Below are 48,284 nucleotides of genomic sequence, written 5' to 3'. Positions count from 1 at the left end.
CGCCGACCAGGCGACGGCCGAACCAGTGGCTGTCGAACCGCCCACACCCGTCCTGACCAGGTAATCAGCACCTCCCGCGCAGCGGGGGAAGCTCATGGGTCTGCCGTGCCGGCCTGCGCCGTTTGTGGCTGGACCGCACCGCCTCCCAGTCCGTTCCGGCCCACGGGGGATCCATGTTCTGCACACCTCGGCCGACCTCCCTGGGGCCGTGGGGGTGTGACTGTGGCGGCCCGTCGTGGGAAGTCGGCGGGTCCGACTTCCTGGGCGGGGGCGTCGTCTTGGGCGGGTGAGGTCCTTGCCCGTTGCGTGGGCCTTGTGGCCGCTCCTGCGCCTGCCCGCCCTGTCCTCGCGGTGTTCGGTGGCCCGCCTCCTGTGTGGCGGGGGCGTCGCGTGCACAGGAAGTCGGCTGGGCCGACTTCCTGTGCCAGGTGGGCCGTGCGACCGTATCTGCGCCTGTCCGCCGCCTCTTTGCGGCCCGGCGCTGCCGCAGGCCCGGGGGAGGTCGAGTCCGCGGCCCTCGCGCGCCCGTTGGGGCCAGGCTTTGGCGGAGCGCCCGCGTGCGGTGGTCGGCCGGCTGGCCGGCTGTCGCTCTTCGGGGCCGGCAGGTAGCGCCCGCCTGGCCGGGGCAGGCCGAACCGGCTTGACCCGCTGGGTGGTTCGGGCTTTGCCGCCGGCGTCGCCGGGCCGACTTCCCGCGCCGAACGGTCCCCAGTGCGTCAGGGCAGCGTGTCGAGGACGGGTGCGAGGGCCTCGCGGAGGTCCTCGATGCGGCGGTAGTGGAGGGCGGCCATGCCCACGGTGCGGGCCGCGGCGACGTTGGCGGCCGTGTCGTCGACGAACAGGCACCGGCTGACGGGGACCGCGACCCGCTCGGCGGCGATCAGGTAGACGCGAGGGTCGGGTTTCGCGACACCGATGCGGGAGGTGTTCACCACGGTGTGGGCGAGGGTGTCGAGGCCCTGACGGGCGAGGTCGGACTCCAGCCGGGTGGTCGCGTTGGACACCAGGGCGAGGGCAGCCACGTCACGCACGCTGGCGAGCAGGGACACGACCTCCCGGTCGACCCGCGGCACGAGTTCGGACCAGGCCCGGACGGCGCTTCGGGCGCGTTCTGCCGAGCCGCACACGTCCGCGAGGTCCGCGGCCACGGCCGAGCGCCACTGCTCGTCGGTTGTCTCCCCGGTGATCGCGGGGTGCAGGCGCGCCGGCGCGAAGGCGGCCGCGGCGAGCGCGCCCGGCGGCAGTCCGTGGGCGCGGTCGAGGTCGGCGTCCTCGGGGCCGGGCCAGTGCCGGATCACCCCGTCGATGTCGCAGAGCACGGCTTCGTAGGGCCGATGGGGCACGATCGGATCTCCTTCGTGGAACGGCCGCCGGGCCGCCGGGGCCGGTCAGGCGTCGAGGCCGAAGAGGGCGCGGCAGGCGTCGCTCAGACCGGTGACGGTGACCGGCGTGCGGGCGTGCTCGGCCCAGGACTGGGGGGTCAGGCGCAGGCGCTGGGAGACGACGACCTCGCCGTCGAGGACGTCGCGGGAGATGCCGTCGTCGCGGTAGCCGAGCCTGCGGGAGACGGCGAGGGAGGAGTGGTTGTCGCGGAAGGACAGCGAGGTCGCCGACCGGGTGCCCAGCTCCGCGAAGGCCAGGTGGAGCATCGCGGCGCGCATCTCGGTGCCCAGGCCCTTGCCCTGGTGCTCCAGGCCGAGCCAGGAGCCGGAGACGATCTCGCGGCGCACGCCGTACCGCGTGGCGCGCATGTCCTGGATGCCCACCGGGCGCCCCTCGTGGAAGGCGACCAGGTCCAGCGCCCAGTCCTGCGCCGTCCAGCGCCCCAGCCGCGCCCAGTGCGTCTGCACGACGTGCCGGGCGCGTTCGGCGGGCGCCAGCTCGCCCCACGGCGTCAGGAAGGGCCGCTCCTGCGGCGGGTGGACACCGCGGGCGGCGACGTCGGCCACCTCGGCGAGTTCGTCCTCGGTGGGCAGGCGCAGCTCCAGGCGGGGCGAGGCCACGCGCAGCCCCCGCAGGGGCCAGTGGTCGGTGATCATCGGACCAGTGTGCCGGGCGCCCGTGCCGCACGCACCGTCATTTCCCCGCCGCCTGGGCACCCAGGGGACCGAAGAGCCCGGAACCTCAGGGAGCCCAGGGCAGCCGCAGCGCCTCGATCCCGGCGTCCTCCAGCAGTGCGTCGACCAGGGCGGGCGGCCCGGCGACCTTGGTGGCCCACAGGTCGTAGTCGGTGCACAGGATCCAGGAGCCGTCCTCGGCCCAGAGGTTGGACGGACTGTAGTGGGTCTCCGGGTTGTCGTACAGGAGCCCGGTGTCGCCCAGGCGGCCGGCCCGCACGTGCGCGGTGGTGTAGTCGGCGTCCCCGCCGAGCGTCAGCGGGCTGTAGTAGGCCAGGCAGCGGGTGTCCGCCCCCGCCGGGCTGTGCGCGAGGAGCAGGCCCGTCAGGCGGTCCCACGTCCCGCGGTCCAGGCTGCCCTCGGTGGGCGGCACGATGCCGACCGGCCAGCTGCCCTGCTTCCTGACCGAGGGGAAGCAGTGGTGGGAGGGCAGCAGCCCCTCGGGCACGACCGCCTCGCCGCTGCGCTCGGCGAGCTCCGCCCAGCGCAGCCGCCGCCAGCCCGGGCCGGGGTGCCCGGCGCGGCCCAGACCGCCTCCCGTGACGACCAGGCCCGCCGTGTCGAGGTCGATGTCCGCCACGATGTCGGGCGCGACGCTCCCGTCGGCCAGGCCCGCCCGGCGCTGCTCGTGGTACGACACCCCGCCCGGCCCCGCCTCGTGCTCGTACATGGCGTTGAGCACCCAGGCCGCGTCCGGGGACGGCGGCGGCATGAACCCGGTCAGCCCCTCCCCGCACCGCTCCCGCAGCCAGTCGGTGGCGGCGGGCAGCGCGAGCGGCCACGCGCCCGACAGCGGGTTCGGTTCCTCGCTCATGCGGTCATGATCCCAAAGGCGCGGCCGCGCCGTGAGCCGTGGCCGCGGCGTCGGCGGACGTCAGTGCCCGGCGGCGCCGGGCCGGTCGAGGGCGGCGACCTCGCGCACCGCGTCGGCGACGGCGCGGAAGTCCTTTTTCAGGATCGCGCCGTGGTTGCTGGCGACCTTCGCGCTGAGCCCGATGTGCGGATTGCGCTCGATCACCTGCGGCACCACCGCGCGGATCACCTCCTGCTCGTCGCCCTTGCTGCCCAGCGAGGAGCCGGAGGCGAGCACGTACCGGGTCGGCACGGTGATGGCGTCCAGCACCGCGCCCAGCGCGCGGGCGCTGTTGACCGTGGCCAGCTCGATGTTGCACTCCGACATCTGCCGGGGCGTCATCCGCGGCGTCAGACCGGTGGGGCGCAGCAGCATCATGAGCGGGTACCACAGCCGGAACTGGCGGTGGATGCGCCGCTCCAGCTCCTCGTCGAGCCAGTCGTACGGCTGGGCGCCGTCCACCAGGACCGCGCCGACGGCGCGCCGCGGGTTGCGCGAGGCCCAGTGCGCGGCGACGAACGCCCCGTAGGACCAGCCGACCACCAGCGCCCGCTCCACGCCGCGCGCGGCGAGGACGGCGTCGACGTCGCGCACGGCGGCCTCGAAGGAGTAGTCCGCGGAGCGCTCGGACCTGCGGCCGCGGGCCCGCTCGTCGAAGGTGATGTGCCGCAGGGAGGGGCCGAGGTCGGCCAGCACCCGGCGCCAGTAGCCCTGGGTGGCGAACTGGCCGTTGAGGTAGAGCACCGGCAGGCCCGTTCCGCCGGTGTCGGTGACGGCCAGGGCGGTGTCCTCGACCGGCACCATGCCGGTCCAGGCGCTCGGGCGGGTGGTGGGTGCGGTGTGGTGCTGGTGCTGGTGCGTCATGTCGTCCCCCTGGGTTTCCTGCCGGCGCGCCGCGCCGGGTGCGGAGGCTGCGGGCGGTGATGTCGCCCTGGGCAGTGGTGGCGTGGACGGCCGAGCCCGGTGGCGCCGTCGCCGCGCAGCCGGCTGTTGTTTCTGACATCGGAAACGCTACGTTGCTTTCAAGATCCTGGCAACGCACTCGTTGCGCAGAAATCGCATTGACGCAGGCAGTTGACGGGAAATCGTTGCAACGGGCATGTCGCGCAACGCAACGGCGACCGTGGCGATCATTGCAATGGGTGGAAGGTGAACGCTAGGGTGGGCACCCGGGAACCCCCCGCCCCCACCACCGAGGAGGACGCGATGCCGGGAGGCAGACTCACCCAGCACGAACGCCGCCAGATCGCGCTGGGCCTGGCCGACGGCCTGCCCTACGCCGAGATCGCCCGGCGCCTGGAACGCCCCACCTCGACCGTCACCCGCGAGGTCATGCGCAACGGCGGCCCCGTCGCCTACCGCGCCGACCTCGCCCACCGCGCCACCGAACGCCGCGCCCAGCGCCGCCGCACCACCGCCCCCTCCGGCGGGACACGGCCTGGCCCGCAGCCCCACGGGCGCGACGGCGAGGCCGTCGCCGCCTACGAGGAACGGCTCACCACCGTCCTCATGGGCTCCGGCCTCAACCGGATGGGAGCCCGGGTGATCACCTGCCTGTCCACCACCGACGCGGGCAGCCTCACCGCCGCCGAACTCTCCGAACGCCTCCAGGTCAGCCCCGCCTCCGTCTCCAAGGCCATCGCCTTCCTGGAGAGCCAGAGCCTGGTGCGCCGGGAACGCGACGAACGCCGCCGCGACCGCTACATCGTCGACGACGAGCTCTACTACCAGTCGGTCATCGCCAGCGCCCGCGCCAACGACCGGGTCGTCGAGGCCGCCCGCGAGGGCGTCGCCGTCCTCGGCCCCGACACCCCAGCCGCCGTGCGGCTGGAGAACATCGCCCGCTTCCTCGACCACATCAGCGAGAGCATGGTCCGCGCCGCCGAACAGGCCCGCGACGTCCTCCGCGCCAAACCGGCGGCGGCCACGGCCACGCAGGAGTAGGACGCCGGACCCGCCGACTTCCCACGCCCGGCCCTCCGGAGCTCAGGCCGCCCGGCGCGTGGCGCGGGCGGCGGCGGGTGGTGGCCGGAGGGCGGGGGCCGGGCCGTAACCCGGGGCGGGGGCGGCTCGTTGGGCACTGCGGGTCGAGTGGAGAAGGCCGGGGGCGAGAGTGCGCCCCCGGCCCGGACGGAGGGGATGGTCATGACCGACACCGACGCGAAGGCGGGCAGCGTGGTCCGCGAGGGAAGCCCGGACTCCGCGGTGGACCGGGTGGCCGACTTCTACGGGGCGTACATCGACGCCGTCTCCGACGGCACCGACGACCTCGGCGGCGAACTGCGCGCCCACTACCTGACCGAGGACTTCCGCCAGCGGCTGGCCGCCTGGGAGGAGGCCAACCACGCGGACGGCGTGCTGCGGGCGCAGGACGTGCCCACCCACTGGGAGGTGCGCTACCACGACTCCGGCGCCGGGCACCTGTTCACCACCGTCACGCTGACCTGGGGCACCGGCCCCGACGCCGGGCACACCCGGCTGGCGGTGCAGAGCGACCTGAGCACCAGGCTGATCTCGGACATCGAGGAGGGCTGACCCTGCCGGCCGCCGCCGCCCCGGGGTCACGCCAGGGCGGCGGCCAGGCGCTCGGGCAGGGTCGCGTAGGGGCGGCACTCGACGACGGGCAGCGCGTGGGCACGGGCCTGGGCGGCGAGCCAGTCGCTGTAGCGGGCGCTGACGGCGGCGCGCTCGGGCTGCGGGCCGCAATCCGGCTCCCGGTCGGCGTAGTTGGCGACGATGCGCCGCGGGTCGTCCTCGTGCAGGAAGACCGCGCGCACCCGCCGGCCCGCCGCGGCGGCCTCGGCGGCGGCCCGGGCGGCGGCGGCCGGGGTGAGGTAGTCGCCCTCGACGATCGCCGGCACGTCCACGGTGAGGCGGTTGCGCACCACGCCGAGCACCGCGTCGTCCAGGGCGCGGGCGGTGGCGATCTGGAGCTCCAGGACGCGGTCGGCGTCCAGCGCGTCGGGGTCGGGAAGGGCGGAGAAGTGGTGCAGGCCGGGGTGGCTGTCGGCGCTGGTGGCGGCCTGGAGGGCGGCGACGACGTCGTCGAACTCGACCACGAACGCGCCGTGCCGGGCGGCGAGACCGGCCGCGGCGCGGCTCTTGCCGAGGCCGGAGGCGCCGCCGATCAGCAGCACCTCCCACGCGGCGCCGTCGGCGGCGGGACGGTCGGCGGCGCCTCCGGCGGGGTGGGAGAGGTCGTCGGGACGGGAGAGGCTGTCGGGGCGGGAGAGGTCGTCGTCCATGCGCCCACGCTAGTCGGTCCCCGGTGACCGGTAGCAGGCGCACCGTCCTGGTGGTGGTGCGCGGCAACAGCGGCTCCGGCAAGTCCAGCGTCGCCGCCGCCCTGCGCGCGGCCCACGGCCGGGGACTTGCCGTGGTGGCGCAGGACAACCTGCGCCGCACCGTGCTGCGCGAGCGCGACGTTCCGGGCGCGGCGGCCGTCGGGCTGGTGGACACGGTGGCCCGCTACGCCCTCGACCACGGCTTCCACACCGTCGTCGAGGGCATCATGGCCGCCGACCGCTACGGCCCGATGCTGGCCGCCCTGGCCGCCGGGCACCGGGGCCTGACCCGCCTCTACTACCTGGACGTCCCCTTCGAGGAGACGGTGCGCCGCCATGCCACGCGCCCGCAGCGCGCCGAGTTCACGCCCGGTCAGATGGCCGGCTGGTACCGGGAGCGGGACGTGCTGCCGGGCGGCCTGGAGCGGGTGATCGGGCCCGGCAGCTCACTGGAGGCCACCGTGCGCCGGGTGCTGGACGACACCGGCCTCGCCCCGCCGGGGTGGATCCCGCCGCCCTGACCCGAGCCCGCCGGCCGGCCGACGGCGCGGCGCTCAGGCCCGGTCGCGGGTGGTGACGCGGCGCACCGCCCAGGGCAGGGCGAACCACAGCACCGCGAAGAGCGCCGCGATGAAGCAGGTGATCGGCACCGCCGCCGCCGTGCCGAGGACGACGTCCAGGACCAGCAGCACCGCGCCGCTCAGCGAGGCGGCGAGCAGCAGCAGGCCGGTCTGGGCGATGCGGGCGGAGACGGTGACGATCCGCTGCTTGCCGGGGTGGCGGTACAGGCCCCGGTGCAGGGCGACGGGGGTGGCCAGGACGGCCGCGGAGACAACGGTCAGCAGCAGGGTCACCACGTAGATGTCCTGCTGGGCGTCGGTGAGTTGGCCGAAGCGCGGGGTGAAGGCGACACCCAGCAGGAACGCGAAGACGATCTGCACGCCGGTCTGGAGCACCCGCAGCTCCTGGAGCAGCGCCACCAGGCGCCGCTCGGCCCGCACCTCAGGGTTCCACCAGCCGGGCGGGGGAGCGGAGGGGGAGGGCCGGCGGTCGGGCGCCGGGGCGCCGGGCGGGGGAGGAGCGCTGGTCATGCGCCAGCTTCTCACGGCCCGGCACCGGCGCCCCGCTTGCGCCGCGGCCGTGGCGCGTGGTCGGATGGCGCCGGCATCGCGTGCCGGTGGCGGACCGCGTCAGGCATGGAGGTGCACGACCGAAGGGACCGCCACCCGTGGCCTCCCCCTCCCGCGGCGACCGTACGGCCGCCCTCAGCCTTCAACTCTCCAGAGCCCACCAGGACTTGCGTCGGCGGCTCGCCGACCTGCGGGCGAACCCCGGACACGCCAGCCCGGGCGGCGACGACGGACTGCGCACCCACTGCCTGGCCTTCTGCACCGCCCTGACCAACCACCACCAGGGCGAGGACCACGGCCTGTTCGCCCAACTGCTGCGCGAGAGGCCGGATGTGGCCCCGACCATCGCCAAACTCGTCGAGGACCACGGCCTCATCACCCACATCCTCACCCGGGTGCGCCACCTCGCCGACCGGGCCGCCGCCACCGAACCCGGCGACGGCCCGGAGGCGATCGCAGGCGAACTCGACGGCCTCGCCGCCATCATGGACTCCCACTTCGGCTACGAGGAACGCGCCCTCGCCGCCGCCCTCGGCACCGGAGTCCACGACGACGGCTGGTCCGAACCCGTCCTGCGCTTCCGGACGCCACGCTCCCCGGCCCCCGCGCAACCCGCGCCGTAGGACCCCTCGCCCCGCCCTCGCCGCCGCCCGGCCGGGCCCCGCCCCCCACGGCGGGGCCCGCCCGGAAGGACCCGATGCGGCGCGACGCCGGCCTCAGCCCGTAGGCTGGACGGCCGTGGACGGCGCAGACCGTCACCGGCAGGGCGGAACACGACAGGAACGGGCAGGCACGGGCACATGCAGTTCGACGACCAGGGCGACCTCGACACCTCGCAGGTGGACGACCGGCGCGGCATCCCCGGCGGGAAGGTCGCCATCGGCGGCGGGGCCGTGGGCCTGCTCGCGGTGCTGGTCGCGGTCGTCCTCGGAGTCGACCCGCAGCTTCTGGGCCTGTCCTCCGGAAGCGGCTCCGGCGGCTCCTCCTCGGGCGCGCGCACCGCCGGGGAGGCGCAGAAGGAGTGCAAGACCGGCGCGGACGCCAACAAGCGCCAGGACTGCCGGATCGTGGCCGTCACCAACAGCCTCCAGGAGTTCTGGCGCGCCGAGCTGCCGCGCGCCGCCAAGATCCCCTACAAGAACGCCGAGACGGTGCTGTTCACCGGCCAGGTCTCCACCGCCTGCGGGGCGGCGACCTCGGCGGTCGGCCCGTTCTACTGCCCGGGCGACAAGAAGGCCTACTTCGACCTGGGCTTCTTCAACGAGCTGTCCAGCCGCTTCGGCGCCAAGGGCGGCCCGTTCGCCGAGTCCTACGTCGTCGCCCACGAGTACGGCCACCACATCCAGACCCTCACCGGCGCCATGCAGAAGGTCGGCAACGACCGCCAGGGCGCCACCAGCGGCTCGGTGCGCCTGGAGCTCCAGGCCGACTGCTACGCCGGGGTGTGGACGCACCACGCGACCACCACCCCGCAGCCCTCCACCGGCCGCCCGCTGATCGCCTCGCTCACCGACCAGGACATCGCCCTGGGCCTGGACGCGGCCGCGGCCGTCGGCGACGACCGGATCCAGCAGCAGGCCACCGGGCGGATCAACCCGGAGGCCTGGACGCACGGCTCCTCCGAGCAGCGCAAGGCCTGGTTCACCACCGGCTACCGCAGCGGCGACTTCGCCCAGTGCGACACCTTCTCGGCCGCCAAGCTGTGACCGCCGCCCGGCCGTGACCTGCGCCCGGCCGTGACCTGCGCCGAGCCGTGACCTGCGCCGAGCCGTGACCTGCGCCCGGCCGTGACCTGGCGCCCGGTCGTGACCCTCCGTCACCCGGTGGCCGCCGCGCCGCGGTCCCCGTCAGCCGCCGCGCCGCGCCCGCCCGCCCCCTCCCAGTCCCATGCCGCGACGGCGTCGCGCAGCAGCCGGGCGGCGGCGGGCAGGCGCTCGCCCGCGCCCCAGAAGAGGGTCAGGACGCGGCGGCACCCGGGGGCGTCGACGTCGACCCACACCAGCGCAGGACGCGAGGAGGTGCGCCGGGAGACACCGGGCACCAGGCCCACGCCCAGGCCCGCGCCGATCAGTTCGGCGATGGCGCCGGCCTCGTCGCACTCGCAGACGATCCGCGGCTCCAGGCCGCGGGCGGCGAACAGCCGCTCCAGCAGCCGGCGCTGCCAGTGCCCGGGGCGGGCGGCGATGAACGGCTCGCCGGCGACGTCCTCCACGGTGACCGAGGCGCGCCCGGCCAGCGGATGGCCGGGCGCCACGGCCAGCCCCACCACCTCGTCCAGCAACAGGGCGCTCTCCAGGCCCTCGGCGGCGATCGGCTGGGAGACCACGGCGAGGTCGATCTCCCGGGCCCGCAGCCGGCGGGCCGCCTCCTCGGCGGACAGCTGGTGCAGCTCGATCTCCACCCCGGGGCGGGCCGCCTTGAACGCCGCCAGCGGCGCGCTGAAGGCCAGGAACGTCTCCGAGGCCAGCCGCACCGTCCCGAAACCCTGCCCCGCGGCCTCCGCCACCGCCCGCCGGCCCGCCGCCAGCTCGCCGAGCGAGCGCTCCACGTAGTCGCGGAACAGCAGCCCGGCCGCGTTCAGCCGCAGCCGCCCGCCCCGCTCGAACAGCGGGGTGCCCAGCTCGGCCTCCAGCCGGGCGATGGAACGGCTCAACGACGGCTGGGCGACGCGCAGTTCACCGGCCGCCCGGCTCAGGTGCTCCAGCCGCGCCACGGCCAGGAACTGGGTGAGCGTGTTCAGGTCCACCAGACCTCCCCGGGCCCTGTCTCTTCCATGTCTTCCATGCCTCCCCAGGCATAACGCCATAGCAATATTGATCTTAGACACGATAACCCGGGAGTCATATCGTCGAGGGGTGGGCCGCGCACCGGACCACCGCACGGCCCCACGCCCCACGAGGAAGGACGCACCATGGCCACCGCCGCCGACAGCATCCCGCCGCAACCCCTGGCCCGGCCCGCCGCGGGGGAGCGCACCGGGCCCGCCGGCTGGACACTGCGGGCGGTGGCCGCCGTCCACACCGCCGTGATCTCCGGCCAGCCCGTCTTCGCCGGCGTCTACCTCACCGGCGACTACGACGCCCTGGGCTGGCACCGCCTGGGCGCCGACACCGTCACCTCGCTCGGCTACGTCCAGGTGATCGCCGCCCTCACGGTCTGGATCCGGCTGCGCCGCTCCTGGCCCTTCGCCGCCGCCCTCGCCCTGGCGGCGGCCGAGTCCGTGCAGTACCTCGCCGGGCTGGACGGCGCCCTGTGGCTGCACCTGCCGCTGGGCGTGGCGAGCGTCGCCGCCGCCGTCGTCCTCACCATCGCCCTGTGGCGCCTGCCGTGGCCCCCACGCCACCGAGCCCCGTGGGAGACCACGCCCGAGTCCCGGCCGCGGCCCGGCCCGCGGACCCGGCCGCACTCCGACGAGCCCGGGCCGCAGGACGACGACCGTGCCTGAGCCCCGCACCCCAGCCCTGACCCGCCGCCAGGTCCTCGGCATCGGCGGCGCCTTCGGCCTGCTCACCACCGCCGGCCTCGCCACCGCCGCCACCCTCGCCCGCCGCCCCGCCGCCACCGGCGGCCAGCTGCGCAGCACCGCCCCCCTCCCACCCCCCTACCAGGCACCGCTGCCGCTGCCGCCCGTCCTCAAACCCGTCTCCACCGACGGCGGCACCGACCGCTACGAGATCGTCCAGCGCGAGACCGCCGCCGAGATCCTGCCCGGCCTGCGCACCCCCCTGTGGACCTACGGCGACACCTTCCCCGGCCCCACCATCGAGGCCCGCCGCGGCCGGCCCGTCACCGTCACCCACCACAACCACCTGCCCGTGCCCACCGCCGTCCACCTCCACGGCGGCCGCACCCCCGCCGAATCCGACGGCTACCCCACCGACCTCGTCCTGCCCGCCGGCTGGCCCCAGACCCCCCACCGCATGCCCGGCACGGACGGCGGCCACCACAGCGGCGCCATGACCGACCCGCGCGCCGTCACCACCCGCCTCAAGCGCGACTACACCTTCCCCAACGACCAGCGCCCCACCCTGCTCTGGTACCACGACCACCGCATGGACTTCACCGCCCCCGCGATCTGGCGCGGCCTCGCGGGCCTGTACCTCGTGCGCGACGACGCCGAGGACAACCTCGGCCTGCCCGCCGGCCCCCGCGAGATCCCGCTGATGATCGCCGACCGCGCCTTCACCGCCGACGGCGCCCTCACCTACCCCTCCCTCGACCCCACCCTGCGCGAACGCCCCGGCGTCACCGACCCCTACACCGCCGGCGTCCTCGCCGACGTCATCCTCGTCAACGGCGCCCCCTGGCCCGTCCACGAAGTCGACGCCGCCCGCCACCGCCTGCGCCTGCTCAACGCCTCCAACGCCCGCCACTACGAACTCGAACTGCGCACCGAGGACGGCCGCCGCCTCGACCTCGTCCGCATCGGCGCCGACCAGGGCCTGCTCGACGCCCCCGTCACCCACCGGAGCCTGCCCGTCGCCCCCGCCGAACGCCACGACCTCGTCGTCGACTTCGCCACCGCCCCCGTCGGCTCCCTGGTCCGCCTCGTCAACCGCCTGGGCACCGGCCGCACCCGCGACGTCATGGCCTTCCGCGTCGCCCGCCCCGCCACCGACGACAGCCGCGTACCACCCGCCCTGTCCACCGACCTGCCCCGGTGGCGCCGCGAAGACGCCGTACGCACCCGCGACTTCGCCTTCCGCGCCGGCCGCGCGAACGGCGCCCACGGCTGGCTCATCGGCGCCCAGCCCTACGACCCCGCCCGCACCGACGTCACCGTCCCCCTCGGCGACACCGAGATCTGGCGCCTGATCGCCGACGTCCACCACCCCGTCCACCTCCACCTGGTGGGCTTCCACGTCCTCACCCGCGCCGGAAGACCCCCGCTGCCCCACGACACCGGCCTCAAGGACACCGTCTCGCTGCGCCCGGGGGAGTCGGTGGAGATCATCACCCGCTTCGACGGCTACCGCGGCCGCTACCTCTTCCACTGCCACAACGCCGAGCACGAGGACATGGGGATGATGGCCAACCTCGAAGTCGTCTGACCCGCCCGCCCGCGGGACGGACCGCCCGGAACCCGACGGTCCGTCCCCAATCATGGCGGTGTGCCGGACCTTCACGGGTCTCCCACCGGATGATCACTCTGCCGCCGTGGTCCCGACCCCCGCAGGACGGGGTGGTCCACTCCAATTCCCTTCGCACACCCACCGAGCTGCGAAAGGCCACCACCCCGATGACCGGACCCGCCGACCGCCCCACCCCCGACCGGATGCTGCGCGAGGCCGCCGCCCGTCTGGACCGGCGCCGCTTCCTGACCGTCACCTCGGCCGCCGCCGCGCTCGCCTTCAGCGTCAACCTGCCCTCCGCGCACGCCGCCGACAACGAGATCGCCCCCCGCGCCATCGGCGACAACCCCTTCACCCTCGGCGTGGCCTCCGGCGACGCCACCCACGAGGCCGTCGTGCTCTGGACCCGCCTGGCCCCGCGCCCGCTGGAGCCCGGCGCCGGCCTGCCGCCCACCGGCTCGGTCAAGGTCGGCTGGGAGATCGCCCGCGACGACACCTTCCGCCGCGTCGAGCGCCGCGGCACCGCCCGCGCCCACGCCGAGTTCAACTACGCCGTCCACGTGGACGTCGACGGCCTCGCCCCCGGCCGCGAGTACTGGTACCGCTTCACCGTCGGCTCCTGGTCCAGCCCCGTCGGCCGCACCCGCACCATCCCCCCGCGCGGCAAGAAGCCCGACACCGCCCGCATCGCCTTCGTCTCCTGCCAGGCCTACGAGGACGGCTACTTCACCGCCTACCGCCACCTCGCCGGCGAGAACCTCGACGCCGTCTTCCACATCGGCGACTACATCTACGAGTACGGCATCGACGCCGCCGGCGGCGACCGCAAGTACACCGACCGCACCCTGCCGGCCCACTTCAACCACGAGACCACCACCCTGGAGGACTACCGGCTACGCTACTCCCTCTACAAGACCGACCCCGACCTCCAGGCCGCGCACGCCGCCCACCCCTGGTACGTCACCTGGGACGACCACGAGGTGGAGAACAACTACGCCGCCGGCATCCCCGAGAAGAACCAGGACCCCGCCCCCTTCGTCGCCCGCCGCGCCGCCGCCTACCGCGCCTACTGGGAGAACCAGCCGCTGCGCATGCCCCAGCCGCGCGGCACCGAACTGACCCTCTACCGCCGCGTCCACTTCGGCCAGCTCGCCCAGTTCGACATCCTCGACACCCGCCAGTACCGCGACGACCAGGCCAACGGCGACGGCTGGCAGTACCCCACCCCGGAGTCCGAGGACCCCAAGCGCACCCTGATGGGCGCCACCCAGGAACGCTGGTTCGCCGACGGCCTGCGCCACTCCAAGGCCACCTGGAACGTGGTGCCCCAGCAGGTCGTCTTCTCCCGCCGCAAGAACACCACCGCCGAGCGCTCCAAGCTCTCCATGGACGCCTGGGACGGCTACCCGGCCGCCCGCGAGCGCTTCCTGAAGGCCGTCGACCAGTCCGGCGTGAAGAACCTGGTGCTGCTCACCGGCGACGTGCACGTGGCCTACGCCCTGGACGTCAAGCGCGACTTCGACGACCCCGGCTCCCGCACGGTGGGCGTGGAGTTCGTCGGCACCTCGATCAGCAGCGACGGCGACGGCGAGGAGAAGCCGTCCAACTGGAAGACCCTGATGGCGGCCAACGCGCACATGAAGTTCTACGACGGGCGCCGCGGCTACACGGTGCTCACCCTGGACCGCCACCGGGCGCGCGCCGACTACCGCGTCGTCGACCGGATCACCCGCCCCGGCGGCACCCTGTCGACGGCCGCCTCCTTCGTCACCGAGGCCGGCAACCCGGGCGTGCGCCCCGCCTGACGGCCGCTCGCGCGCCGGGCCCTCCCGCCGCGCCCCGGCCGCAGGCGGCGGGAGGGCCCGCCCCTGCCCGCGGGCCGCTCCCGCGGGCAGGGCGCGGCGAGGGGAGCGAGAGCCAGGCGGGGGTCCAGGGCGCGGACGGGGGCGGGTCGCGGCCGGGTTCGGGGCGCGGCGGGGGTTCAGGGCGCGGACGGGGTGGGGACGATCCACAGTTCGCACGGGCCGTTGATGACGGCGGACTCCACCCGGGCCGGCGCCGGCCGGCCGGGGTCCAGGACGGCGTCGGGACACGCGCCGAAGAGGCCGGCCAGCGCCACCTCGGCCTCCAGGCGGGCCAGCGGCGCGCCGAGGCAGAAGTGCGGGCCGTGGCCGAAGGACAGGTGCTCCTTGCCGGGGCGCGTCGGGTCGAAGTCGTCCGGCCGCTCCGGGTGGACCTGCGGATCGCGGCCCGCCGCGCCGAACCCGAGCAGGATCGGCTCGCCCTCGCGGATGACCACGCCCTCGCCGAGGTCGATGTCCTCCAGCGGGTAGCGCAGCGGGATGTGCATCGCCGGGCTCTCGTAGCGCAGCGTCTCCTCGACGACGTCCGTCCAGGCGAGGGCGCCCTCGCGCACCAGCGCCAGGTGACCGGGGTGGGCGAGCAGCGCCTGGACGGCGCTGGTGATGAGGTTGACGGCCGTCTCGTACCCGGCGCCGAGCATCAGGAAGAGGATGTCGCGGGCCTCCTCCTCGCTGCGCCCGCTGTCGCCGCCGACGGGCAGGGCGGCCACGTCGCTGGCGAGGTCGGGCCCGGGCTCGCGCCGTTTGAGCTCCAGCAGCCCGCTCAGCACCGCGTTGAGCTCCGCCCGCGCGGCGGTGATCCGTTCGGGCGTCGCCGACGTCATCACCTGGACGTCCATCGCCCTGCCGAGCGCGGGCCGGGCGGCGGCGGGGACGCCGAACAGGTCGCAGATCACCGTCATGGTCAGCGGAAGCGCCAGGGCCTGCCGGATGTTCACGGCCTCGCCCGGGGCGAGGGCGCGCAGCGGGCCGACCAGGGCCGCGGTCGTCGCCTCTATGCCGGGGCGCAGCGCGGCCACCCGGCGGGGCGAGAAGGACGGCGCCATCTGCCGCCGCCCCGCGCGGTGTTCGGCGCCGTAGAGGTTGAAGAAGTTCCGCTGGAGCGCGAGCGGGCCCATCGGCCAGCCCTCGGGGACCGAGGCCAGGGCGGGCCAGTGCCTGCGCGGGTCGCGGGAGACCCGGGGGTCGCCGGTCAGGGCGCGGATCACCGAGCTGCGGGTCACGGACCAGGCGGTGATGCCGCCGGGCAGCTCCACCCGCACGGCGGGCCCGGCGCTGCGCAGCCGCGCGTTCTGCCGGTGGGGGTCCCGGGCGGTCATGTCCAGCACCGGGCAGCCGTTGTCGTCTTCTGGAGCCATGGCGATCGCTCCTCGGGGTCTTCCGGGTCTTCCGGGGTCTGCCGGGGCCGCTCGGGGCGCCGCGGCCCGTGTCCGGGGCCTGTGTTCCGTTGTAGAGGGGTGCGGCGCACCCGTCAACGGGGCGTCGGCCGCGCGGTCCCCACGGAGCCGTGGACGGCGTGTTCCCACAACTCCAGTCCGGCACGCAGGAGTTCGCGGACGGCGGCGCTCTCCTGGTCGGTCCAGGCGTCCTCGCCGGCGGCCGGGTCGAGGGGCCGGCCGCCGAAGGCCTTCCGGTAGGCGCTGTCGTGGACGGGCCCCTGGGCGGGCAGCGGCGGGCCGTGCTCCAGGCTGCGGGAGAGGTCCTCGAAGAAGTTCCAGGCGTCCAGGAGCAGTCCGGGCGGGACGGGGGTGAGGTGCTCGGTCCACCGCCGTACCGGGCGCAGGTCGAGGGTGCCCTCGCCCTCCCAGGTGAGCGTCAGGCCGGCGCGCTCGCAGTGCTCCCGCAGCGGTGCGAGCTCGGCGAACGCGAGGAGCCTGCCGAGGCCGTCGACGAGCAGCCGGTCGGGCTCCTCGCCCTCGCCGGGCCGCCAGATGAGCGTCATGTCGCCGCTCCTGGTGGAGAGGCGGTACGGGAAGTGGTCGGCCACGCGGCCCCCTCGGTGTCGTGGCGGCGTGCGCCGCGTCGGCCACCATCCTGCCCGGGACGTAACCCCGGCCGCGCGCTCCGGCACCTTCCGCGGGCTCAGGCGAGGGCGGCGGCCAGCAGGGCGAAGGCGGCGACGATGACGGCGACGCGGGCGTAGTGGTAGCGGTCCCAGCGCCTCGTCTGCTCCTTCCAGTCTGCGGGGCGGTTCTCGGGGGTCCAGGTCTTGCCCCGGTTGTTGATCGGGACGAGCAGCAGGACCGACATGATCACGCTCAGGAGCAGCAGCGCGCCCGCGGTGGCGACGAGGCCGGTGCCGTGGTGGCCCCGGGCGGCGACGGCCCAGAGCGAGGTGAGGGCGAGCGAGCCGAGGTACCAGGCCGGCATCACGGCGCCGAGCATCCGGCCGCCGTGGGAGCGGGCGAGCTGGCCGCTGTCGTCGGGGAGCGCGGCGAGGATCGGGTTGATGACGAAGGCGACGGAGAACTCCACCCCCACCATCACGCCGACGACCACGGTGGTGACGACCTCGAGTGCGCTGAGCATGGTGACCCTCCCGGGACCTAGCACTGCTAGATGATGGGTCAACGCTAGACCTGCCGTAGCTCGGTTGTCTAGCGGTGCTAGGGTCGAAGCATGTCGCTACAGGAACGCAAGCAGCGCGAACGGGCGGACCGCGAGCGCCTCATCGTGGCCACGGCTCGCGAACTCGCCGAGCAGCAGGGCTGGGACGCGGTCACCACCCGCCGGCTCGCCGAGCGCATCGAGTACAGCCAGCCCGTCCTCTACAGCCACTTCCGCGGCAAGCGCGAGATCATCGGCGCCGTCGCCCTGGAGGGCGCCGCCGAGATGGCCGCGGCACTGCGGGCCGCGACCCGCGCCGCGAACGGCCCGCGCGCCCGGGTCACCGCCCTCGCCCGCGCCTACCTCGACTTCGCCGAACGCAACCCGGCGGTGTACGACGCCATGTTCCAGCTCGACGGCGGCCTCGCGTTCGCGCACGAGGACACCCCGCAGCCGCTGAAGGACGGCTTCGCCGCCCTGCTGGAGAACCTCGACGACGTCGCCGGGGAGGGTGTCCACCCGGGGCTGTTCACCGAGGTGTTCTGGGCGGCCCTGCACGGGCTGGCGACCCTGACCCGGGCGGGACGGCTGCCCCCGGGGGACGCCGAGCGCAGGGTGGAGCTGCTGGTGGACCGGCTCGCCGTCCTTTGACGCACCGGCCCGTCGGGTGCCTGGCCGCCGGTCGGCCGGCCGCTCGCGGCTGCTCGCCGGCACCGGCGGCCCGTTCGCCTCGGCGGCCTCGCTGCGGCTGGCGGACCCCTGGCCACCGCCCGCGATCCGGACAGCCGCGTGAAGAGACCGCCCTCGTCATCCCGCGCGGGGTCCGTTCGGCCCTCGGGCTGGGGGAGCCGGAGGTGGACGGCTCAGGACACCGGGCTGCTCCTTCGAGGGAGGGCGGATGTCGGGCGGCAGGCGGTGAGGAGTTCGGTCCGGGGCGAGCCGGGGGAGCCGATGGGCGCCCCGGAGGTCCTGCCGGCTCCCGGGGCAGGGGAGTGGTGCGGCGGCGGAGCCCGGACAGCGGCTCAGATGCCGCCGAACTCGCCGCTGCGGACGGCGGCGACGAAGGACGCCCACGCCTCCGGGGTGAAGGTCAGGGCTGGGCCCTGGGGGTCTTTGGAGTCACGGACCATGCCAGGGTTCGCATCGTTCACCTCGATGCAGCCACCCCCGCCGTTGCTGTAGGTGCTCTTCCGCCACCTGGCGCCGGTCAGGTCAACTTCCGTGGGGTTCATGGCCTTTCCGTGCCCTTCCCCGTCCGCGCAAAACGCTCGGCTGGGGAGCCCCGGCCGAGCGTCTGGCTGAACCGTCCGCGCGACCAGATGGCCGGCCCTGTGGTGTGGCGTGTCCGGGCGGTGGCGTCGGGCGGAGGCTTTTCGGTTCAGAGTTCGCCGAACTCGCCGCTGCGGACGGCGGCGAGGAAGGACGTCCACGCCTCGATCGGGAAGAGAAGGGCAGGCCCGTTCGGGTCCTTGGAGTCACGGACCGGCATGACGGCCGGGTAGCCGTCTGCGACTTCAACGCAGCCTCCCTGCCCGTTACTGTAGGTGCTCTTCCGCCACCTGGCGCCGGTCAGGTCAACTTCCGTGGGGTTCATGGCCTTTCCGTGCCCTTCCCCGTCCGCGCAAAACGCTCGGCTGGGGAGCCCCGGCCGAGCGTCTGGCTGAACCGTCCGCGCAAAGGTTCAGAGTTCGCCGAACTCGCCGCTGCGGACGGCCGTGACGAACGAGCTCCAGGCCGCAGCCGGGAAAACCAGAGCCGGCCCCTGGGGGTCCTTCGAGTCGCGAACGGGCATCACGCCGGGGAGGCCGGCGGCGACCTCGACGCAGTCGCCGCCGTTGTTGGAGTACGAGGACTTGGCCCAGGAGGCGCTGGACAGGTCTGCGTGGTCGGTCATGGCGGGATTTCCTTTCGCGGGGTCGTCGGTTGCTCGGATGCCACTGCGGTATCCAAGCAGCCCTCCCTCTGGCCTGGGAGTGAAAGCCCGTACGGTGCGCAGGAAGTCGGCGGAGTCGACTTCCTGCGCACGCGGGCGGGTTGGGGCAGTATCCGTCTTCAGGAACGCCGATCGGGCGACCGTGGTGCGGAAGGACTTGGAGAGGCCACCAGGGGATCGTCCTCGCCTCGCTAGGCTGCGGCTGTGACGATCAAGGCTGTGGTGTTCGACGTCGGGGAGTGCCTGGTCGATGAGACCAGGGAGTACGGTACTTGGGCCGACTGGCTGGGCGTGCCGAGGCACACGTTCGTGGCCCAGTTCGGCGCGGTGATCGCGCAGGGGCGGGACTACCGGGAGACCTTCCAGGTCTTCGCTCCCGGCTTCGACCTCTACGAGGAGCGTGAGAAGCGGGCGGCGGCCGGCCAGGCGGAGACCTTCGGTGAGGACGACCTCTACCCGGACGTCCGGGGAACTCTCGCTCGACTCCGGTCGGACGGCCTGTGGTTGGCGATCGCCGGGAACCAGACCGTGCGGGCCAGGGCGATCCTGCGCCGGCTGTTCACGGACGACGTCGACCTGATCGGCACCTCCGACGACTGGGGCGCGAGCAAGCCGGACCCCGCCTTCTTCGAGCGCGTCGCCGAGGTGGTACCCGCGGAGCCGGACGAGATCCTCTACGTCGGTGACCGGCTCGACAACGACGTGCTCCCCGCCCGTGCGGCGGGCATGCGGACGGCGTTGATCCGGCGCGGCCCGTGGGGCTGGATCCAGCAACACGACCCGGCAGCGGAGCAGGCGACGTTCCGGATCGACTCGCTGAAGGAACTCCCGGACCTGATCGCCAAGTTCAACGCCGGAGCGAGCTGAACGAACTGAAAGCGGGCCGCCTGGTCGGCCCGGCTGTCCGGCGACCCGTTGATGGAGACGGTCGCGGACCGGATGCGGGTGCGGGACATGTGGGCCACCGCGGACTGGGGCGACTCCCTGGCCCTGTCCGATAAGGCGCTCGGCCTCGTCGAGGACCGCTACCGGGTCAACGACGAGGCCGTCGGGCCCACGCCACCCTGCGGAAGATCGTCTACGCCGAGCGCGCGGCCACCCGCGAGAAGCTGCGCCACATGTCCGACCGCTTTCACCTGGACGGATAGGGCGGTAGTGCCACTACGACAGCGCTCGGCTGGGAGCTCCAGCCGAGCGTCTGGCTGAACCGTCCGCGCAATCAGATGGCCGGCCCTGTGGTGTGGCGTGTCCGGGCGGTGGCGTCGGGCGGAGGCTCTTCGGTTCAGAGTTCGCCGAACTCGCCGCTGCGGACGGCGGCGAGGAAGGACGCCCACGCCTCGGTCCGGAAGACCAGAGCCGGCCCCTGGGGGTCCTTCGAATCGCGGACGGGAGCCAGTCCGGGGAAGCCGGCGGCGACCTCGACGCAGTTGCCGCCGTTGTTGGAGTACGAGGACTTGACCCAGGAGGCGCTGGACAGGTCTGCGTGGTCGGTCATGTTGGAGTTCCTCTCGGGGTTGTCGGTTCGTCTGCCCGATGTCACTGCGGTATCCAAGCAGCCGGCCCCCTGGCTTGTGGGTGAAAGCCCGTACGGTGCGCAGGAAGTCGGCGGAGTCGACGGTGGTCGGCCAGCCGCTTGCGGGTGCTTGCCGGCGTTGGCGGTCCGCCGGAGCGAGCAGGAGTCCTACTCGCCCCACAAGCCGCGCCTTGGTGAGCGACCTGTGACGCGGCCCGCCGGAACGAGGTAGCTTCCTGATAGCACCGCGGGCTCACGGACCGGACAGGCGGGCGCGAGTGCGTGGGAGGGCTGCTGTGCTGGAGGAACGGGAGTCGATCGGCAAGCGGGTGCGGCGGGCGCGGTTGCGGCTGGGAATGACCCAGGCCGACCTGGCCGCCGCGCTCGGCAGGACCCAGGGCTGGGTGTCGAAGGTCGAGAAGGGCGTGATCGAGCTCGACCGGGCGGGCACCATCAACCAGATCGCGGCAGCGCTGCACTGCCACCCCAATGACCTCATCGAGCGGCCGTTCGTCGCGGGCACACCGTCGGAGAACCAGTGGCAGGTGTCGGCGGCGGCCATTCTGCGGGAGCTTCGCCGGTACGACCTCACGCCGGTCTTCGACGGAACGCCCCGGCCGTCGGCGGAACTCTGGCGCGAGACCGAGCGCCTGCACCGGCTGAGGGACGCCGCCGCCAACGTGGCGATCCTGAAGGTGCTTCCGGACATGCTCCGCGAAGCGCGTGCGCTGGCCGAAGTGTCCACCGGCCACGAACGCGAGGAGGCTTTCGCGGTCTACGCGATCGAGTGCAAGTTCGCGCATACCGCCGCGCACACGCTCGGCCATCCCGAACTGATCGCCATGGCCTGTGAGCGGGCCGCCTGGTCGGCCCGGCTGTCCGGCGACCCGTTGATGGAGGCGGTCGCGGACTGGATGCGGGTGTGGGACATGTGGGCCACTGCGGACTGGGACGACTCCCTGGCCCTGTCCGACAAGGCGCTCGGCCTCGTCGAGGACCGTTACCGTCTCAACGACCCGCTGGCCGTTCGGGCTTGGGGCGCCATGCACCTTCGTGCCGCCGTGTCCGCCGCACGCGCCGGCCGTCGGACGGAGGCCGAGGACCGCATCCGGCACGCCCAGGCGGCGGCGGAGTTGATGGACGGGGTCCGGGTCGCACCGCCCTTCGACCGGCACTCGCTGACCTTCTCCGGTGGCAACGTCCAAGTCCACGCGGTGTCCGTGCAGTTGGAGATGGGCGACCACGCCCGGGCGCTGATCCTCAACGAGCGTGCCGACCCCGCGAAGCTCGCCGCCCTCCCGGCCTCCAGGCGAGGCCACCACCACATGGACCTCGCCCGCGCCTGGCTGTGGGACGGCAACCGCGACAAGGCACTCCAGGCACTGGAGACGGCGGAGAGGATCGCCCCTCAGCTGGTGCGCAACCACCCGATCGCCCGCGCCACCCTGCGGAAGATCGTCTACGCCGAGCGCGCGGCCACCCGCGAGAAGCTGCGCCACATGTCCGACCGCTTCCACCTGGACGGATAAGGCGGTATTCGCCGCTACGACAGCGCTCGGCTGGGAAGCCCCAGCCGAGCGCCTGGCTGACCCCTCTGCGTAACAACCAGCTGGCCGACCGCATGTTGCGGCACTTCCTGGCAGTGGCGTCGGCCGGAGGCCTTCGGTTCAGAGTTCGCCGAACTCGCCGCTGCGGACGGCCGTGACGAACGACGCCCACGCCTCGATCGGGAAGACGAGGGCGGGCCCCTTCGGATCCTTGGAGTCTCGGACCGGCATGACGGCCGGGTAGCCGTCTGCAACTTCAATGCAGCCTCCCTGCCCGTTGCTGTACGTGCTCTTTCGCCACCCGGCGCCGGTCAGGTCAAGTTGCATGGCCTTCATAGTCCTTCCGTGCTTCCCGGACCGCGACCAGGCTGTCCGGTTGGTTCAGGGCATTCGCCTGGAGCCGATCGTACTTTCCAGCCCACCTTGATACGACCTCGGAGTCCTGCTCCAGGAAGCCCCGTTGCAGGGTCTCGGTATACCCGACCATGGCACGGTTCGGCAGGGTGAGCAGCGTGACCGAATGTGAGAAGGGACGATTTTCACCGAGCAGGTAGGGGGCAACTTGAAAGACAATGTTGGGCCGTTCGGCCAGTTGCTCCAACAAGCGCAGCTGGCGCGCCATAACGGCTGGTCCTCCAATCGGACGCCGCAGGGCCGATTCATCGAGAACAACATGGATCGCCGGCGTCCGGTTGAGGAGCTGCTGCCGAACAGACAGAAGCCTGAGCCGTTCCTTTGCCTGCTCTTCTGTCGCTTCGCCACGCCGAACCGGTGCCGACTCGTAAGCAGCGCTGTAGTCCGAGTGCTGAAGTATGCCGGGGACCATGTCCAGCTCGAAGAGCCGGATGGCCAGGGCCTCCCGCTCCTTGGCCGCGAACTCGGGGAAGCCTGGAATCAACGATCCGTTCTTCCAGCTCCACCACAGGAGCTCCAGCGAGCCGTTGGTCCCCAAGGCGGCCTCACAGAGCCTGACGAAGTTTAAGCTCGGAGCCTGTTTCCCCGTCTCTACGTTCGAGATGTAGACGTTCGAGTACCCGATCAGCTTCCCCAGCTCCACCTGGGTCAGGCCCTTGGCATCCCGTGACGTGCGGAGATGGACGACAAGTGCTGCCAGAGGAGATGACGTTGGATCAAGTGTGCGACGGTTCATGATCAATCTCAACTTAAAGCGAAGCCAACTAGAGAGTTCAAACACTTCCGATCGTAGGGGATCAAGCGCCACGATAGCTACGCCTGGTGATTCGTCGGGCGCGTAGAGCAATCTTCGGAGCCCCATGCGTCACGTGCGGAGTCCTGAGTCTCACCTCCAAGTCAAAGGAAATGTGTGCAGCACTTCAGCAGCGCGGAGGGATGGCAACCCGCGCGACACCCGCCTTCGGGGACGTGGTACTCGGGAAGGCGACGCATCGGCCGCCCTACCGCCGGCCCTTCGAACGGGTGGCTGTATCGGCCGGTAGTCAATTCCACGTAGTTGGAGAAGGGTTGAGCACGCATCTCATCGCAAACAAGCCCCCAGCCCGCCGGTCGGGCCAGCAGGCCTTCGTCCTGCGTGAAGACCCCGGCGGGTCGGGCGAACTCTCCGTCCTCCTGGTCGACCCCGCCTACCGGGACGGCCTGTCTCTGCCCGGCGGCAGCGCCGAACGGGACGAACTCCCGCACCTCGCCGCCCGCCGGCACCTCGAAACCGAGACCGGGCTCGTCCTGCCCCTGCGTACGATCCTCACCGTCGACTACGCCCCCGCCACCGACTCACCCGAGGGCCTCGACCTCGTCTACGCGGGCGGGCTGCTCACACCCCGACAGGCCGAAACCACCACCAGCCACCAGCCTCCGCAAGATATCCGCGCCCTCCGCTGGATCCCCCGGCACACGCTCCGCGATGTCATGGCCCACGACCAGTACCGCCGGGTCGAAGACGCCTGGGACGCCTGGGAGCACGGCGACGGCCTCCCCCTCCTCATCCAGGGCATCCCCGTCCCCGTCGGCTGATCAAGGCGACGACCGCCCACGCATCGCCCAGCGCACCCCATTCACACGCACCCCCTTGAGGCACCCCCATGCTCAAAAACCGTCGCCCCCGCCCGTTCGTCGCGCGTCTCGACCGCCGACCCGAATCAGCGCCGCTGGCTCGCTACTTGCTCCGGGCCTACCTCTCCGGGCTGCCTGCCGGCGACCGCTACTGCGACACCGCCGAACTCCTCCTGTGCGAGCTGTTCGCCAACGCCGTTCGGCACTGCGACGGTCCCGACGACCGGCACATCGAGGTCCGCTTCTCCCTCGTCAACTCCCGTCTCCGGCTGGAGGTCCACGATGCCGGGAGCGGCCGCCCCTCCCTCCGCACGGCCTCGCCGGACGACGAGTGCGGGCGCGGTCTCCTTCTCGTCAACGAGCTGGCCGAGCGGTGGGGTTGCTGCCCGCGCACCGGCGGTATCGGCAAGTTCGTCTGGGTGCTCATCGCCCCCACCCCCATCCCCGCCGCCGCCTGAAAGCCCGGACCTCCCTCATGCACCTCACCACCCTCGCCCGCCACACCCTCTCGCGCGGCGCCACCCCCGCCGCCACCTACGCCCTCCTCGCCCGCCTCGGCCACCAGCCCCTGCCCTGCGCCCAGGCCGTGTGCGCCGCCCTCGGCATCCCCCCCGGACGAGGCCAGCCGCCGCCTGGACGACTGCTACGACGCCCTCCTCGCCGACCCCCGCCCCGACTCCGAGGCCGACACCGGCGAAGTCCTCGAAGCCCTCGGCGTCTTCGACGTCCCCAAACAGCTCACCCCCACCGAGCGCACCATCGTCGCCCACCTCCTGACCGCCATGGACGCCATGGGCGGCATCCGCCCCGGCCACCACCACGGCCTCCAACGCTGGTTCACCACCGGCAACCTCACCGCCGCCTACCTCTCCCTCACCGCCGCCCACCCCCTGCCCCGCACCGGCGACCCCGCCCTGTACTGGTCCACCCTCGTCACCGCCGGAGAACTCCTCACCACCGTCCTCCCGTCCGACCGCCGCATCACCTACGCCCTCACCCACTGCCGCACCCAGGCCACCCGCACCTGAATCCCGGGCCTGCGCAGGAAGTCGGACCCGCCGACTTCCTGCGCTGGTTGAGGCTACGGCCCCCGTACCTCGAAGGCCTGTGGTGTGTGGAGGCTGTTCTGGTCGTGCTGTTGGGGGCCGTGGTTCCAGGCCACCCGCGCCTGAAGCCCTGCGTGGGAAGTCGGACTTGCCGACTTCCTGTGCGTCGGGGCTGGTTGAGGCTACGGCCCCGTACCTCGAAGGCCTGTGGTGTGTGCAGGTAGTTGGGCCCGTTGGCTTCCCGGTCGTTCCAGTGGCGGGTCGGGGCTGGTGGTGCCGCTCTCGCCGTACTGTTTCGGAGCCGCGATTCCAGGCCGCGCGCATCCGAAGCCCAACGCGCGGGAAGTCGGACATGCCGACTTCCCGCGCGTTCCGGTTGGGGGAGTTGCCGCCGGCGCTGTCGCCGGGACATCGGACGCGGCATGGGCCGCTCCCGGCGGAGGGCGCCGCGCCGTCTGCCCGGAGAGCCCCCCGCCGCCGGGGCCCGAGGCCGGCGCGCTACCTGCCGCCCGCCCGGCGGCTGCGGCGGGTGACGGAGTCGAGGACGACCGCCGCCAGTAGCACCGCCCCGGTGATCATGTACTGGATGGCCTGGGCGGCGTGGACCATGTCCAGCCCCGTCGTGATCGACTGGATCACCAGGATGCCCAGCAGCGCCGACCACGTCTTGCCGCGCCCCCCGAACAGGCTCGTGCCGCCGATGACGGCCGCCGCGATCGCGCTCATCAGCACGTTGCCGCCGCCCAGTTGCTTGTCCGCCGACCCCTGCTGCGAGGCGTAGAACAGCCCGCCGAGGCCGGCCAGGAACGCGGCGAGCACGAACACCGAGATCCGCACCCGGGCGACGTTGACACCCGCGCGCCGGGCCGCCTCGACGCCGCCGCCCACCGCGAACACCTGCCGCCCGTAGCGGGTGCGGCGCAGCACGAAGTCCGTGAGCAGGACGGCGCCGAGCAGCACCACCAGGGACAGCGGCAGGCCGCGGTCCTGGTTGAGGGCGTAGGCGGTGGCCAGGGTGAGGACGGCCAGGGCGCCCGCGCGCAGCGCGCTGTCGGCGGCGGACGGGCAGGCGAGGCCGGCGGCGCGGCGGCGCCGGGCGGTGTACAGGCGGGCGGCCAGGTAGAGGGCGGGGGCGAGGACGGCCAGGCCCCAGGCGTAGGCGATGTCGCCGTCGCCGAGGAAGGTGGTGTCCAGGCTCGCGACGACGCCCTCGTGGCGGTTGTTGACGGTGCCGCCGCCACCGAGCACGTACTCCTGGAGGCCGCTCCAGGCGAGCATCCCGGCGAGCGTGACCACGAACGCGGGCACGCCGATACGGGCGAAGAACAGCCCGTGCAGCAGCCCCATGGCGCAGGCCGCGCCCAGGGCGGCGAGGATCGCCACCCACTCGCTCCAGCCCTGGCGCACCGTCAGTACGGCGGCGATCGCGGCGCTCGCGCCGGCCACCGAGCCGAGCGAGAGGTCGATCTCGCCGAGGATCAGCACGAAGACGACGCCGACCGCGATCAGGCCGGGCCCGGCGATGAAGCGGGTGATGTTGGTGAGGTTGTCGGCCTGGAGGAAGTGGTGGGTGACGGCCTGGAAGACGACGGCGATGACGACCAGGCCGACGACGACCGGCAGCGAGCCGAGTTCGCCGGAGGCCAGGCGCCGGCGCGCGGCCCGCGCGTGCCCGGCCCAGCCCCGCGCGGGCGGGTGCAGCCGCGGATCGGCGCCCGTGTCGGGGGCGGCGGCGGGGGAGGCGGGTGCTTCGGGGGTGCTCATACGGCCTCGGCCTCCTCGGCGTGGTCGGCGCGCCGGGCCCGGCGCCGGGCGTGGGCGTTGTCGGTGGCGCCGGTGATCGCGGCGACGATCTGCTCCTGGGTGGTGCCCGCCACCGGGAAGACGCCGTTGTTGCGGCCCAGGCGCAGCACCGCGACGGTGTCCGCGACGGCCCGCACGTCGGCCATGTTGTGGCTGACCAGGACCACCGCCAGCCCGCGTTCGCGCAGCCGTTCCACCAGGTCGAGGACCTGGGCGGTCTGCTCGACGCCCAGGGCGGCGGTGGGCTCGTCCAGGATGACCAGCGAGGGCTCGCCGACCAGGGCGCGGGCGATGGCGACCACCTGCCGCTGGCCGCCGGACAGCGCGGCGACGGGGGTGCGCACGTCGGGGATGCGGATGGCGAGGGTGTCCAGCAGGCGGCGGGCGTGCTGCTCCATGGCGACCTCGTCGAGCAGCCCGCGGCGGCGCTTCTCGCGGCCGAGGAAGAGGTTGGCGATGACGTCGAGGTTGTCGCACAGGGCGAGGTCCTGGTAGACGGTCGCGATGCCGAGGGCGGTGGCGTCCTGGGGGCGGCCCAGGCGGACGGCCCGGCCCTGCCAGGTCAGGGTGCCCTCGTCCACGGGGTGGACGCCGGCGATGGTCTTGACGAGGGTGGACTTGCCGGCGCCGTTGTCGCCGACGAGGGCGAGGACCTCGCCGGCGTGGACGGTGAGGTCGACGTCGGTGAGGGCCTGGACGGCGCCGAAGCGCTTGGAGACCGCGCGCAGTTGCAGGACGGGTGCGCCTGTCACGTGAACGACCACCTTGGGGGAGGGGTTACTTGAGGCCGGCGGCGGCGCACGCGGCGGCGTAGTCGGCGGTGCAGATGTCGGAGGCCTTGTAGAGGCCGTCGGCCAGGACGGTGGCAGCGATGTCGTTCTTGGTGACGATCTTGGCGTCCAGCAGCTTGGCCGGGATGTTCCTGGCGGTGTCGCTGTCGACGCTGGCGGTGGCGACGGCCTTGACGTCCTTGCCCTGGAGCAGGGCGACGGCCAGTTCGGCGGCGGTCTCGGCGAGCGGGCGGTAGGCCTTGTAGATGGTGTACGCCTGGTCGCCGTTGACGATCCGCTGGACGGCGTCGAGCCCGGCGTCCTGGCCGCCGACGGGCACGTTGATGCCGGCGCCCTTGAGCTGGGTGATGATGGCGGCGGCCATGCCGTCGTTGGCGGAGTAGACGGCCTGGAAGCCGTTCTTGCCGAACTCGGTGACGGCGGCGGAGATCTTCTGCCCGGCGACGGTGGGGTCCCACTGCCCGGACTGCTCGTAGACGACCTTCTTGATCCTGCCGTCGAGGACCTTGTGCGCGCCGGCCTTGAACTGCGCGGCGTTCGGGTCGGCCTCGTCGCCGTCGATCATGACGATGTTCGCCTCGGCGGCCCGCGGGCCCAGCGCGTCCAGCAGGGCCTGGCCCTGGAGTTCGCCGACCTTCTCGTTGTCGAAGGAGGTGTAGGCGGCGACCGGGCCGGCGGCCAGGCGGTCGTAGGCGAGGACCTTGACGCCCTTGGCGGCGGCCTGCTGGACCCAGTCCTGGGTGGACTTGGCGTCGTACGGGTCGAGGATGATCACCTTGACGCCCTGGGTGAGCAGGGTGTCGAACTGCTGCTTCTGCTTGGCGGCGCTGCCCTCGGCGTTGTTGTACAGCACCTTGCAGGACGCGCACAGGGACTTGACCTTGGCCTCGATGAACGGCCGGTCGAAGGACTCGTAGCGCACGGAGGAGGCGTTCTCGGGCAGCAGCAGGCCGATGGCGTTGGGATCGCCCGCGGCGGAGGAGGAATCGCCCTTGGCGCCGGCGGCCTTGCCGCAGGCGGCGGTCATGGACAGGGTCAGCGCGAGGCCCACGGCGGAGACGAGGGCGCGACGCAGTACGGCGTTCATCGGATACCTCTCCCTGGGGTCGCCGCGGCGTCGCGGCGGGGTGGGGGGAGTCAACCTTGGGCGCGTACATGCCGTCAATAAGTAAAACCGGACTGCCGTGAATCCATCTCCACTCGTTATCTTCGTGAACACGCCTCGGCCATCTGCGGACAACCCCGGGCCGGGCCGAGCGCACGACGGCGGGGGCGCCCGCCGGTCCCCCGTGCGGCGGGCGCCCCCTGCTCAAGCCTGACGCAGTGTCAGGGACGGTCGAGAGTGATCGAGTTGATCGGGCCCAGGTCGTAGTAGACGCCCCGCTGCGCCGCGATGTCGTAGACGCAGTCGGTGCCGTTCGAGCCCCGGCACAGGTGGGCGTGCGCGCCGCCGGTCTGGTTGTTGAGCACCCAGTGGTTGCCGTACTGGTTGCTCAGCTTGTGCGCGCCGTAGCTCCAGTAGACGTCGCTGGGCGAGGCGGCCGGGTCCTGGTTCTGCGGGTACACGCAGACCGCGCCGGACGGGCAGCCCGCCCAGCTGTCGGCGGAGGCGCTGCCGGCCCCCGTCGTGGCCAGGGCGGCGGCGGCCAGGGCCAGGGCGGCGACGGCGTGGGTGATCCTGCGCATGGTGGTTCTCCCTCGGCTGGTACGGGACCGGACGACCGCTCGCCGTCCGGTGCCCGTCAGCCTAGGAATCCCGCGCCCGCGGCGGTCCCTGACATCCGACAGGGGCGCGCCCGCCGCCCCGCGAGCCGGGCCCGCCGCCCCCGGCCCCACCGCCCTCGCCCCGGCCCCGCGAGCCGGGCCCTGCCCGCCCGAACGGGCCCGCGGGTCAGTGCGGGTGCCCCAGGTACGGGAAGTCGGGCAGCAGGTCGGTGTGCGGGGCGATGTGGTCGCTGGAGACGGCCCCGTCGGTGAGCATCGTCAGCCGCGCCGAGGTGACGTCGTCGGTCAGCGAACGCCCGTTGGGGTAGCGCGCCGGACGGGTGCGGTCGTAGCGCAGGACGTCCGGCAGGACGAGCCGCAGCTGCGCCTGCGCCGCCTCGGCGGTGTACTTGCCGAAGTGCTGGAGCTTGGCCGTCCACGGCTCCCGGTAGTTCTCCCAGTCGTCCACCGGATCGCCCGCGTTGTAGGCGTCCTTCGCGTCCTCCTCGTTGAAGTACGCCGTCAGCGACGGGTGCGCACCCCGGTCCACCGACACCAGCCGGCCGTCCTTGAGCACGCTCACCCGCGCCCACACCCCGATCTGTGGCGCCGGCCCGAACTCCGCGTCCGGCCCCTCCAGCACGATCCCGAACACGTTCTTGTCCGCCCCCCAGTCCACCCCCGTCCACTGGAAGTCCTTCACGATCCCGTCCAGGTCCGCGAAGAACGGATCGCTGCGCAGCCCCGCGCTCACCCGCAGCGCCCCCGCCTCCACCACCGCGGGCTCGGCCGTGAAGCTCACCGCCGCGTCCGACACCAGCACCTCGCCGGTGGCCGCCAGCCCCCGCGCCCCCTCGCCGGTGGCGCGCCGCACCGTCATGGTCTGCGGCCCGTCCGCCGGATCGGAGAACGTGAAGCTGTAGGCGATGTCCGCCCGGTTGTCCCCGTCGGTGTCGATGTCGATCCGGTACACCGCCTGCGGGTGGAAGGCCTGACCGCCGCTCGGCGCGACCGGGTTCACGTTCATGATCACGACCGTGCGGCCCGGCTGCGGCGAGGCGAAGGCGAACAGGTCGGTCAGGTCCAGGCGCGCGTCACCCTCGGGTGAGCGCAGGTTCGGTCCGCTGAGGTGGTGCGACATGACGGTCTCCCGCTTCGAGTGCTTCCGCATGGCCCCCGGCCCTTGCTAGCACGCGCGCCCGCCCCCGGGCCCGCCCGGTTGCGCCGTCCGGGGCGGTCCCGGCGACGGCCCCGGGCCGGGCGACGGCCCGGGGCCGGGCGGTCCTCGGGCGGGGTTCAGGCGGCCCCCGGCGCCCGCCCGTCGAGCAGCACCGGCAGCGTCCGGTGCCCGTTGGAGATCAGCGAGTCGACCGGCAGCAGCCGGGCGTCCGGCGCCAGGGCCAGGTCGGGAAAGCGCGCGAACAGCTGGCTCAGCGCGGTGCGCCCCTCCAGTCGGGCCAGCGGCGCGCCGAGGCAGAAGTGCACGCCGTGCCCGAAGGCGAGGTGGTCCTTGACGGGCCGGGTGACGTCGAAGTCGGCGCCGCTGTCGCCGTAGCGCGCCGGGTGGCGCCCGGCGGCCGCGTAGGCGGGCAGGATCGCCTCGCCGCGGCGCACCGTCACCCCGCCGGGCAGCTCGATGTCCTCCACCGCGAAGCGCATCGGCAGGTGCGCCACCGGGGCGTTGCGGCGCAGTGCCTCCTCGACCACGTCCTCCCAGCCGGCCTCGCCCGCGCGCACCAGGGCGAGTTGGCCGGGGTGGGTGAGCAGGTCGGTGATGCCGTTGTCGATCAGGTTCACGGTGGTCTCGTAGCCGGCCGAGACGATCAGGAGCACGGTGTCGCGCAGTTCCTCCTCGCTCAGCGCCGAGGGGCCGTCGTCGCTCTCGGTGTCGCGGGCGGCGATCAGCGCCGAGGTCAGGTCCTCGCCCGGTTCGCGGCGCTTGGCGGCGATCAGCTCCTCCAGCAGGGCCAGGAACGCGCTCGCGGTGGCCGCCGACTCCTCGGGGGTCAGGACGGTGGAGAAGACCTTGTCGACCATCCCCCGGAAGGTGCCGGTGAGGTCGTGGGGCAGGCCCAGCAGCCGGGAGATGACCTGGATCGGCAGCGGGTAGGCCAGGCGTTCGCGCAGGTCCACCACCTCGCCGGGGGCGCCGGCGGCCAGGTCGTCCAGCAGGGCGTCGGTCAGCTCCTCGACGCCGGCGGCCAGGGTGGCGACGTGGCGGGCGGTGAAGGCGCCGCCCACCAGCCGGCGCAGCCGCCGGTGGTCGGCGCCGTGGGCGTTGAACATGTTGCGCGCGCTCACCCACAGCGCCAGGGGCCAGGTCCGCACCGCCTGGTCGAAGCCGGGCCAGTGCCGCTGGCCGTCCTTGGAGACGCGGGGGTCCTTGAGCAGGTCCTCCAGCAGGCGCGGGTCGGACACCGACCAGGCGTGCACGCCCAGGATGTCGACGGGCGTGGCCGGCCCCCGCGCGGCCAGCTCGGCGCTCTCGGCGTCGCGGGCGCGGCCGGTCGGGTCCAGTACGAGACGCTCCACGAGGGTTCCTCCACTCGTCGCGGCGACGGTGCGCGGCCGCACGCCGCGCGCCGGGACACGAGGATGCGCCGGGCGGCGGGCCGCGTCGAGAGGGCCTGCGCCGTTCGGGCCCTCAGACCCGCACCCGGCCCGCCTCGCGCACCCGGGGCGGGGCCGCCGCCGCGGTGGCGCGCTCGAACAGCGCGCCGCTGCGGCTGCCGGGCGCCGTGCGCACCCAACGCCAGCCCCGCGCACGGTAGTAGGCGTGCAGCGCCGTGTTGTCGCTCCACACGTTCACCCGCAGCACCCGGGCACCCGAGCGGGCGGCCCGCCAGGCGGCCCAGTCCCCGAGGCGGGTGCCGATGCCCCGCCCGGCGTACCGGCGGTCCACCGTGAACGAGCTCAAGTAGCGTGCCGGGCAGGCCAGTTCCTCCGCGCTCCACAGCCGCGGGCTGCCGGTGGGGCGCAGCGTCACGGTGGCGACGGCCTCGCCGTCCGGCTCCAGCGCCGCCACCACGGTCGCGCCGCGGGCGATCAGCGCGAGCCCCCGCTCGGCGTCGTACGGGGACGACCACTGGGCCGAACCGTGCTCCAGGGCGATCCAGGCGGCGGCCTCCGCGCGCAGCGCGGCCAGCCGGGGCAGGTCGCCGGGGCGCGCCGCGCGCACGTACAGCGGAGCGTTCAGCACGGCAGGGCGGGTTCGAGGGCCTCCAGGGTGAAGCCCGCGCGCAGCGCCTGGACCAGGCGCCGCCCGCCCTCGGTGAGCGCGGTGCCGTCGGGGGTGGTCAGCGAGTGCCGGGCGACGATCCGCGCCAGTGGCACACCCGGGCGCAACACCATGCCGGGGGAGGGCAGTTGGAGGAGAACGCAGTCGTCGGGGCCGCACTCCAGCAGGCCGAACCCGGCCCCGCAGCGCCGCAGCCGCCCGTCCTTGAGCCGGTGCAGGCCGCCGCCGGGCGCACCCGCCACCCGCACCGCGGGGCCGCTGTGCCGCACCACCAGCTGTACCGCGCCCGCCGCGTCCGTACGCCCCTCGCCGCCGGTGACGTGCCCGTACAGCTCCAGCATGTGGCGCAGCGCGGACGGCAGCGCGCCCTCGGCCCACTCCAGCTCGCCCAGCAGCCAGGTCGAGCCCTGCATGCGGCAGTTGAGCTCCAGCAGCACCGGCCGCTCGCCGTCCAGGACGAAGTCCGCGCCGAACAGCCCGCGGTAGCCGAGCGCGGCCAGCGCCTCGCCGACGCGCCGCGCCATGTCCCCGGCCCGGGTCAGGGCGAGCGGCGCCAGCAGGGCCGGAGCCGCGAAGTCGCAGCCGGAGTAGGCGCCGAAGGACGCGCCGACGCCCTCGACACGGGTCAGCTGGACGGAGGGGCGCAGCAGCCGCACGGTGCCGTCCGCGGACACCAGCACGTGCAGGTTGACCGCCGGGCCCTCGACGTAGCCGCTCACCAGCCAGGGGCCGCCGCCGGCCCGGCGGATCGGGTGCAGGCCGGCCTCGTCGGCGACCAGGTGGGTGCCCTTGCCGCCGGAGCCCAGCGGCGCCTGCACCACGTAGCGCCCGCCGAAGCGCCGGCGCAGCTCCCGGTGGTCGAGCGCCGGCACCACCACGTCGGGCGGGGTCACCGCCCCCGCCGAGCGCAGCCACGCGCGCTGGACGCGCTTGTCGCCCAGCACCGGCATCGCCGGCATCGGCGGCGGCTCCACCAGGTGGGCGCCCAGCGCCCGCAGGGCCGTACGCCACTCGGCCTTCATCGCCGTGTAGGGCAGCAGCGCCAGCTCCCGGCCCCGCCAGCCGGCGCCTGCGCCGCCGTCGGTGGCGGCGAGGCGGCGCAGCACCTCGTGGACGCCCGCCCCCAGCGCGGTGCCGTCACGCACCAGGGAGTACGGCTCCAGCGCGTGGAACCGCGCCCCGGAAACGCCCGCCCCGGAACCCACCGCCACGGAACCCCCCGGTCCGAACTCGCCCGCCCAGCCCGCGTCCGCGCCCTCCACGCTCAGCACCTCGGCCAGGCAGCCGCTGCGCAGCAGGGGCAGCGCGAACAGGGGACGGGGGCAGCAGGACAACCCGGGCACGGCCCGCAACCGGGCCACCGCTTCGTCACAGGATGTGATCACCCACGCGATTATGGAGAGCCCCGACCGAGCCCCGCCGCCACCGCACCCCCCACCCCGCCCCGCACGTGCCACGCCCCGCCCCCACCCTCACCCGAACGGAGGAGCGCCCCGCGTTGACGGCCCGCCCGCGCCCGCTGCCGGACGCCGGGACTACCGTGCACGAATGACCAACCGCACCGCCCACGCCGCCCGCACCCCCGCACCCACCTGGCAGGTCACCGAGACCGCCGGCCTGGAGACCGCCTGGATCGACCTGAACCCCACCACCCTCACCGCCCACGGCCGCGCGGCCGCCGCCCGGCCCGCCCCCTACTGGCTCGACTACCACCTCGACACCGGCGACGGCTTCACCACCCGCCGCATGCACGTCACCGCCCGCACCCCCGAGGCCACCCGCACCCTCGACCTGCGCCGCGACGAGACCACCGGCCGCTGGAGCGCCGACGGCACCGAGCGACCCGACCTCGACGGCGCCCTCGACTGCGACCTCGGCCTGTCCCCGCTCACCAACACCCCGCCCGTGCTGCGCCTCGCCCTGCACCGGGAGCCGGGCGAGCACCACTTCCTGATGGCGTGGATCCGGGTGCCCGACCTGGTCGTCGTCCCCGCCCGCCAGACCTACACCCACCTGCGCCGCCACGAGGACGGCAGCTCGGCCGTCCGCTACGCCTGCGGCGACTACCGGGCCGACCTGCTGCTGGACGCCGACGGCCTGGTCGCCGACTGCCCGGGCCTGGCCCACCGCCTGGCCTGACGCGGGCCTGCGGGCGCGGCTCCGGCCCCGCCCGCGCCGTCGGGCCGCCCGGTGGCGCGCCGGCACAGCTGCCGGCGGGGCACGAACAGCGCCGGGGCCAGCAGGGGCGGCCGACCGTGCGCCCCGACCGCGCCCGGCCTTCGGCGCGCACCCGAGCGCCGAAGAGAAAGCCCCGACGGCGCCGCCCCTCCGCTACCCCCGTGACCAGCGGCTTTCCACCACCCCGCATCCGTACGCCGACACCCCGTCGAAGCGGAACCCGTGCTCCACCAGCCACGGCCCGAACACCCGGTGGCCCGCGCCCGCGAAGCCCGGGTTGACGAACAGCCGCAGCTCCTCGGCCAGGTCCTCGCGCAGGAGCGCGGACACCAGCCCCGCGCCCCCGAAGCACAGCAGGCGCCCGCCCGCGGCCGCCTTCGCCCGCGCCACCGTCTCCGTCAGCCGCCCGGTCAGCACCTCGGTGCGCGGCCAGTCCCGCCGTGGCCGGCCGGTGCGCGAGAGCGCGAACTTCGGCAGCGCCCCGATCCTGCGGGCGAAGTCCCAGTCCCCGTCGCCGGGGTGCAGGGCGGCCATCCGCTCCCAGTGCCCCAGGTACCCCTCGTCGGCCATCGGCCGGCTCAGCAGGATGCCCGAGGCCCCGGCCAGCAGCGCGTTGAACGAGGCCCGCAGGTCCGCACTCCACGGCCAGTGGGGCCCCCAGTCCCACAACTGCCAGCCCGCACCCGGCACTTCGCCGCCCACGAAGCCGTCCGCCGACACCTGCATCGCCACGACCAGCCTGCCCGTACCGCCCATGTCGTACCTCCTCGCGGGCAGGCTAGGCGAGGGGTGTGACAACCGGGCCCGCGAACCGGCCGCCCGCGCCGCCCGGCAACGGGCCCGAGGACCGGGCCGGTTGGCCCCGGGCCGGGGGCGCCATCACCCGATCGGGTGGCGGGCCGCGCCGTTTCCCGTGCCGGTGGCGGGCGCCTCGTTAGCGTCGGGCCATGATCGTGCAGTCGTCAACTGGGCTGACGGACCGGCGATTTGGCTTATTGTCGTACGAGTAAAGAGGCATCGACGCATGGCAGACAAGCGCCTGAAGTCCTGGGGCAACAACCGCTCCGGCCAGCTCGGGGACGGCACCCGGGCCGACCTGCGCACCACGGCCACCATCGTCCTCGGACTCACCGGCACCGAGGTGGTCAAGATCGCCGCCGGCGGCGCCGGAGCGAGCCTCGGCCACGGACTGGCCCTGCTGACCGACGGCACCGTGCACTCCTGGGGCGTCAACGGCTCGGGCCAGCTCGGCCACGGCTCGGTGTTCGGCCACAACGCCCCCGGCCGGGTGGCCGGCCTCCCCGACGCCACCGACATCGCCGCCGGCGGCGCCCACAGCCTCGCCCTGCTCGCCGACGGCACCGTGATGGCCTGGGGCCAGAACACCCACGGCCAGCTCGGCGACGGCAGCAGCACCGACAGCAACGTCCCGGTACGCGTCGAAGGCCTCCACAAGATCGTCGCCATCGCCGCCGGCCTCCACCACAGCCTCGCCCTGCGCGAGGACGGCACCGTCTGGGCCTGGGGGAACGGCCTCAACGGCCAGCTCGGAGACGGCACTTCGGCCAGCCGCGGCATCCCCGCCAAGGTCACCGGCCTGACCGGGATCACCCGGATCGCCGCCGGCGCCAACCACAGCCTCGCCCTGGTGGGCGAGCCGGGCACCGCCAACACCGTCAAGGCCTGGGGCTACAACGCCACCGGCCAGCTCGGCGACAACACCACCATCAACCGCTTCACCCCCGTCACCACCCAGGGCTCCTGGAGCGGCGGCATCGTCCAGATCGCCGCCGGCGCCAACCACAGCCTCGCCGTCACCGACGGCGACCACCGCCTCAAGGCCTGGGGCCAGAACACCTCCGGCCAACTCGGCGACGGCACCACCGTCTTCCGCGTCACCCCCGTCACCGTCCCCGGCCTGACCGGCGTCCGGCTGGTGGCCGCCGGCCGCGAGCACACCATGGCCCTGTCCGGCAACAGCGCCGTGCACTCCTGGGGCCACAACGGCTCCGGCCAGCTCGGCGACGGCACCACCACCGACAGCACCACCCCGGTGGCCACCCCCACCACCCTCACCGGCATCGACAAGCTCGCCGCCCCCGTCGGCGGCGACTTCAGCCTGGCCAACTGACGCGGCCCGAGCCCCCCGCAGCCCCGCAGCCGCCCCGAAACCCACCCCCCGAGGTAGCCATGCCGACAGTCAAGCTGACCACCAACCACGGCGACATCGTCCTGCGCCTCGACGCGCAGCACGCCCCCGCCACCGTCGAGAACTTCCTCCAGTACGTCCGCGACGGCTTCTACGACGGGACGCTCTTCCACCGGGTCATCAACACCTTCATGATCCAGGGCGGCGGACTGGAACCGGGCCTGAGGAAGAAGGAGACCCGCGAGCCCGTCCCCAACGAAGCCGACAACGGCCTGAAGAACACCGAGTACACCGTGGCCATGGCCCGCACCATGGAACCCCACTCCGCCACCGCCCAGTTCTTCATCAACGTCGCCGACAACGACTTCCTCGACCACACCGCCAAGTCCGCCCAGGGCTGGGGCTACACCGTCTTCGGCGAGGTCACCGAGGGCCGCGACGTCGTCGACGCGATCAAGGCCGTCCCCACCGCCACCAGGTCCGGCCACCAGGACGTCCCCGAACAGGACGTGATCATCGAGAAGGCCGAGATCGTCGAATAGCCCGGCGGACGCACAGGAAGTCGGCCCGCCCGACTTCCTGTGCGCCCCCGGTCTCCCGCGCGCCCCGGTCTCCCGTGCGCCCCCGGTTTCCCAGGGATGCGCGAGCGCCCCCACGGGCCTAGCGTGGCCCCATGGAGCTGTTCCCCCCGGTCCCGCTGTCCCAGTGGCGGGACTCCAAGGAGACGTTGCACCGCTTCGCCCAGGTCGTCGGCAAGATCCGCCTGGCGCACAGCGCCCGGCGCAACCACTGGTGGAACGTCCCCTACCACCTCACCGGGCGCGGCATCACCACCCGCCCGATGGCCACGGCCGACGGCGGCGGCACCTTCTGCATCGACTTCGACTTCGTCGACCACCGCCTGGTGGTCTGCTCCTCGGACGGCCGCAGGGTCTCCTTCCCGCTCACCGGGCAGTCCGTGGCCTCGTTCTACCGCCAGACCCACGACGCCCTGGCCACCATCGGCGTCCCCATGGACATCCCCCACCCCCACCCCTTCGACCTGCCCGACGCCGGCCGCCCGTTCGCCGACGACACCGAACACGCCGCCTACGACCCCTTCTGGGTCAACCGCTACTGGCAGGTCCTCGGCCAAGTCGCCCTGGTGCTGGAGGAGTTCGCCGCCCGCTTCTGCGGCAAGACCAGCCCGGTCCACCACTTCTGGCACACCTTCGACATCGCCGTCACCCGCTTCTCCGGCCGCGAGATCGACCAGCCGGAGACCGTCGACCCGGTGACCCGCGAGGCCTACTCCCGCGAAGTCGTCAGCTCCGGCTTCTGGTTCGGCGACGACGCCGTCCCCAGACCCACCTTCTACTCCTACGCCGCCCCCGAACCCGCGGGCCTGGCCGACAGCCCGCTGCGCCCCGGCACCGCGAGCTGGGCCGAACGCCACGGCAGCCACCTGGCCGTCCTGGACTACGACGACGTCCGCGGCCGCGAGGACCCGCGGGCCACCGTCCTGGACTTCTACGAGTCCGTCTACCAGCCCGCGGCCCGCCTGGCCGGCTGGGACGTCGGCGGCGAGGCCTCGCCCGGCGGCGTCACCGACCCGGTGGCCGCCAAGGCCGGCGCCTGACGGCACACGGGCGCCGGCCACGCCCCACGCCCGCCCCGCGCCACCGGGCCCGCACCGCCCGCCCGGTACCGCCCGCCCCGCACCGCCCGCCCGGTACCGGCCGCCCGCCCCGCAACCGGCCCACCGCCCGCCCCGTATGCTCCTGGCCATGAGCACCCCACCCCCCGCCCGCAAGCGCGACGGCGCCGCGACGCGCGAGGCGATCCTCGCCGCCGCCGTCGTGGAGTTCACCGAGCACGGATACGCCGGGGCCGGGGTCCGGCAGATCGCCGAGCGCGCGGGCGTGACGGCGATGATGATCAACCGCTACTTCGGCTCCAAGGAAGGCCTGTTCACCCAAGCCGTCGACCGCGCCTTCGCCCCGCCGACCGTCGTCGGCGACCACCCCGAGGACCTCGCCCGCACCCTCGCGCGCACCCTCGCCGAACGCACCGCCCGCGGCGCCGAGCGGCTCGACCCGTTCCTCCTCCTGCTGCGCTCGGCACCGGACGCCCAGGCCGCGGACACCGTCCGCCGGGGCGTGGAAGCCCACGTGGGCACCCGGCTCGCCGGGCTGCTCGACGGACCGGACGCCGACCTGCGCGCCCAGCTCGCCCTCGCCCTGGTCGCCGGCACCTGGCTGCTGCGCAGCGTCGTCGCCACCACCGCGCTCGCCACGGCGGACGAAGGACGCCTCGCCGACCTGCTCGCCGACATGCTGGAACCGGTCGTCGGGCCCGACCGCGCCGACGGGTGACTCCGGCCGCTCACCGGGTGGTTGACCTCTCGCGGCCCGGCCCGGGGCGCAAGCCGCCGCCCGCTCAGAACGCGGAGCGGATGAGCCCGCCGTCGACGCGGATGGTGGCCCCGCTGACGTACTGGGCGTGGCTGCTGCACAGGTACGCGACGGCCGCGGCGATCTCCCCGGGTTCGCCGAAGCGTTCCTGGTCGTTGGGGACCAGGGCCCGGACGGCGTGCGGCTGGATCTCCTCCCAGGTCTCGCCCCAGCCGTTGGCGGGCCCGAGGCCGGTGATGAGGTCCCGGGTGGCGTCGACGAGGATCGCCCCGGGGGAGACGATGTTGGAGGTGACGCCGGTGCCCTTGAGCTCGCGGGCCAGGGAGACGGCGAGGTTGTGCCGGGCGGCCAGGGTGGCACTGTACTGGGGGAGGGTGCCGGTCGGCTGGGATGCCAGTCCGCCGCCGATGGTGACGACCCGTCCCCAGCCGCGTTCGCGCATGGCGGGCACCAGGTGCCGGATCATCCGCACGCCCGAGACGACGTTGACGTCGTAGGTCTCGCGCCACTCGTCGGGGGTGGCGTCGGCCCAGGACAGGTGCCGGTAGAAGCCGGCGTTGTTGACGAGGATGTCCACGGGCCCGTCCGCCGTGGCGGCGCGGGCGACGCCGGCGGCGCCGTCGTCCCCGGCGAGGTCGCCCACGACCGCGTGCGCCGTCCCGCCGGCCTCGCGGATCTCCCGCGCGACCTTCTCGGTGCGGTCCTTGTTCCGGCCGTGGACCACCACCGCCGCGCCTTCGGCCGCCAGCAGCTTCACGGTGGCCTCGCCGAGCCCCGCGCTGGAGCCCGTGACGAGCGCGCGCTTGCCGGTCAGGTTGAGGTTCATCGGTGTTCTCCCTCCCATGGGCCCGCCGGTGGAGCGGGTCCGCCCCAGAAGTATACAGCTGTAGACTTCTGGGGTGGGGCGGCGGGCCGGTGACTGCGGTCGGTCGGTCGGCGTCCAGCTCGCCGACGCGGACGGCGGTGGCGAAGGCCTGCCAGGCGGGGAGGGTGCTTGCGGCCGGGAGGCCGGTGGGCACGTTCGACGTGGGCGAGGCACCGAGGCCCTCGCCGGCCGCACCCTGTCCGTCCCCGTCCACGGGCGGCGCGCCGGGTGACCTGACGGTTCGCGGCCGGAAATCGTCTGTCCCCGGCGGCCATGGACTAGGTTCCTCGGGGGATCGCGCACGCCGACACCGTGGGGACGGAGGGACGATGACGGCCATGGCCGGGTACAAGCAGAGGGTCCTGGAGCTGTTCGACACCATCGACAGCGACCTCGACGGCGCGATCACCTGGGAGGACTTCCAGCGCGTCATCGACCGCCAGCGCGGCTGCGAGCCGCGCCGGCAGCTGGTCGAGGACCACTTCGGCGCCCTGTGGGCGGCGCTGAAGGACGCCGGTCTCGACCGTGGGGGCCGGGTGCTGCGGCACGAACTGCTCGCGGACGTCGACAGGAGGGTGATCGGCACCGCCCCCGGCACCGCCCCCGGGCACGTCGCCCGGTTCGCCTGCGCGGCCTACGCGTTGATGGACGCCGACCGGACCGGCCGGGTCGGCAAGGCGCAGTTCCGGCAGTACCTGGCGGCCCGGAGCATCACCGACCCCGCCGCCGTCGAGGAGTTCGCCCAACTCGACCGCTCCGGTACCGGGTTCCTCACCGGGGACGACCTGCGCACGGCGGGCCACCGCTTCTTCGCCGACCCGGCGCCCGGCGTCCCCAAGAAGTGGCTGACCGCCCTCTTCTCCGCCTGACCGCGCCGCACCGGCGACAACACCGCACCGGCACGACGCCTGCGCCGCGCCCGGCCGGCGGTGTGGCGCGGATCACGGCGCGGGTGGCGGCCGGGGTGTCACAAAGCGGCGGCTCCTCCTGTCTCAAGGGGCAGCAACGGAAAACCGACCGAGGAGCACCCGCCATGGAACCCCGTCTCAGCCCCTTCACCAGCCCGCTCCTGGGCAAGGTCGTCAAGCACCTCGTCGCGGCCAACCGGCCCGTCGCCGAGTCCACCCTGCCGCTCGCCGTCCAGGAGCTGGTGCGGCTGCGCGCCAGCCAGATCAACGGCTGCGGCGCCTGCGTCGACATGCACTTCAAGGAGGCCGTCCACGCCGGGGAGGACCCGGTGCGCCTGAACATGGTCGCGGTCTGGCGCGAGGCCACCGTGTTCACCGAGGCCGAGCGCGCCGCGCTGGAGCTCGCCGAGGAGGGCACCCGGATCGCGGACGCCGCCGGCGGGGTGAGCGACGAGGTGTGGGCGAACGCCGCCAAGCACTACGACGAGGAGCAGCTCGCGGCGCTGGTGGCCGCGATCGCGATGATCAACGCCTTCAACCGGTTCAACGTGATGGTGCGCCAGCCCGCCGGCGGCTACGAGGTCGGCATGCACGGCATCTGACCGTCCGGGGCCGTCGACGCCCTTGGTCCGGCCGGCGGAGTGCCGGGCGGGCCAAGGGCGTTCACGGTGCTCCCGGGGCCCCTCGCCGTTCAGCCCAGCAGCGCCGCCACCGTGCCCGGCGTCCAGTGCCCGGCCGCGCCCGGGCGGGTGGCGAGGTAGCCGGAGGCGCGCCAGGGCCCCCAGCCGTGGGACTCGGCCAGGCCCGCGGCCAGATGGCACAGGTAGGCCGCGGTGGGAGCGGCCGGCTCGGCGCCGGCCACGCCCCACGGGGCGGTGAAGGTCAGCAGCGGGTGGCCGTCCCGCTCGCCGACGTGCAGCAGCGTCTCGTAGCGCCCCGGGCCCAGTTCGGCGCGCCCGTCGGCGAGCACCCGGGTGAGGTCGAGGTCGGTGCCGGGGGAGCGGAGCATCTCCTGGGCCGCGATGTCACTGAACTGTCCGAGCGTCAGAAGATAAGCGCGGCAGGCGACTTCACCCGGTACGGCCGGGTCGTAGAAGGCCGATCCGCCGCCCCAGGTCAGCGAGCGCCCGGCGAAGTACAGCGTGCCCGGCAGCACACCCGCCACGGCGCGGCGCGGCGGGCGCCCGTCACGGCAGCCCGGGCACGCGCGCGCCGCGCCCACCGGACGCCCGCCGCGCAGGTAACGGGCGAGCCGGGAGGCGTGCAGGTTCGAGCCGTACGCCACGTACCAGACGAGCGCGCCCCCGTCGCGCGGGCCGCCGCTGTCAGCGGGATCACAGCCCGTGGCATCCTTGCCCAGCCCGCTCACAGGAAGGGCCGTGGCGGCGGGGTGCGGAAGGCTCCCACGGGAAGCGCGCGGAAGGCTCCCGCGGGAAGGGCGCGAAAGGCTCCCACAGGAAGATGGGAAAACCGTGAACACGCTGATGATCCGACCGGAATCCCCCGATCCGGCAGCGGTCGCCTCGGTTCCCGTCCTGCCGCGGACGCCATGGTGTCCATCGCTCTTCCTCCGCCCGTTGCCGCCGCTGCGGCATTCGGCGATTACTCTTCACCAGCGGAAACGACCGAAAACCAGCGAAATGCCATTCGATTCGTACCGTTGTCGCCCCTTTGCGGCTTCGGTGATGAGAATTTCCTTTGATCGCACCCCCGCTGCATCCAGCTGACTCCCAGCAGAGTCATGGTGAGTGGGCGCTCCCCAGCCGGTGACGACCCCGTCACCCGGCGTCGCACCCGTACGCGCCCCCAGGACCCCCGGAGCCAAGGAACCCCTCCATGGACGCACGCCACGACACGGCCGGCCCAGGCACGCTGCACCACCCCCAGCCGCTCCCCGCGGCCGGGCGGCCGGTGGCCCGGCCGCCCCACCCGCGCAGCCTGATCGACATCATCGCCGCCACCGCCGACGCCCACCCCCACGCCCCCGCGCTCGACACCGGCGACACCGTCCTCGACTACCGCGCCCTGCTCCACGAGGTCGACACCCTCGCCGGACAGCTGGCCGGCCACGGCATCGGCCGCGGCGACCGGGTCGGGGTGCGCATCCCCTCCGGCACCGCCGACCTCTACATCGCCATCCTCGCCGTCCTGCGCTGCGGCGCCGCCTACGTCCCCGTCGACGCCGACGACCCCGACGAACGCGCCGAGACGATCTGGCAGGACGCCGCCGTCTGCGCCGTCCTCGGCGCCGGCCGCACCCTGCACCCCACCACCACCCACCCCTGCGGCTCCCCGGCCTGGCCCACCCCGGCCGACGACGCCTGGATCATCTTCACCTCCGGCACCACCGGCCGCCCCAAGGGCGTCGCCGTCACCCACCGCTCCGCCGCCGCCTTCGTCGACGCCGAAGCCCGCATCTTCCTCACCTCCCGCCCGCTCGGCCCCGGCGACCGCGTCCTGGCCGGCCTCTCGGTGGCCTTCGACGCCTCCTGCGAGGAGATGTGGCTCGCCTGGCGACACGGCGCCTGCCTCGTCCCCGCCCCCCGCGCCCTCGTCAAGGCCGGCACCGACCTCGGCCCCTGGCTCGTGAACCGGCGCATCACCGCCGTCTCCACCGTCCCCACCCTGCTCGCCCTGTGGCCCAAGGAGTGCCTGGACGCCGTACGCCTGATCATCGTCGGCGGCGAGGCCTGCCCCGCCGAACTCGTCGAACGCCTCGCCGTCGAGGGCCGCGAGTTCTGGAACACCTACGGCCCCACCGAGACCACCGTCGTCGCCACCGCCGCCCGCCTGCTCCCCGGCGAACCCGTCCGCATCGGCACCCCCCTCGACGGCTGGGAGATCGCCGTCGTCGACCAGGCCGGCCACCCCGTCCCCTGGCACGCCACCGGCGAACTGCTCATCACCGGCGTCGGCACCGCCCGCTACCTCGACCCCGCCAAGGACGCCGAGAAGTTCAGCCCCCACCCCGCCCTCGCCTCACCCCGCGTCTACCGCAGCGGCGACCTCGTGCGCAACGACCCCGAAGGCCTCGTCTTCCTCGGCCGCGCCGACGACCAGGTCAAACTCGGCGGCCGCCGCATCGAACTCGGCGAGATCGACGCCGCCCTCCAGTCCCTGCCCGATGTGCGCGCCGCCGCCGCGGCCGTCCGCAGGACCCCCGCCGGCGCCGACCTCCTCGTCGGCTACCTCGTCGCCCACCCCGCCACCACCCCCGACCTCACCACCGCCCGGCGGTACCTGCTGGAGCGCCTGCCCGCCCCGCTGGTGCCCGTCCTCGCCCTCGTCGACTCCCTGCCCACCCGCACCTCCGGCAAGGTCGACCGCGCCGCCCTGCCCTGGCCCCTGACCACCACCGGAGCCGCCCCTCCCACCCAGGCCCTAGACGGCACCGCCGCCCGGCTCGCCGCCCACTGGGAGCGCCTGCTCGGCACCGCCCCCGGCCCGCACGACGACTTCTTCGCCCTCGGCGGCTCCAGCCTCACCGCCGCCCGCCTCGTCTCCGAACTGCGCACCCGCCACACCGGCGTCTCCGTCGCCGACCTGTACGCCCACCCCGTCCTCGCCGACCTCGCCGCCCACCTCGACCGCACCGACCCGGCCCCCACCCCCGGCACCGCCACCACCGCCGGCACCCCGGCCGCCGCCGAGCGCCCCCGCACCGTACGCCGCACCCCCCGCAGCGCCGGCCTGTGGCAGACCCTCCTGCTCCTGGGCATGTTCTCCCTCGCCGGACTGCGCTGGATCCTCCTGCTGATCGCCCTCGACAACCTCACCGGCAGCCACCTCGCCTGGGCCCCCCACAGCTCCTGGTGGCCCGTCGGCACCGGACTCCTCCTCCTCTACAGCGCCCCCGGCCGCACCCTGCTCGCCGCCGCCGGCGCCCGCCTGCTCACCGCCGGCATCCGCCCCGGCAGCCACCCCCGCGGCGGCCACGTCCACCTGCGCCTGTGGGCCGCCGAACGCTACACCGCCCTGTTCGGCACCACCGCCCTCGCCGGCACCCCCTGGGCCACCCGCTACGCCCGCGCCCTCGGCTGCCGCGTCGGCCCCGGCGTCCACCTCCACACCCTGCCCCCCGTCACCGGCCTCGCCCGCATCGGCGCCCACGCCTGCGTCGAACCCGAAGCCGACCTCGCCGGCTGGTGGCTCGACGGCGACACCCTCCACCTCGGCCGCATCGACATCGGCGACGGCGCCCGCATCGGCCACCGCGCCACCCTGATGCCCGGCGCCCGCGTCGGCGCCCGCGCCGAGATCGCCCCCGGCTCCTGCGTCACCGCCACCACCCCCGTCCCACCCGGCGAACACTGGACCGGCTCCCCGGCCCGCCCCACCACCGAAACCCCCGCCGACTGGCCCACCACCCCCGCCCCCGCCACCCGCGGCTGGAACCTCGCCTACGGCCTCGGCTTCGCCGTCTTCGGCCTCATCCCGATCCTCGCCGCCCTGCCCGCCCTGACCATCGTCTACCCGATGATCGACGCCGACACCACCCTGGCCGGCGCCCTCCTCCAACTCCTGCCCGCCACCGTCCCCCTGGCCGCCCTCACCCTCGCCTGCTACGCCACCCTCATAGCGCTCCTGGTCCGCCTCCTGTCCCGCCCGCTGCGCCCCGGCTTCCACCCCGCCACCGGCCGCACCGCCTTCTGCGCCTGGGCCGTCAGCCGCCTCAGCGACACCGCCCGGCGCACCCTCTTCCCCTTCTACGCCAGCCTGTTCACCCCGGTGTGGCTGCGCCTGCTCGGCGCCCGGATCGGACGGCGCGTCGAAGCCTCCACCGTGCTCGCCCTGCCCGGCCTGATGCGGGTCGACGACGGCGCCTTCCTCGCCGACGACACCCTCGTCGCCCCCTACGAACTGCGCGGCGGCTGGCTGCACCTGGGCCCCGCCCACGTCGGCCGCCGCTCCTTCGTCGGCAACTCCGGCATCGTCGGCCCCGGCCGCCACCTGCCGGCGGGCTCCCTCGTCGGCGTCCTGTCCGACACCCCCGCCCACGCCCCCGAAGGCTCCTCCTGGCTCGGGCGCCCCGCCTTCGCGCTGCCCCGCGTCGCCGACACCGGCACCGAGACCCGCACCTACGACCCGCCCCGGCGCCTGATGTGGGCGCGCGCCGGCGTCGAACTGTGCCGGCTGCTGCCGATCGTCCTGGCCGCCCTGCTCGGCGACCTCGTCCTCGCGACCCTGCAGGAACTGCGCGACGACTACGGGCTGGGCGCGGCCCTCGGCGCCGCCGGCCTCGTCCTGATCGGCGCCGCCGTCACGGCCTGCGCCGTCACCACCGCCGCCAAGTGGCTGCTCGTCGGACGCTTCCGGGTGGCCGAACACCCGCTCTGGTCCTCCTTCGTGTGGCGCAACGAGCTCTACGACACCTTCGTCGAGGAACTCGCCATGCCCTTCGGCGGCCACACCATCACCGGCACCCCGTACCTCAACGCCTGGCTGCGCAGCCTCGGCGCCCGCATCGGACGCGGCGTGTGGTGCGAGACCCACTGGCTGCCCGAGACCGACCTGGTCACCGTCGGGGCGGGCGCCAGCGTCAACCGCGGCACCGTGCTCCAGACGCACCTCTTCCACGACCGCGTCATGCGGCTGGGCCCCGTCCACCTCGCGGCCGGCGCCACCACCGGCCCGCACTCCATCGTCCTGCTCAACTCCACGCTCGGGGCGGACACCACCGTCGGGCCCGCCTCCCTGGTCATGCGCGGCGAGAACGTCCCCGGCGCCACCCGCTGGCTCGGCAACCCGGTCGTCGCCTGGGACGCCGACCCCACCCCGCCCACCGGCCGGCGCCGCCGCGGCCGGGCCACCGCCGGGGTGTGACGCGGATCACCCCGCGGGGGCGATGAGTTCGCGGTGCGGTCACGGTCTACCCCCGTGACCGCACCGCTTCGCTTCGGAAGGAACCACTCATGACCACCCCCGCCGTGAAGGGCCCCGCCTCCTACTTCCCGTCGATCGAGAAGAAGTACGGCCGCCCGATCGAGGAGTGGAAGGACCTCATCCGCGCCTGCCCGCTCACCAAGCACATGGAACTCGTCGCCTGGCTCAAGGCCGACCACGGCCTCGGCCACGGCCACGCCAACGCCCTCGTCGCCCACACCCTCGCCGAGAAGACCGCCTGAGCCCGCCGGCGGTCGCCGCGACGGCCGACGGCGCGCCCGCAGGGGAGGGGCCTGCGGTGCGCAGCGCTGCGGGTGGCATCCTTCCAAGTCCTCTCGGATCGAGAACGCACGCACCACGCCCTCCAGCGCCGATATACGGATGTGGTGCGAGGTGTGCGGCGTGCCGGAGCGAGCACCTGACCTTGTCGCCGCCACCCGGTCGGTCGAATCGATGTACACCGAGTGGAAGCGGCTCCACGGCACCGGCTTGCGTCGCACTCAGGAGGAGGCGGTCCCGCTCTACGAGCGGACGCGCCTCATGCGGGTCTACTGTTCCACAGTGGTGCCCGGTCTGCTCCAAACCTCCTCCTACGCAACCGGATTGATGGAGGCGATCACTGAGTTCCGGGGCATCCCGAACGACGTACCAGAAGCCGCGGCGGCCCGCATGGCGCGGTCTCACGTGCTCCACGAGGGCAACCACCGGTTCGCCCTGCTGGTCGAACAGGGCGTGCTGCACCACCAGATGGCCGACTCGGAAGGCATGGCAGGCCAACTCGGTCACCTGCTGACCGTGATCGCCCTGCCGAACGTATCGCTCGGGGTGGTGCCGCACACCGGCCGCCGAAAGCTGTGGCTCATGGAGACGTTCTCGATCTTCGACGACGCTCGCGTACAGGTGGAACTGTTGTCCGCGCGCGTGGTCATCACGACGCCCGGCGAGATCGCCACCTACGCACGGGCGTTTCAAGAGCTGTCCCGGATGGCTGTCTACGGCGCCCAAGCGCGGGCGCTCATTACGTCCGCGATAGCCGCTCTCGGGTGACCCTGTGCAATATCGTGCAAGGTCGTGGAGGCCAACTGCGCTGCGATCGTAGCGTGTTGCTCACCGGTTCAGGCCAGTGCCCGAGGAGCGGCCCGCTTGGAGGCGAAACATCAGCACCCGTGAACCGTTCCTGGCGCTATGGCGAAACGGTTGGGCGAGCCGTCCTCCCGGGCCCGCCCGAAGTGCGTTGCCGGGCGCGTGGTGGCCGATCCTGCCGAGCGGCGGCGGTGTGGCGATCATGTCCGCTGAAGCGGAAGGCGCGCATCAAGGAGGCCTCGCTCCCGCTCGTGCGTTGAAGCCGACCGCGGGGGGGGGGGGGGGGGGGGGGGGGGGGGGGGGGGGGGGGGGGGGGGGGGGGGGGGGGGGGGGGGGGGGGGGGGGGGGGGGGGGGGG

General features: G+C 73.9%; 51 protein-coding genes and 2 pseudogenes. 26 read left to right on the top strand and 27 right to left on the bottom strand.

The features are described from left to right. Window positions 1–716: 716 nt before the first annotated feature. The 4 genes from ACZ55U_RS31955 to ACZ55U_RS31940 all read right to left on the bottom strand — a co-directional run bounded on the left by ACZ55U_RS31955 (window position 717) and on the right by ACZ55U_RS31940 (window position 3,834). Window positions 717–1,343: an HAD-IA family hydrolase gene (locus ACZ55U_RS31955; protein ID WP_465531751.1), complete on the bottom strand. Its 627-nt coding sequence runs from the start codon at window positions 1,341–1,343 to the stop codon at window positions 717–719. A gap of 45 nt (window positions 1,344–1,388) precedes the next feature. Then, window positions 1,389–2,039 carry a GNAT family N-acetyltransferase gene (locus ACZ55U_RS31950; protein WP_465531749.1) on the bottom strand — a complete coding sequence of 217 codons (651 nt, stop codon included), beginning with the start codon at window positions 2,037–2,039 and terminating at the stop codon, window positions 1,389–1,391. Window positions 2,040–2,124: 85 nt separating this feature from the next. Then, complete coding sequence (locus tag ACZ55U_RS31945) at window positions 2,125–2,931, bottom strand: hypothetical protein (protein ID WP_465531747.1); 807 nt, start codon at window positions 2,929–2,931, stop codon at window positions 2,125–2,127. A 60-nt stretch (window positions 2,932–2,991) separates the two neighbouring features. After that, window positions 2,992–3,834 carry an alpha/beta fold hydrolase gene (locus ACZ55U_RS31940; RefSeq protein WP_465531745.1) on the bottom strand — a complete coding sequence of 281 codons (843 nt, stop codon included), beginning with the start codon at window positions 3,832–3,834 and terminating at the stop codon, window positions 2,992–2,994. 342 nt (window positions 3,835–4,176) lie between these two features. Here ACZ55U_RS31940 and ACZ55U_RS31935 point away from each other — a divergent pair, with 342 nt between their 5' ends. Together ACZ55U_RS31935 and ACZ55U_RS31930 are read left to right on the top strand one after the other, a co-directional pair. Then, window positions 4,177–4,914 (top strand): helix-turn-helix domain-containing protein, encoded by a 738-nt coding sequence (locus ACZ55U_RS31935; RefSeq protein WP_465531743.1) that lies wholly within the window; start codon window positions 4,177–4,179, stop codon window positions 4,912–4,914. A gap of 201 nt (window positions 4,915–5,115) precedes the next feature. Continuing rightward, window positions 5,116–5,505 (top strand): hypothetical protein, encoded by a 390-nt coding sequence (locus tag ACZ55U_RS31930; RefSeq protein WP_465531741.1) that lies wholly within the window; start codon window positions 5,116–5,118, stop codon window positions 5,503–5,505. Between the two features lie 26 nt (window positions 5,506–5,531). On the opposite strand, the gene ACZ55U_RS31925 is transcribed toward ACZ55U_RS31930, so the two are convergent. Further along, the gene (locus ACZ55U_RS31925; protein WP_465531739.1) at window positions 5,532–6,215 is read right to left on the bottom strand and encodes an AAA family ATPase; all 684 of its coding nucleotides are present in this window, start codon (window positions 6,213–6,215) and stop codon (window positions 5,532–5,534) included. 23 nt (window positions 6,216–6,238) lie between these two features. Between ACZ55U_RS31925 and ACZ55U_RS31920 the strand changes: the two genes are divergently transcribed. Then, entirely contained in the window at window positions 6,239–6,775 is a 537-nt protein-coding gene (locus ACZ55U_RS31920; RefSeq protein WP_465531737.1) for an AAA family ATPase, read from the top strand. Window positions 6,776–6,808: 33 nt separating this feature from the next. Here the strand turns inward: ACZ55U_RS31920 and ACZ55U_RS31915 are convergent, their stop codons facing one another. Further along, on the bottom strand, window positions 6,809–7,345 hold the full coding sequence (locus ACZ55U_RS31915) for a DUF6328 family protein (RefSeq protein ID WP_465531735.1): 537 nt from the start codon (window positions 7,343–7,345) through the stop codon (window positions 6,809–6,811). A gap of 137 nt (window positions 7,346–7,482) precedes the next feature. Between ACZ55U_RS31915 and ACZ55U_RS31910 the strand changes: the two genes are divergently transcribed. After that, window positions 7,483–8,007, top strand: a complete 525-nt coding sequence (locus tag ACZ55U_RS31910; protein ID WP_465531733.1) for a hemerythrin domain-containing protein — start codon at window positions 7,483–7,485, stop codon at window positions 8,005–8,007. Window positions 8,008–8,184: 177 nt separating this feature from the next. Next, window positions 8,185–9,090, top strand: coding sequence for a KPN_02809 family neutral zinc metallopeptidase (gene ypfJ, locus ACZ55U_RS31905; RefSeq protein WP_465531731.1), 906 nt, complete (start codon window positions 8,185–8,187; stop codon window positions 9,088–9,090). Window positions 9,091–9,200: 110 nt separating this feature from the next. On the opposite strand, the gene ACZ55U_RS31900 is transcribed toward ypfJ, so the two are convergent. Beyond that, window positions 9,201–10,130, bottom strand: coding sequence for a LysR family transcriptional regulator (locus ACZ55U_RS31900; protein ID WP_465531729.1), 930 nt, complete (start codon window positions 10,128–10,130; stop codon window positions 9,201–9,203). 165 nt (window positions 10,131–10,295) lie between these two features. On the opposite strand from ACZ55U_RS31900, the gene ACZ55U_RS31895 reads away from it, so the two are divergent. The 3 genes from ACZ55U_RS31895 to ACZ55U_RS31885 all read left to right on the top strand — a co-directional run bounded on the left by ACZ55U_RS31895 (window position 10,296) and on the right by ACZ55U_RS31885 (window position 14,261). Continuing rightward, window positions 10,296–10,829 (top strand): hypothetical protein, encoded by a 534-nt coding sequence (locus ACZ55U_RS31895; protein ID WP_465531727.1) that lies wholly within the window; start codon window positions 10,296–10,298, stop codon window positions 10,827–10,829. Continuing rightward, entirely contained in the window at window positions 10,822–12,435 is a 1,614-nt protein-coding gene (locus tag ACZ55U_RS31890) for a multicopper oxidase family protein (RefSeq protein ID WP_465531725.1), read from the top strand. Before ACZ55U_RS31895 ends, ACZ55U_RS31890 begins: the two co-directional genes overlap by 8 nt. Window positions 12,436–12,623: 188 nt before the next feature. After that, on the top strand, window positions 12,624–14,261 hold the full coding sequence (locus ACZ55U_RS31885; protein WP_465531723.1) for an alkaline phosphatase D family protein: 1,638 nt from the start codon (window positions 12,624–12,626) through the stop codon (window positions 14,259–14,261). 176 nt (window positions 14,262–14,437) lie between these two features. On the opposite strand, the gene ACZ55U_RS31880 is transcribed toward ACZ55U_RS31885, so the two are convergent. The 3 genes from ACZ55U_RS31880 to ACZ55U_RS31870 form a co-directional block, all read right to left on the bottom strand. Further along, window positions 14,438–15,676: a cytochrome P450 family protein gene (locus ACZ55U_RS31880; RefSeq protein WP_465531721.1), complete on the bottom strand. Its 1,239-nt coding sequence runs from the start codon at window positions 15,674–15,676 to the stop codon at window positions 14,438–14,440. 113 nt (window positions 15,677–15,789) lie between these two features. Then, window positions 15,790–16,305, bottom strand: coding sequence for a hypothetical protein (locus ACZ55U_RS31875; RefSeq protein ID WP_465531719.1), 516 nt, complete (start codon window positions 16,303–16,305; stop codon window positions 15,790–15,792). A gap of 95 nt (window positions 16,306–16,400) precedes the next feature. Beyond that, on the bottom strand, window positions 16,401–16,847 hold the full coding sequence (locus tag ACZ55U_RS31870) for an anthrone oxygenase family protein (RefSeq protein ID WP_465531717.1): 447 nt from the start codon (window positions 16,845–16,847) through the stop codon (window positions 16,401–16,403). A 90-nt stretch (window positions 16,848–16,937) separates the two neighbouring features. Here ACZ55U_RS31870 and ACZ55U_RS31865 point away from each other — a divergent pair, with 90 nt between their 5' ends. Next, window positions 16,938–17,516 carry a TetR/AcrR family transcriptional regulator gene (locus ACZ55U_RS31865; RefSeq protein WP_465531715.1) on the top strand — a complete coding sequence of 193 codons (579 nt, stop codon included), beginning with the start codon at window positions 16,938–16,940 and terminating at the stop codon, window positions 17,514–17,516. Window positions 17,517–17,887: 371 nt separating this feature from the next. Here ACZ55U_RS31865 and ACZ55U_RS31860 read toward each other — a convergent pair whose 3' ends face one another. The 3 genes from ACZ55U_RS31860 to ACZ55U_RS31850 all read right to left on the bottom strand — a co-directional run bounded on the left by ACZ55U_RS31860 (window position 17,888) and on the right by ACZ55U_RS31850 (window position 18,759). Then, entirely contained in the window at window positions 17,888–18,097 is a 210-nt protein-coding gene (locus tag ACZ55U_RS31860) for a DUF397 domain-containing protein (protein WP_465531713.1), read from the bottom strand. Window positions 18,098–18,243: 146 nt separating this feature from the next. Next, the gene (locus ACZ55U_RS31855) at window positions 18,244–18,459 is read right to left on the bottom strand and encodes a DUF397 domain-containing protein (protein ID WP_465531711.1); all 216 of its coding nucleotides are present in this window, start codon (window positions 18,457–18,459) and stop codon (window positions 18,244–18,246) included. Between the two features lie 87 nt (window positions 18,460–18,546). Further along, window positions 18,547–18,759, bottom strand: a complete 213-nt coding sequence (locus ACZ55U_RS31850) for a DUF397 domain-containing protein (protein ID WP_465531709.1) — start codon at window positions 18,757–18,759, stop codon at window positions 18,547–18,549. A gap of 243 nt (window positions 18,760–19,002) precedes the next feature. Here ACZ55U_RS31850 and ACZ55U_RS31845 point away from each other — a divergent pair, with 243 nt between their 5' ends. Together ACZ55U_RS31845 and ACZ55U_RS31840 are read left to right on the top strand one after the other, a co-directional pair. Continuing rightward, window positions 19,003–19,665, top strand: a complete 663-nt coding sequence (locus tag ACZ55U_RS31845) for an HAD family hydrolase (protein WP_465531707.1) — start codon at window positions 19,003–19,005, stop codon at window positions 19,663–19,665. Window positions 19,666–19,674: 9 nt separating this feature from the next. Then, window positions 19,675–19,839: pseudogene (locus ACZ55U_RS31840) on the top strand (helix-turn-helix domain-containing protein); the annotation flags it as partial. 241 nt (window positions 19,840–20,080) lie between these two features. Here ACZ55U_RS31840 and ACZ55U_RS31835 read toward each other — a convergent pair. Next, window positions 20,081–20,293 carry a DUF397 domain-containing protein gene (locus ACZ55U_RS31835; protein WP_465531705.1) on the bottom strand — a complete coding sequence of 71 codons (213 nt, stop codon included), beginning with the start codon at window positions 20,291–20,293 and terminating at the stop codon, window positions 20,081–20,083. A gap of 314 nt (window positions 20,294–20,607) precedes the next feature. On the opposite strand from ACZ55U_RS31835, the gene ACZ55U_RS31830 reads away from it, so the two are divergent. Further along, a complete protein-coding gene (locus tag ACZ55U_RS31830) occupies window positions 20,608–21,840 on the top strand; it encodes a helix-turn-helix domain-containing protein (RefSeq protein ID WP_465531703.1) in 1,233 nt (410 codons plus the stop codon). 138 nt (window positions 21,841–21,978) lie between these two features. Here the strand turns inward: ACZ55U_RS31830 and ACZ55U_RS31825 are convergent, their stop codons facing one another. Then, window positions 21,979–22,194, bottom strand: a complete 216-nt coding sequence (locus ACZ55U_RS31825) for a DUF397 domain-containing protein (protein ID WP_465531701.1) — start codon at window positions 22,192–22,194, stop codon at window positions 21,979–21,981. After that, on the bottom strand, window positions 22,175–23,008 hold the full coding sequence (locus ACZ55U_RS31820; RefSeq protein WP_465531699.1) for a helix-turn-helix domain-containing protein: 834 nt from the start codon (window positions 23,006–23,008) through the stop codon (window positions 22,175–22,177). The genes ACZ55U_RS31825 and ACZ55U_RS31820 overlap by 20 nt, the downstream gene beginning before the upstream one ends. Before the next feature lie 332 nt (window positions 23,009–23,340). Between ACZ55U_RS31820 and ACZ55U_RS31815 the strand changes: the two genes are divergently transcribed. The 3 genes from ACZ55U_RS31815 to ACZ55U_RS31805 all read left to right on the top strand — a co-directional run bounded on the left by ACZ55U_RS31815 (window position 23,341) and on the right by ACZ55U_RS31805 (window position 24,914). Continuing rightward, window positions 23,341–23,847: an NUDIX domain-containing protein gene (locus ACZ55U_RS31815; protein ID WP_465531697.1), complete on the top strand. Its 507-nt coding sequence runs from the start codon at window positions 23,341–23,343 to the stop codon at window positions 23,845–23,847. Between the two features lie 68 nt (window positions 23,848–23,915). After that, the gene (locus ACZ55U_RS31810; RefSeq protein WP_465531695.1) at window positions 23,916–24,344 is read left to right on the top strand and encodes an ATP-binding protein; all 429 of its coding nucleotides are present in this window, start codon (window positions 23,916–23,918) and stop codon (window positions 24,342–24,344) included. A 324-nt stretch (window positions 24,345–24,668) separates the two neighbouring features. Further along, window positions 24,669–24,914, top strand: coding sequence for a hypothetical protein (locus ACZ55U_RS31805; protein WP_465531693.1), 246 nt, complete (start codon window positions 24,669–24,671; stop codon window positions 24,912–24,914). Between the two features lie 516 nt (window positions 24,915–25,430). On the opposite strand, the gene ACZ55U_RS31800 is transcribed toward ACZ55U_RS31805, so the two are convergent. The 8 genes from ACZ55U_RS31800 to ACZ55U_RS31765 all read right to left on the bottom strand — a co-directional run bounded on the left by ACZ55U_RS31800 (window position 25,431) and on the right by ACZ55U_RS31765 (window position 33,853). Next, window positions 25,431–26,696 carry a sugar ABC transporter permease gene (locus ACZ55U_RS31800; RefSeq protein ID WP_465531691.1) on the bottom strand — a complete coding sequence of 422 codons (1,266 nt, stop codon included), beginning with the start codon at window positions 26,694–26,696 and terminating at the stop codon, window positions 25,431–25,433. Further along, a complete protein-coding gene (locus ACZ55U_RS31795) occupies window positions 26,693–27,487 on the bottom strand; it encodes an ATP-binding cassette domain-containing protein (protein ID WP_465531689.1) in 795 nt (264 codons plus the stop codon). Before ACZ55U_RS31795 ends, ACZ55U_RS31800 begins: the two co-directional genes overlap by 4 nt. 25 nt (window positions 27,488–27,512) lie before the next feature. Beyond that, entirely contained in the window at window positions 27,513–28,613 is a 1,101-nt protein-coding gene (locus ACZ55U_RS31790) for a sugar ABC transporter substrate-binding protein (RefSeq protein WP_465531687.1), read from the bottom strand. Window positions 28,614–28,852: 239 nt separating this feature from the next. Then, window positions 28,853–29,212 carry a hypothetical protein gene (locus ACZ55U_RS31785; RefSeq protein ID WP_465531685.1) on the bottom strand — a complete coding sequence of 120 codons (360 nt, stop codon included), beginning with the start codon at window positions 29,210–29,212 and terminating at the stop codon, window positions 28,853–28,855. 205 nt (window positions 29,213–29,417) lie between these two features. Further along, on the bottom strand, window positions 29,418–30,401 hold the full coding sequence (locus tag ACZ55U_RS31780; protein WP_465531683.1) for a DUF4331 family protein: 984 nt from the start codon (window positions 30,399–30,401) through the stop codon (window positions 29,418–29,420). 125 nt (window positions 30,402–30,526) lie between these two features. Continuing rightward, window positions 30,527–31,762, bottom strand: a complete 1,236-nt coding sequence (locus ACZ55U_RS31775) for a cytochrome P450 family protein (protein ID WP_465531681.1) — start codon at window positions 31,760–31,762, stop codon at window positions 30,527–30,529. A 112-nt stretch (window positions 31,763–31,874) separates the two neighbouring features. Continuing rightward, the gene (locus tag ACZ55U_RS31770) at window positions 31,875–32,429 is read right to left on the bottom strand and encodes a GNAT family N-acetyltransferase (protein ID WP_465531679.1); all 555 of its coding nucleotides are present in this window, start codon (window positions 32,427–32,429) and stop codon (window positions 31,875–31,877) included. Next, on the bottom strand, window positions 32,423–33,853 hold the full coding sequence (locus ACZ55U_RS31765) for an ATP-grasp domain-containing protein (RefSeq protein ID WP_465531677.1): 1,431 nt from the start codon (window positions 33,851–33,853) through the stop codon (window positions 32,423–32,425). Before ACZ55U_RS31765 ends, ACZ55U_RS31770 begins: the two co-directional genes overlap by 7 nt. A gap of 163 nt (window positions 33,854–34,016) precedes the next feature. Between ACZ55U_RS31765 and ACZ55U_RS31760 the strand changes: the two genes are divergently transcribed. After that, window positions 34,017–34,607 (top strand): putative glycolipid-binding domain-containing protein, encoded by a 591-nt coding sequence (locus ACZ55U_RS31760; protein WP_465531675.1) that lies wholly within the window; start codon window positions 34,017–34,019, stop codon window positions 34,605–34,607. 192 nt (window positions 34,608–34,799) lie between these two features. Here the strand turns inward: ACZ55U_RS31760 and ACZ55U_RS31755 are convergent, their stop codons facing one another. Further along, window positions 34,800–35,402, bottom strand: a complete 603-nt coding sequence (locus tag ACZ55U_RS31755; RefSeq protein WP_465531673.1) for a dihydrofolate reductase family protein — start codon at window positions 35,400–35,402, stop codon at window positions 34,800–34,802. A 268-nt stretch (window positions 35,403–35,670) separates the two neighbouring features. Here ACZ55U_RS31755 and ACZ55U_RS31750 point away from each other — a divergent pair, with 268 nt between their 5' ends. The 4 genes from ACZ55U_RS31750 (at window position 35,671) to ACZ55U_RS31735 (ending at window position 39,149) form a co-directional block, all read left to right on the top strand. Beyond that, entirely contained in the window at window positions 35,671–36,777 is a 1,107-nt protein-coding gene (locus ACZ55U_RS31750) for an RCC1 domain-containing protein (protein ID WP_465531671.1), read from the top strand. Between the two features lie 59 nt (window positions 36,778–36,836). Then, window positions 36,837–37,337, top strand: a complete 501-nt coding sequence (locus ACZ55U_RS31745; protein WP_465531669.1) for a peptidylprolyl isomerase — start codon at window positions 36,837–36,839, stop codon at window positions 37,335–37,337. Between the two features lie 131 nt (window positions 37,338–37,468). Further along, the gene (locus tag ACZ55U_RS31740; protein WP_465531667.1) at window positions 37,469–38,413 is read left to right on the top strand and encodes a DUF5996 family protein; all 945 of its coding nucleotides are present in this window, start codon (window positions 37,469–37,471) and stop codon (window positions 38,411–38,413) included. 148 nt (window positions 38,414–38,561) lie between these two features. Then, window positions 38,562–39,149 (top strand): TetR/AcrR family transcriptional regulator, encoded by a 588-nt coding sequence (locus tag ACZ55U_RS31735; protein ID WP_465531665.1) that lies wholly within the window; start codon window positions 38,562–38,564, stop codon window positions 39,147–39,149. Window positions 39,150–39,213: 64 nt separating this feature from the next. Here ACZ55U_RS31735 and ACZ55U_RS31730 read toward each other — a convergent pair whose 3' ends face one another. Beyond that, window positions 39,214–40,014, bottom strand: coding sequence for an SDR family NAD(P)-dependent oxidoreductase (locus ACZ55U_RS31730; protein ID WP_465531663.1), 801 nt, complete (start codon window positions 40,012–40,014; stop codon window positions 39,214–39,216). A 377-nt stretch (window positions 40,015–40,391) separates the two neighbouring features. On the opposite strand from ACZ55U_RS31730, the gene ACZ55U_RS31725 reads away from it, so the two are divergent. Next, window positions 40,392–40,922: an EF-hand domain-containing protein gene (locus tag ACZ55U_RS31725; protein ID WP_465531661.1), complete on the top strand. Its 531-nt coding sequence runs from the start codon at window positions 40,392–40,394 to the stop codon at window positions 40,920–40,922. Between the two features lie 164 nt (window positions 40,923–41,086). After that, a complete protein-coding gene (locus ACZ55U_RS31720; protein ID WP_465531659.1) occupies window positions 41,087–41,563 on the top strand; it encodes a carboxymuconolactone decarboxylase family protein in 477 nt (158 codons plus the stop codon). An 89-nt stretch (window positions 41,564–41,652) separates the two neighbouring features. Here ACZ55U_RS31720 and ACZ55U_RS31715 read toward each other — a convergent pair whose 3' ends face one another. Beyond that, a complete protein-coding gene (locus ACZ55U_RS31715; protein ID WP_465531657.1) occupies window positions 41,653–42,246 on the bottom strand; it encodes a histone deacetylase in 594 nt (197 codons plus the stop codon). Window positions 42,247–42,797: 551 nt separating this feature from the next. Between ACZ55U_RS31715 and ACZ55U_RS31710 the strand changes: the two genes are divergently transcribed. The 4 genes and pseudogenes from ACZ55U_RS31710 (at window position 42,798) to ACZ55U_RS31695 (ending at window position 47,891) form a co-directional block, all read left to right on the top strand. Beyond that, window positions 42,798–46,784 carry a Pls/PosA family non-ribosomal peptide synthetase gene (locus ACZ55U_RS31710; protein WP_465531653.1) on the top strand — a complete coding sequence of 1,329 codons (3,987 nt, stop codon included), beginning with the start codon at window positions 42,798–42,800 and terminating at the stop codon, window positions 46,782–46,784. Window positions 46,785–46,873: 89 nt separating this feature from the next. Further along, entirely contained in the window at window positions 46,874–47,086 is a 213-nt protein-coding gene (locus ACZ55U_RS31705) for a DUF4287 domain-containing protein (RefSeq protein ID WP_465531652.1), read from the top strand. 37 nt (window positions 47,087–47,123) lie between these two features. Next, window positions 47,124–47,243: pseudogene (locus tag ACZ55U_RS31700) on the top strand (transcriptional regulator); the annotation flags it as partial. Next, window positions 47,226–47,891, top strand: a complete 666-nt coding sequence (locus ACZ55U_RS31695) for a DUF5753 domain-containing protein (RefSeq protein ID WP_465531651.1) — start codon at window positions 47,226–47,228, stop codon at window positions 47,889–47,891. The pseudogene ACZ55U_RS31700 and the gene ACZ55U_RS31695, both read left to right, overlap by 18 nt. Window positions 47,892–48,284 lie beyond the last annotated feature (393 nt).

Source organism: Kitasatospora sp. NPDC034533 (assembly GCF_055575155.1).
The sequence above is the reverse complement of the archived record's forward strand: the minus strand, read 5'-3'. Positions and strand labels throughout refer to the sequence as shown.

Coding starts and splice junctions, on each gene's coding strand:
- ACZ55U_RS31850 (WP_465531709.1), bottom strand. CDS start 18,759: ATGACCGACCACGCAGACCTGTCCAGCGCCTCCTGGGCCAAGTCCTCG.
- ACZ55U_RS31800 (WP_465531691.1), bottom strand. CDS start 26,696: ATGAGCACCCCCGAAGCACCCGCCTCCCCCGCCGCCGCCCCCGACACG.
- ACZ55U_RS31865 (WP_465531715.1), top strand. CDS start 16,938: ATGTCGCTACAGGAACGCAAGCAGCGCGAACGGGCGGACCGCGAGCGC.
- ypfJ (WP_465531731.1), top strand. CDS start 8,185: ATGCAGTTCGACGACCAGGGCGACCTCGACACCTCGCAGGTGGACGAC.
- ACZ55U_RS31945 (WP_465531747.1), bottom strand. CDS start 2,931: ATGAGCGAGGAACCGAACCCGCTGTCGGGCGCGTGGCCGCTCGCGCTG.
- ACZ55U_RS31705 (WP_465531652.1), top strand. CDS start 46,874: ATGACCACCCCCGCCGTGAAGGGCCCCGCCTCCTACTTCCCGTCGATC.
- ACZ55U_RS31880 (WP_465531721.1), bottom strand. CDS start 15,676: ATGGCTCCAGAAGACGACAACGGCTGCCCGGTGCTGGACATGACCGCC.
- ACZ55U_RS31950 (WP_465531749.1), bottom strand. CDS start 2,039: ATGATCACCGACCACTGGCCCCTGCGGGGGCTGCGCGTGGCCTCGCCC.
- ACZ55U_RS31730 (WP_465531663.1), bottom strand. CDS start 40,014: ATGAACCTCAACCTGACCGGCAAGCGCGCGCTCGTCACGGGCTCCAGC.
- ACZ55U_RS31720 (WP_465531659.1), top strand. CDS start 41,087: ATGGAACCCCGTCTCAGCCCCTTCACCAGCCCGCTCCTGGGCAAGGTC.
- ACZ55U_RS31745 (WP_465531669.1), top strand. CDS start 36,837: ATGCCGACAGTCAAGCTGACCACCAACCACGGCGACATCGTCCTGCGC.
- ACZ55U_RS31895 (WP_465531727.1), top strand. CDS start 10,296: ATGGCCACCGCCGCCGACAGCATCCCGCCGCAACCCCTGGCCCGGCCC.
- ACZ55U_RS31750 (WP_465531671.1), top strand. CDS start 35,671: ATGGCAGACAAGCGCCTGAAGTCCTGGGGCAACAACCGCTCCGGCCAG.
- ACZ55U_RS31930 (WP_465531741.1), top strand. CDS start 5,116: ATGACCGACACCGACGCGAAGGCGGGCAGCGTGGTCCGCGAGGGAAGC.
- ACZ55U_RS31935 (WP_465531743.1), top strand. CDS start 4,177: ATGCCGGGAGGCAGACTCACCCAGCACGAACGCCGCCAGATCGCGCTG.
- ACZ55U_RS31780 (WP_465531683.1), bottom strand. CDS start 30,401: ATGCGGAAGCACTCGAAGCGGGAGACCGTCATGTCGCACCACCTCAGC.
- ACZ55U_RS31695 (WP_465531651.1), top strand. CDS start 47,226: ATGTGGTGCGAGGTGTGCGGCGTGCCGGAGCGAGCACCTGACCTTGTC.
- ACZ55U_RS31870 (WP_465531717.1), bottom strand. CDS start 16,847: ATGCTCAGCGCACTCGAGGTCGTCACCACCGTGGTCGTCGGCGTGATG.
- ACZ55U_RS31785 (WP_465531685.1), bottom strand. CDS start 29,212: ATGCGCAGGATCACCCACGCCGTCGCCGCCCTGGCCCTGGCCGCCGCC.
- ACZ55U_RS31915 (WP_465531735.1), bottom strand. CDS start 7,345: ATGACCAGCGCTCCTCCCCCGCCCGGCGCCCCGGCGCCCGACCGCCGG.
- ACZ55U_RS31725 (WP_465531661.1), top strand. CDS start 40,392: ATGGCCGGGTACAAGCAGAGGGTCCTGGAGCTGTTCGACACCATCGAC.
- ACZ55U_RS31885 (WP_465531723.1), top strand. CDS start 12,624: ATGACCGGACCCGCCGACCGCCCCACCCCCGACCGGATGCTGCGCGAG.
- ACZ55U_RS31790 (WP_465531687.1), bottom strand. CDS start 28,613: ATGAACGCCGTACTGCGTCGCGCCCTCGTCTCCGCCGTGGGCCTCGCG.
- ACZ55U_RS31825 (WP_465531701.1), bottom strand. CDS start 22,194: ATGAAGGCCATGCAACTTGACCTGACCGGCGCCGGGTGGCGAAAGAGC.
- ACZ55U_RS31820 (WP_465531699.1), bottom strand. CDS start 23,008: ATGAACCGTCGCACACTTGATCCAACGTCATCTCCTCTGGCAGCACTT.
- ACZ55U_RS31760 (WP_465531675.1), top strand. CDS start 34,017: ATGACCAACCGCACCGCCCACGCCGCCCGCACCCCCGCACCCACCTGG.
- ACZ55U_RS31710 (WP_465531653.1), top strand. CDS start 42,798: ATGGACGCACGCCACGACACGGCCGGCCCAGGCACGCTGCACCACCCC.
- ACZ55U_RS31835 (WP_465531705.1), bottom strand. CDS start 20,293: ATGACCGACCACGCAGACCTGTCCAGCGCCTCCTGGGTCAAGTCCTCG.
- ACZ55U_RS31810 (WP_465531695.1), top strand. CDS start 23,916: ATGCTCAAAAACCGTCGCCCCCGCCCGTTCGTCGCGCGTCTCGACCGC.
- ACZ55U_RS31855 (WP_465531711.1), bottom strand. CDS start 18,459: ATGAACCCCACGGAAGTTGACCTGACCGGCGCCAGGTGGCGGAAGAGC.
- ACZ55U_RS31925 (WP_465531739.1), bottom strand. CDS start 6,215: ATGGACGACGACCTCTCCCGCCCCGACAGCCTCTCCCGTCCCGACGAC.
- ACZ55U_RS31940 (WP_465531745.1), bottom strand. CDS start 3,834: ATGACGCACCAGCACCAGCACCACACCGCACCCACCACCCGCCCGAGC.
- ACZ55U_RS31735 (WP_465531665.1), top strand. CDS start 38,562: ATGAGCACCCCACCCCCCGCCCGCAAGCGCGACGGCGCCGCGACGCGC.
- ACZ55U_RS31860 (WP_465531713.1), bottom strand. CDS start 18,097: ATGAACCCCACGGAAGTTGACCTGACCGGCGCCAGGTGGCGGAAGAGC.
- ACZ55U_RS31805 (WP_465531693.1), top strand. CDS start 24,669: ATGGACGCCATGGGCGGCATCCGCCCCGGCCACCACCACGGCCTCCAA.
- ACZ55U_RS31755 (WP_465531673.1), bottom strand. CDS start 35,402: ATGGGCGGTACGGGCAGGCTGGTCGTGGCGATGCAGGTGTCGGCGGAC.
- ACZ55U_RS31740 (WP_465531667.1), top strand. CDS start 37,469: ATGGAGCTGTTCCCCCCGGTCCCGCTGTCCCAGTGGCGGGACTCCAAG.